Raw genomic sequence first — 57,671 nt, forward strand, 5'->3', positions numbered from 1 at the left:
CAATCATCGTCGGACCACACGCCATGAAGAGAAGACCAACACCCCACATCGTTCCATTGCACATCCATGGGTATGGTAAGCACTTTGGGGGCTTTTTCCATTATCCCGTAATCGATGGAGATGCTTTGCATGTCTGGGTACACGTTGTGGAGAGCCTCGGCTTCTCCGGGGGTGTTCAGCGCATGAAAGATTGACTCCATTGCTTCTGCGATTGCAGGCAAATGTTCTCGAAATGCATCAATGATGGTGGAGACTTTCCAAATGAACATTCCGCTGTTCCAGAGAAAACCTCCTTCTTTGAGGTACTGTTCTGCAGTGGAAAGGTCCGGTTTTTCCACAAAACACTGCACCTGAAAAGCATTCACTCCTTTCAGACCCTGGATCTGAGCCCCTAACTTCAAATAACCGTATCCCGTTTCCGGCCGATTGGGGACAACGCCCAATGTTATGAGACGATCGTCTGCAAATGCTACGTCACATGCTGTCTTGATTATGGTGCGGAAAGTCTCTTCGTCCCCTATGAGATGATCGGCAGGAAGCACTGCCATCACAGCTTCCGGATCCTGTTTTAATACTTTGTATGCGGCCAAGGCGATGCATGGTGCAGTATTTCTTGCGAGGGGTTCTTCAATTATCTTTTCCGGCGTGAGTTCGGGTATTTCGCATCTGATTTGCTCAGCACACACCTGTGCGGCGACAATCATCGTATTTTGCGGCGACACAAGCGGAGCAATCCTGTCCACCGTAGCCCGTATCATGGACTTTTGACCGCAAATCGAGAGCAACTGTTTCGGCTTGGTTTGCCTGCTTTCCGGCCAAAAGCGGGTGCCGCTGCCGCCGGCCATAATAACGCAATGGAGCATATACCGTCCTTCACGAATTCATTTTCAAAGCGTCGCCACTTGTGCCTACATTTCAAAACGAACTATAGGAGTATGCCTTCATAGTAAGGTTCAGGTCATCTTTCTGTAAAGGTTTAAGACCGCGATTGCACTACTATGGGTATTTTCCTTCAGCCAACGAGGTCCCCTTGGGAATATGAAAAACGGTTCCGTCAGGGACTTTAATTTCCACCCTGCCGTTGATGGTAATGTCCCTTCCGAAAAAAGCGGAACCGAACACCTCAAGAGAATGCGCATTCACCAGTGAGATAGAGGAGGAATCTTCGAACCGACTGAGCAAGTGGTCCGGAGAGTCCACGAAATTCGACGAGAAAAAGACGTTTGGCCTAAGCGGCAAACATTCGGCCCTGGAAGGATTTTTCCGAATGCGAGCCATGGTGTCCAGGATGCATGCATCCGATTGGAGAACGAACAGATCGCTGGTTTTCTTTGTCGGAAAAAAACGATCTCGGCCGACCCTTAAGCCACGAGCACCCGGGAATGACCCGATTGCCGATCCCATTGCCGTTTCGAGTTGAATCACCGGCCTCCCTGCAATGTTTTTCCTATTGCGGATGAGCGGTAATTTCAGGTCGCCTTCGTTCAGTATTCGATCCAGCGCGGGAAGATCTACCCATACATTGTTCGTGTTGAATACTTGGAATCGTCGTATGTCCATGAACAGATCGCGCTCCGCGGGGTTCACCTGAGCGATTTCCAGGAGATCGAGTCGATTATTCTGCAATACGAGTGTTCCACCCTTGCGATCCGATTCGGTCCGATCGGTCACTTCCAGGAGGAACTCAATTCCTTGATTCTCCATGAGCGCGGGTATCCACGGATCCACGCATGCAGCCAAATTGTCCAGGTTGGATATGAACGCCCATCGAAATCCGCTTCTGATCAGATCCTGGAGGATACCAGACCGTTTGAGGCTCAGATAAATGTCTCCATGTCCCGGAGGAGCCCAGTCTTCGTCCGTGCCGGTATCCAGTGGAGCAAGGGAATCCTCCACCAACCGAGGTACCTGATTTTGGATAAACGTTCTCGGAGGGTTCCTTTTCCCCGCGATAATTCTGGCAGTGGCGGCATCGGTGAAGAAACTATTCATGAAGATGAGTGGAAGATCTACCCCCCATTTCCAGAAACACGCATCCATCTGAGCGAGGATGATTTCAAGATACGTCAATCCGTCTTTGGCTTTGAGGATCCCTTTCGGAACCCTGCCACCCATCGTGGTGGCGCGGCCTCCGTTCAATTTTATGACCGCGACGTGCCTTAGAAGCTCTTTTCCCGCTTTTGTCAATTCTTGAATGTCGTCTCCGGTCGGATCCAGAACAAACTCGGAGGTCGGTGCACAGAGTCCATCGAGAGGTACGTAGTCCGATTTTTCCTCCACAACCTGACGAACCATGCGCAAGAAGTGTTCCTCGATGTCGAGTTCAATTGCGCGACCCCTCATTTTCTTTCTGATAAGCTCTACTGGAATGTCGCGCTTCATTCATTCCCCCGCAGAATAATATTCTTGTTGGACCAAGAACCGGCAGCAATCATTCTCTTTTAGTAAACCTTTCCTTGATTGCATGACAACGCGTGCATTCGAAATGGATCACCGTTCCCAAGAAGACATATGTATGTGGAGTACAGTTTATTCTTGATTCTTTTTTTTCGCTAGTTCTCTTGCCTGTTCAATAAGCTCAATCAGCGTAACAATTTTGGGTGCAGGATGCTCCAAGAAAGCTTTTTCAAATTGTTCCGGTGAGAGAATATTTCGGAAGAACTTTTCTGCGTCGAATTGCTCGAACCAGCAGTGGATCGCCTTGTGGCACGGTAAAGCCCCCCGTTCGACTTTGCAGTACGCGAACGTCACCGGTCCGCCCAGTCTGGGGCATCGGATCTGCTTGTCTTCGTACGGTGTCTCCACAAATTCAGTCATGTTTGTGTAAAAGGGGAGAGATCCGGACAGCATCTCTCCCCGGGGAAATGCTACCCGAGAGCAGGTTTGGGGAATCCGTCAAGTGCCTTGAGTGCTTCCTGGATCGCTTCCTGAGGCAACTCGTAATCGAACAGTTTGCCCTGGAAGTAAGCATCGTAAGCCGCAAGGTCTACGAGGCCGTGGCCACTCCAGTTCACCAGAATGGTCTTTTCTCTACCTTCTTCTTTGGCTTTTTGTGCTTCCTGGAAAACCGCTGCCAGTGCGTGACATGTTTCAGGAGCGCTGATGAATCCCTCAGTCCTGGCCCACGTTACTCCTGCCGCAAAGGTTTCCAGTTGTCTCACTGCACGCGGCTCGATAAGGCCGTCCAGTACCAGTTGGCTGACGAGCGGGGCCATGCCGTGATAGCGCAATCCACCGGCATGAATGGGTTCGGGAACGAATGAGTGCCCCAGTGTGTGCATGGGAAGGAGAGGAGTCATCTGAACAGTATCCCCGAAATCGTAGGTGAAGACTCCCTTTGTCATGGTCGGGCACGAAGCGGGTTCCACGGCTATAATGTCGATTTTCTTTCCCGCAATCTTGTCACGGATAAACGGGAACGCGCATCCGGCAAAATTGCTGCCTCCACCCGCACAACCAATTACGATATCAGGGTAGTCTCCAGCCATCGCAAGCTGCTTTTGAGCTTCCAGCCCTATGATGGTCTGGTGCAGCATGACATGATTCAACACGCTTCCGAGAGAGTAGCGCGTTGGAGGCCGCCCCATTGCTTCGCTCGTGACAGCATCTTCCACTGCTTCGCTAATGGCTATGCCGAGACTGCCCGGAGAGTTGGGGTCCATTGCCAGAATTTTCCGGCCCGCTTCGGTTTCCGTGCTGGGAGAAGGTATGCAGGTTCCGCCCCATGTGTTCATCATGAGCCTACGATAGGGCTTTTGCTCGTAGCTCACCCGCACCATATATACTTTCGCTTCCAACCCGAACTGATTGCATGCGAAACTGAGAGCGCTTCCCCACTGACCTGCTCCGGTTTCAGTCGCAATTCTCTTGATACCGAAGACTTTGTTGTAATAAACCTGAGGAATTGCCGTATTCGGTTTGTGACTTCCTGCGGGACTAACGCCTTCATTTTTATAGTAAATCTTGACCGGACAGTTTAGAAATTTCTCGAGTTTTTCTGCACGATACAACGGAGTGGGACGCCAGAGCAGCAGCTTATCCAGAACTTCATCGGGAATATCTATCCATCTTTCCTGACTGACTTCCTGTTCGATGAGATTCATCGGAAAAACCGGCGCCAGATCCTGCGGACCTACAGGCTGACCTGTTCCCGGATGAAGAGGGGGCTGCATAGGAGTCGGCATGTCTGCAGCAATATTGTACCACTGCCTGGGAATCTCGTCTTCGTGGAGAAAAAATTTAATCGGCATCCGTGTTCCTCCTGAGGTGTGATTGAAAACCTTGTACCTGCAATCGTGCAGGGCTACCGGTCAAAACTGAAATTCTGACCGGATTTCATTCCAGGGAGTTTGCACCCGTGAAACCGGAACAGTTATGCGAGATAGAATTCAATTCGTTTGCCGAAATATGGATGATTCCACAGGATTCGTTGTGGCGACAATATTCATTCATATTACTTTCAAACGAAGTCTCTCGCAAGCATTTTCATAACATGTCGATATAAAGGCATTTCTAAAAGCTTCGCGGGGGCATTAATTGGAAAGCTTCAGTGCAATCATCTAATGAGCGACCCCGGGGCAACCGATTCATCGAGTGCACACAAGACAATTCCGTTCGCACCTGAAGCGGCAAGTACCATACCTTCACTTACGCCGAACCGCATTTTCCGAGGTTTCAGATTTGCCACGACGACAACCGAACGACCTACCACCTCTTCGGGGTTGTACGACGATCGTATCCCCGCAAAAACGGTGCGTGTCTCTACGCCGAGATCGACGGTCAGCTTCAGAAGCTTGTCCGAGCCTTCCACGGCTTCTGCTGCTACAACTTTGCCCGCACGAAGGTCAACTTTGGAAAAATCTTCTATCGTGACTTCCTCTTTGAACTCCGGGACAGGCGAAGGAGCAGCTTTTGATGTGATAACACCGAGATCTGCACGGCTTGCTTCAATGAGTTTGTCCATAGCACCCGGTTCCAGACGATCGACTAATTTTTCAAATTGTCGGATCTCACGGTTCTCCAGGTCAAACGTGGCATCTTGCCAGGTGAGCTTGTCTACGCCGAGGATTTGTTCCAGTTGCTCGCAATATGCGGGCAGTATGGGCTTGAGAAGCACTGTTATTACTTTTATGCAGTTCGCTGCGAAAGTCAGGTCATTGCGTGCGCGCTCCGGATTTTCCTTGATTGTAGTCCATGGAGCATTCTGCTGAACGTAATTGTTAGCTATGTCCGAAATGGAAAGAATGCTGCGGGTGGCCATCCCGAAACGCAAGTTCCCGTAATCTTCGAAAGCCTTATCAACGAGAGAATGTACTTCCGGTATGAGTTCCTTCGCTGCCTCCGGTACAATTCCAAGTCTCGACGCAAGCCTTTTGTTCAGGAATCCCACCGTACGACTTACCAGGTTGGTGATGTTGTTGACCAACTCCGCATTGGTGCGATTGACGAATTCTTCGATGTGAAGATCGAGATCGTCAATGGTGTTGCTCAATTTCGTTGCGTAGTAATACCGCAAATACCATGGATTCAAGTGATCAGCAAAGCTTCTCGCTGTAATGAACGTCCCGCGGCTCTTGGACATTTTGCGTGAATCCACGGTGAGGAAGCCATGCACGTGAACTGCCGTGGGCAGCCTGTAATTTGCCGCTCTGAGCATGGCAGGCCAGAAAAGTGTATGGAAATAGGCAATGTCTTTACCTATGAAATGATGAATTTCCACTTCGGAATCGGGGTCCAGCCAGTACTCTTCGACCGTGCAAGTCTTCTTTGCACTGCAATAATGTTCCGTAGCTGCTATGTAGCCGATGGGAGCGTCAAGCCATACGTAGAAGTATTTGTCTTCCTCGCCGGGTATGCGAAAACCGAAATAAGGGCCATCCCGCGAGATATCCCAGTCCTGAAGCCCCTGGTCTATCCAATTGCGGACAAAAGCGACTACTTCACTCTGGAGTCGTTCGTTTTCTGAAGTCCAATCTACGAGAAATTCAGAAAAATCCTTGAGTTGAAAGAAAAAGTGCTTTGAAGTGCGTAGAGACGGCACGGCTCCGCAAATGGCGCAACGAGCGTTCGCAAGCTCGGTAGGGCGGTACGTGGCTCCGCATGACTCGCACACATCCCCGTACTGATCTTCGGTACCACACTTGGGACAGGTTCCCTTGATATATCTGTCAGGGAGAAATCTACCGCAGGATTCGCAGTAATACTGCTCTATGTCCCTTGTTACGATGTGACCTTTATCCCTGGCTCTGAAAAAGATCGTCTCCGAGTGCTTCTGATTTTCAGGGGAATCGGTGGTATAGAACTCGTCAAAACCGATTTCAAACCGGGCGAAATCTTCGCGATGCCTGGAATGAAATTCGCTGACGAGCTGTTCGGGGCTGATTCCTCGCTTCGAGGCATTGATTTCTATAGGTGTTCCGTGGGCGTCGGATGCACACATATAAATGACATTATTCCCTACAAGCTTTTGAAATCTTACATAAATATCCGTCTGGATGTATTCGACGAGATGTCCGATATGTATATCGCCGTTCGCATAAGGAAGAGCGCTGGTTACCAGGATTTTTCGCAAGAGTCCTCTCCTGTGCTGTTGAGTAAAAAGTTCGGCCTTTCAAGAAGGAAGGCGGGAATAGAAGATCGCTTGAAATCCGGAAATCCGAATTCGGCGTTATCAGCTATTCCTTTTCGATCTGGAGCGCCTCCAGGTTAGGATCCTTCTCTTCATCGATTTTGAACACCTTGGCTTTCATTACAATGGTGTCCATTTCCTTAAGGCTGTTCAGAATACCTGCTTTTTCTTTTTTCATCCAGACTTTGTCCAGGGTGATGTAGCTGACCCGGTCTGCAATGATGAAATTTACGTAATCATCGCCCAGAGGGCAGGGGAGATCCCCCTTCTTGTAGAATCGTACGGCAAAAACAATTTCTTTGTCTAAATACTTTGCGGGAGCATCTGCCAGCTTAACAATAGTGAGCTCCTCATCAAGACTCCGGTGCATCCCGCCCTTGACGAGCTTGGACAGGCCGCACCCACAAAGGAGTAGTGCAGGAACACACAACAGTGCAAGGTATTTGTGAAGAATCATGCCCCTCAAATTCTTTCGAAATACTAAATGGGCAGGGCCACAAAATAAACTGCAGGTTTAGAAAAGTCAAACAAAAATCAAATTAATCGGGTCATTTCAGGTCTACGCGTTGGATGCGCGCACGGTTTTTTTCCATCGAAAAAAGTTCTGGAATGCCTTTGGTTGTAAAATTCAGTCGTTATCTAGCATAGTTATGTGAGACCCTCCTCTAAAAGGCGCTTATCAGGGAGTTTGAAAAAGAAATCAGTGGAACTCACAACAATTGACAATAACACGTGCAGGTGATAAGAAGCGAGATATGGATGCTGATACGCATTCATAGGCCTCTCAATGAGAATTGCCCAAGGTTCTCGGGACCCGAAAGTTTGATCCGAATTCCCCGGCAACATAGTTCAAATACTAAAACGTTTCGGACAGGGGCTTGAATCCCCAACAAATTTCTTGTCGTCCGCCTTTGAAGATTGAACTTTTGCAGATCTCGGATGTCCTGACTAAGACAGGAGACGGAACCCGGCCTTATAAAATTTCAGTCTTTCCGAACGAATGATTGAGGGCGGTTGTCAATAATAACAGACGACTCCGGCTCCATGTCAAAACCAACGCTGTTCAGGCTTTTGGCTGAACCTATCGGCTCATAAAATTAGTAGATACAGATGCCGATCTTGATAGCGTGAGTTCGTTTCCCAAGATAATGGACTAAGCCGGCTACTCCGTGTGGAATGCGGAGAGCGAATCCGACGTAACCGATTACATGGGTGCTGTGATCAGGGCTACCGCACTGATACGGCTGTTTGGCTGTCCGGTTTACTGTGTAGAGATACACGGAAAACTGAAAATATATTGACAATATTGCGCTGGCCGAATATAGACCCAATCTCACAAATGAATGGAGAAAACTTTGATCAGGGAGAACGCAAAACAGAAGAGGGCTGTAAGAAGCCAAGGAGGGAATGCTTTGGAAAGATGCAAAACGTGCGGCAAAGAGTACACCGCAAATCAGACCATGACGTACTCCGTGTACGGTTATTGTTCCTGGGAGTGCCTCATGAACAAAAACACCAAGCGCGGTAACTCAAATCGACCCAATCGCAAGAATTCGGGTGTTCGCGAAGTAGGATCGCGATCGAAATGGGCTCAGAATTACTAATTGCTTTTTTTTGAGTTGAGATCACATTATTATGTGAAGAATCCGGCCCCGGATTCAATCAGAGCGGAAGGCTTGATTTTTATTTGCGTGTCTTAGCAGAGGCTGCGTCCGAAAGCGGAGATTACAAATAAAGACAATCCCGGGGAAGCGCAAGTTGCCTGAACGAAAAGGCTTGATTCTGTAGGTTTGTCTGTCGTCTGCCCCTCTTTGCGGGGCGCGATTCAACCCTACTGCGAGTCTTTGTGCCTCCTGTAAAGGAGCGTTCACCTCTGCGCTCGAATAGAAGCAATAAAAGGAAAAAGACCGTGAGCCAGTTGACTCTTCAGACAGTCATTGAAGATGTAGATGCAGTGCACCGTGAATTAGCCAAGTTAACGGTGGATCAGCTCCTGGGGGCTCCTTCAGCCCTGACGACGACAGATATTCTCGAGTCTCATCCTGTACCGCTCAGGCCAAAGACTCTCACGTATCTTCGCAAATTAACCAATTCTCCTCAGACACTCGAACAAGCGGAAAGCGCCGGACGCGCTCTGTTCGCTTGCATGGATCTCATGATAGAGGAGAGTACCGCCTCCATCGGAGATATGCTGAGGTTCTATATCCAGCACGGAAGAATGCACGTGCAGGGAGAAAAGATTCCCGCGGCAGAAGTTGTTCCGTGGCTTCAGGCGCAAACGGATTTCCAGAAACGCGAGGAAATGCAGAATGAGAATCGCATATTCTTCAAAGGAATAATAAATCCCATGCTGCTTGCTATGCTGGAGCTGACGGTCAAGGCTGCCAAAGAGCGGTTCGGCTTCGAGAACTATGCGCGATACGCGGAAGCAAAAAAAGAGCTCTCTTTTGACGAGCACGTGAAGCAGTTCGAAAAATTTCTTGCGGACACGCGCTCTCTCTATTTTCAGAAAATGACTCCTTGGGTGGAGCGAAAAATAGGTCGTCCCTTCCGGAATTTAAGTCGCTACCATGCGCTTTATCTGATGAGAATCAGGCGTTTCGACGGCTACTTCCCGGTGGAGAGACTCTCGGAATTAATGAAACAGACGTTTCGGGGCGTCGGTCTGGATCTCGATTCAAGACCCGACGTGACCATGGACATAGCCGATTATCCGTCAAAAAGTCCTGAAGCAATGTGTGTTGGCGTCGAAGTGCCGGGAGAAGTGTATGTAATCATGAAACCTGTCGGCGGCCTTATAGACGTGGAGACTCTGCTGCACGAGATGGGACATGCGTTCTTCCTGAGCCATATGAATGCCGAACTTCCTGCGGAATATCGCCGCATGAGACGATCTTCCGCGCTCGATGAGTGCTTTGCATTTCTTTTCATGAATCTGCTGGAGAACCATTCCTGGCTTGTGGATGTTGCAGGCCTCGATTCAGAAAAGGCAGACGAGCTGTCGGACGTGTTCGGGACCAAAAAACTCTGCCTTATACGGCGTTACATGGGAAAATTCCTGGCAGAAAAAGAACTCCATGAGACCGGGGAAATAAAGAATTCGGAATACTATTGCCGCCACATGGCTGAAGCCACGGGGTTTATTTATGAACCCGAGGGATACCTTGTGGATATGGAATCCGACTTTTACGCCTTGGATTATCTTGCCGCATGGGCCGGAGCGGATATTTTGCGGAAATTCCTGGAACTGAGATTTGGTGACACCTGGTACGCTCGGAAAGAAGCAGGTGAATTTCTGAAATCCATCGCGGCTCAAGGGAGAAAATATCCTCTGCGGCAGGTCATCTCCAAATTTTGTGGCGAAGAGCTCAAAATGCCGGAATTCAGGGCAGCGTGAAGAAACCATACGTTTATTGCCGTAGCATATCCTTGATTGTAGACTTAATTTATATAGAATAATACCCAGGATTTCATCACGGTGACACTCAGTGTCAGGCGCGGTTCTTGGCCGGTCTGCATTGGCGGGAACGCGTGTACGGTGTGCGAAAGAAATGTCATTTGAACCGATAAAAGAATACGCCGATTCGGATGGCGGATATGGCAGCGTCGTTACGGAGTACGCAGATTTTGACGGAATCACTCTCGAATCCGGTGTGTTTATGGGCCCGCTCAGAGTTGCGTACGAAACCTATGGAACGCTCTCTCCGGAGAAGGATAACGCGGTACTCATACTCCACGCGCTGTCCGGCGACGCGCATGCAGCAGGAATCGATGCGAACGGCAGAGTCGGTTGGTGGGACGCGTTGATAGGCCCGGGCAAAGGAATCGACACCAACAAGTATTTTGTCATCAGCTCGAACTGTCTCGGCGGATGCAAAGGTACAACGGGCCCCCCCAGCACCAATCCTGCCACAGGCAAACCGTACGGCCGCTCGTTTCCGCTTATCACCATAGGTGACATGGTAAACGTCCAGGCCAAGCTCGTACAACATCTGGGAATTGAGAAGCTGCACAATGTGATAGGCGGCTCAATGGGCGGAATGCAGGCTCTCGAATGGGCGGTGCGGCACCCCAAAGCCGTGAAATCTGCTGTTGTGATTGCAGCCACTGCGAGGCTTTCTCCCCAGGGCATAGCGTTCAACTGGGTAGGACGCAATGCCATATATAGCGATCCCGCAACAGCCTGCCTTGAACCTGCTCCAGGTCATGTATACCAACGAATGGGACAGGGACTCGCTGTAGCTCGGATGATAGGACACATCACGTATCTTTCGGAAGAAACCATGGAGGCCAAATTCGGCCGTAAGCTCCGGTTGAAAGATATGAACGGGTATCGATACAGTTTTGGCGAAAACGGCAAGGAAGACGGCGAATTTGAGGTTGAATCATACCTGCAGCATCAGGGAAGCAGTTTTATGCGCAGGTTCGATGAGGATTCATACGTAATTATTACAAAGGCCATAGATTATTTCGATCTTGCCGGAGCCGACGGCGATCTTGTCACCTCCTTCAAAGATATTGAAGCGAAAATGATGATTCTCTCTTTCAGTTCGGATTGGCTGTATCCCACATCCATGTCGCTGGCGATGGTTCGCGCTCTGCAGGCAGGGAAGAAACACGTGTCCTTCCTGGAACTCGATTTGCCGTACGGACATGATTCGTTTCTGGTAAATGCCGGTATTCCGAAACTCACTCGCATCGTAAGGGGATTTCTGGACAATGTCTAATCCTTCACAGGTGCGTAACGCGTTTCATCAGTTCGAAGTAGGCTTCGAGATCATTGCCGACCTGATTACTCCCGGCACACGAGTTCTTGACCTTGGATGCGGTTCCGGAAGTCTCCTGGAGATTTTGCGGGACAAGAAAGATGTAGAAGGGTGCGGAGTCGAACTGGATCAGGAAAAAGTCATCCGATGCGTCGAGAGAGGTATACGGGTGATGTCGCTTGACTTGGATCAGGGATTGGTAGGATTTCCGGACCTCAGTTATGAATACGTGGTGTTGAGCCGAACTCTGCAACAGTTGACGAATCCCGAGCGAGTCGTGCGAGAAATGCTCAGGGTTGGATCCAAGTCAATTATAGCGTTTCCGAATTACGGCCACTGGCGAGTAGGACTGGTACACCTTATATCCGGCCGCACACCGACTTCCCATACGTACCCGGATCCGTGGTACAATTCTCCCGATATACACCGTATTACGATAAACGATTTCAAAGACTTTGTACGAACTATCGGCGGTCGAATAGAAAAAGAGATATACATCAAAAACAACGTTCGGTGTTCCAACCTCTTTTTACCGAATATGCGAGCTGACTGGGGCTGCTTTCAGATCTCGACCAAATAAAACATAGGTGTGATCGCCCAAAGCGCCTTCAGAGCGGATGAACCGGAAAATTCCACTTGCACGTACGTCTGGTTATGCCGTAATGTAGTTGCATATTCGTTGTCTTCTCCATAATGGGTGTTAAAGGGTGGCTCCATACGACCGAGGGGTGTCTCTTCTCTCGTCCTGTTGTGGATTCCTGTTTTTCGTATGATCTGAAGGAGCTTCATGATTAACAAGTTTTACGTATACGATGAGGAAGTCGTGTTTTCTCTGATCGAAGAACCAGACTTTTTCAGGCTTAAGATTGAGCGGCCTACCATCGAAGAAGATCATGTCGAAGAGTTTATGGACAAGACCGTTGAGTGGTTGAGTACCAATCCGGAAAAGGGAATCCTCATCGATTTCCAGGGGGTCCACAGTATCTGCACCGAATTCACTGTTTACCTGTCTCGATACTATCAAGATATCAAGACTCGCGGTCTCAATGTTCGCTTTGTGAATGTCGACCCCAAAATAGAGCCGTTTATCGACGTCTCTAATATTACGATTGTCATGAGCATCCCGGATAAGCCGGTGGTCAGCGCGAGGCAGTTGCTCCAAGATTTGCGAAACAATCTCTCGGACCGGCAGCTCATGAAAAAACACGGATTGTCGCGCAAGGGACTCGCGAGTCTTTACCGGAAATTATTGGGCAAGGGATTGATCAGCCGGAAGGAATTGGCAAAAAGGTTGGGCGTGGAAACATGCGAAATCTCAGTACGGCTCGAGGGTCTTGTTCATAAGCAAACCGTGGATGCAAGCGAGGTCTTAAAAGATATTTCCGAACGCATACCCGATTCGGTGCTGATGGAAAAATACAAGTTGTCTCCCAAGGGAATCCAGAGCCTCATGAAGAAACTCTACATGAAGGGTCTCATTACAGGGGACGAGCTCGATCGCCGCAGCACAACGCGCAAGTAACACCTGCTTCTTTCTTTTACTATATATGAAGTGAACGCATGCTGCTCATGCTTGAGCAGTCTCGTACGGAGCGTCCCGTGAAACTCTCTTCCGATTTCGCCGGGCTGGAACTCAAGGAGTATCACACTGACGTCACGTGGCGCCGCACCATGAATTATGCAGCGGCAGTGAATGATAATAACCCGCTCTATTTTGATGATGAACGAGAAGATGGCATCGTTGCCCCTCCCATGTTCACTGTGGCCGTCACCTGGCCGATATGCGAACGAATTTGGGAGTACATCCAGGCAGACACGTTTCCGCGGGCACTTCTCGTAAATCTTGTCCACTACACCGAGCATCTCACATTCCACCGCATAATGCGGCCCGGCGATCGGCTGACTGTCAGGGGACGCATATCCGCGATTCTGCCTCATCGTGCAGGAACCCTCATGATTGTGCGGCTGGCCGGAGTTGACGAAACAGGCGCGCCGGTTTTCACCGAACATTTGGGTGGTCTCTTGCGAGGGGTCCAATGTGATGGCGAAGCAAATGTCGCAGAACCTCTTCCGGTGATTCCGGCTTCACCCGCAAACGCGGCTCCTTTTTGGGAAAAGAGTGTATTTGTCGATCCGCTCGCGCCATTCATCTACGATGGTTGTACGAATATTTTCTTCCCGATTCATACGTCTGTGGCTTTTGCCCGCGGAGTGGGGCTTCCCGACATCATTCTTCAGGGAACTGCAACGCTGGCCTACGCTGTTCGCGACCTCACAAACTACGAGGCAGACGGTAATCCCTTGCTGCTCCGTTCAGTGGCCGGTTGCTTTACCGGTATGGTTCTTCCCGGAACTCAATTGCAGGTCGCACTCGTAGGCCGAACATCCGATGATTGCGGGACTGATCTCTTCTTTGTGGTACGGAATGCTCAGGGAGACAAAGTCGTTTCTGACGGATATGCACGCATCCAACAAAACTAATTCCTAGCCGGTTCATAGGCTTCTTCTTATCGCTCGTGTTTCGTCAAAGAAAGGATCGACAGGTGGTTTGGAAAAGTCTGACTCAAACGTGGCACTATCTGGAGAAGTGGGCGGAGACAAAGCCTCAGGCGGATGCATTGGCTTTCGAAAACGAACGACTGAGCTGGGGTGATTTCAAGCGTCGGTCGGATTTGATTGCGAAAGCGTTACTCGCGATTGGGGTCTCCCATGGCGACCGCGTGGCCATGCTTTCTGCTGCTCGTACCGAATTCTTGACCACATTTCTGGCAAGCGGGAAAATCGGGGCCATGTGGCTCGGATTGTCTCCCAAGTTCACACTGAATGAACTCAGGTATGTGATTGGAGACAGTCAGCCGACTGTTCTCATCGCGTTGCGCGAATTCATGGGCAACGACCTCAGTCCGCTGGTAAAACCTCTCATGAAGGAATTCTCCTGTCTCAAGAAAGTCCTCGTTATCGGGGAACCTTTTGAAGGCGCGGAAGATTTTCACCGCTTTGTGTACCAAGAACGACCGGAGCGCAACGAGGAACTCTCTCAGAGATCGACCGCGGTAGTAGACGACGATCCGACGTTGTTACTCTATACTTCCGGTTCCACGGGGAAGCCGAAAGGAGTGGTCCACACCCACAAGAGCATCGTCGAGAACATCAAAATCGAGGTGAAGAAATTCTACTTCGATGAGCAGAGTCGAGCCCTCATTCATTTCCCCATCAACCATGTGGCTGCAGTTGTCGAGCTGGGATTTGCGGCAGTGCTTGCTGGGGGGTTCATTTTCTGCATGGACCGCTTCGATCCAGGGGAATCGCTCCAGGCAATTCAAAGAGAGAGGCTGACGGCTCTAGGTCAGGTTCCCGCCATGTTCCTTCTCCAGTTCAGAGATCCACAATTTGCCAAAACCGACTTCAGCAGCGTTAAGCAGTTTCTTTGGGCAGGCGCCGCCGCTCCGAGGCTCATGGTGCAGGTGCTCTCTCAGATTGCCTCGAAAACCGGCGCGACGTTGATAACGGGTTACGGAAGCACGGAAGTATCCGGATTTGTCACGTACACGGAGAAAGGTGACAATTCTGACAAGCTCATCCACACAGTGGGAAAAATTGCGGAACCCTTTGAACTCAAGATCGTGGGACCGGATCGTCTGGAAGTGAAGGACGGGGATGTGGGAGAAGTTGCAGTTCGAGGACCTTTTCTCATGAGGGAATACTACAATAACCCTCAGGCCACCGCGCAGGTGATGGATTCTGAAGGATGGTATTACACTTCGGATTTGGGGTTCAAGGATTCCTCCGGATACGTTCATCTCACGGGCCGAGCATCCGAGATGTTCAAGAGCGGCGGAGAGAACATATATCCTCGGGAAGTGGAAGAAGTGATCGAATCACACGACGCGGTCCTCTTTGCCGCAGTCATTGCCGTGCCGGACGAAGTCTTTCAAGAGGTGGGATGGGCGTTTGCCATGCTGCAACCCGGCAAAGAGGTTACTGACGAAGAACTCCGTGAGACGTGCAAGACAAGATTGGCCAAATTCAAGATCCCGAAAAGGTTTTTCGTACGACCGCTCTTACCGCTTCTTGCCAATGGAAAGATCGATAAAGTTGCTCTCAGGGCCGAAGTCAAGGAGATACTCGCACGAGAGCAAACATAATACTGTTTCGCAACTATGCATATCATACCGATGCGCTAACAAAGAAGTGACAGTGCTGAAGCCGGCTCCGGTGGGTCTCCGAAGCGAAGTCAGGCTGTGCCGTCCGTAGCGGAGGAGATCCGCCGGAGCCGGCAACTGATCGGCTTTCCGATATTACTCGTATGAAAGCGCATTGGTATAAGCTGGCGCAGGGGGAGGTGTTCTGGGCGGAGTGATTAGACGGCTTTGCGTCGTCCGGAGCGAAGGACACCTCCAGCAACTTTATCCCTTCACGGCACCTGAGGTGAGGCCTGCAATAATTCGCTTCTGAAAAAATAAAGTGAATACAACAAGAGGCAAAGTGGTCACGAGCGAGGCGGCTGCTATTTCGCCCCACGGCATTGTATGTTCACCCGGAAACAACGCAATTCCTACCGGAAGCGTCTGAAAGTCACTCCGGGTCATGATGAGGAGAGCAAAGAAGAATTCATTCCAGCAGGCTATGAAACTGAGTATGGCGGCAGTAAAGATACCGGGAGCTGCCAGAGGCACGATTATTTTCCTTAAAATCTGAAATAAATCGGCTCCGTCAATTTTCGCAGCTTCTTCCAATTCTCGAGGAAGTTCGCTGAAAAAAATGGCGAGTATCCATACGGTAATGGGAAGGGAAAATGCCAGATACGGTAGAATAAGTCCGTGGTAAGTATTCAACCAGCCAAGATCCCGGAGTAGGCGCCAGATTGGCCCTGCGATTGCAATCTGGGGAAACATGCCGGCAGCAAGAATTACTAAGAGTATGGTCCTTTTGTATTTAATGGAAATTCGAGCAAGCGGATAAGCTGCAAGAGTCCCGATGACGACAGATAAAACTGTCGTTGTGCCCGCGACAATTACACTGTTCTTCAAATAATGAAACAAGTCATGTTTATAGATTGCGGATGACATTGCTTCCAAAGAAAAATGTGAAGGAAATATTCGCGGAGGTACTGCGGTTATATCAATGTAAGGTTTGAAAGCAAGAAGGCCGAACCACAAAAAAGGCGCCACAGAAACAAATATTATAGCGAAAACACTTATTGCCAACATTAATGTTCCTTTGGACGGTTTACTCAACGAATTGCCTCCTTTTTCTGTAGCAAAGCGGTTCCGACCAGCTTCAGGTAAGTAACTGAGACGATGAATACCAGCAGAAAAACAATAAAAGAAACAGCAGACCCCAAACCTATCATGCCTTGATCGAATAATACTCTGTATCCATAAAATTGAAGAACATTTGTGGAATTAGCCGGCCCGCCTTGCGTCATCACATACACGAGGTCGAAAACCCTGAAAGCGTCCATGGTCCTAAAAACAAACGCCAAGAGAATCGAGGATTTGAGTAGCGGTAATGTGATAGAGACAAACCTTTGAAAACGATTGGCCCCGTCGATCGATGCGGCCTCGTAAAGCTCGTCAGGGATGGTCTGTAATCCTGCAAGAATTACAAGAGCGGCAAATGATGAGGTCTTCCAGACATCTGCAATGATTATTGCCGTTGAGGCCCAAAAAGGGCTAGCGAGCCAGGCCTGATAATGAATAACATCCGGGCCGAACAGAATATAATTGACCATTCCATATTGGTCATTAAACGCAAATCTCCATAATTGCGATGCAACAACCGTTGGAATCGCCCAAGGGACCAAGATTGCAGCTCTTACCAGACCTCTTCCTCTAAAATTCTCATGAATGACAATAGCTATAAATAAACCCAGGGAAATTTCCAGAATGGTTGAAACTGCTACAAACAGGAGAGTCACTTTCAATGACTTTACGGCAACCGGATCTCTTAGCAGTTCCCGATAATTATCCAGGCCTACAAATGTTTCTCCTAACCCGGGCAAGCTGAGCACAATTCGATAAAAGCTCAAAACAAACGAATACAGTATGGGGCAAAAGCAGAAAATCAGTAGCACGGTTAATAATGGCATAAGAAATAAGTAACCGAGAATTCTTTCGCGGACCGACCACAAGTTTTCACGGTTAGTATCCATTGTTATCATCTCTTAAAGATTCCAGCTTCATACAGCATCTCGACCAGTTGCTGAACTTTGGAATCAGCTTCCTTAGCAAGCTCCTCAATTTTGGAGTCTGGATATGTGATAGCCGAATGATAGAAAACTTGGAGTATATCCGAATACGCCGGATAGACAGGAATGGCCGGACGAGGCCGAGCCTTGTCAAAGCTTTCCCTCAGCTTGGAAAAATGAGGATTTTTCCGAAGGACTTCCGGGTCATTGTAAACCGAGCGTCTGGCACATGTTTGAGAAGCTTCCAGTGCAAAGATCTTTTGGACTGTGGGAGAAGTCATGTATTTGATGAATTTTATTGCGATATCTTTTTCTCGGGAAAAACTGGACAATGCAAACTGCCATCCTCCCAAGGTAGACACGCTCTCACCACCTGGAAAATGGGGAAGTACGGTTATGTCAATTTTTCCCGCGATACGAGAATTCTCCGAATTGTTGGCAATTTCCCATGTGTATGGCCAATCTCTCAGGAACACGGCATTGCCCTGTATAAACGAATGCATAGCTTCGGGTTCCTCATATGTCAGAACGCCTCTTGAGGCAATTTTTCCAATAATTTCATCTCTGACGTATTTGACCGCAGCAATATTCTGGGAAGTGTTTATCGTGGACTCTCCGGTGATGTTGTCGAACAACTTACCACGATTGCTCAGCACGAATTCCTGCATGTCGCACACGAGCCCTTCATATTGTTTGAATTGGCCGCAATAGCCTCTCAGAGCAGGATTGTGAGTTCTTTCCTTATCGACTATGTACTTGGCGATATGTACGAGGCGATCCCATGTATCCGGTGGCGGAAAGCCATATTTCTCCAGCAGATCTTTGCGGTAGTAGAGTAGTCCTCCGGAAGTCTCGAAGGGAACTCCATAGATCTTACCATTGATGGTACATGCGGAAATTGGTGCTGGAAAAAAATCGGCCTGTTCCTCGGGAGGGAAAAAATCATCCAACGCTTGCACCCAACCTGCTGAAACCAGTTCCGAGGGCCAAATTACATCCATCAAGAATATATCGAGATCCGGATCCGAATTCTTCAGCTTTTGAGTGATCAGTGCATGGGCGGCGGTGGATGAGTTGGGGCTTATCTCCACTCGGACTATTACACTATTTTCTTTTTCAAAATGGTCTATTAAGCGTTTCCAGAGATTCAGGTTATCGGGTTTTTGCATAACCAGATGGATTTCATCAGCAGCGAAGATCTGTAAGCAGAGCAGAAGGTGTACCGTGATGCAGACTACAATGCAGAAAAGCCGTGTATCCTGAATGCTTCTCAGATAATTCTTTTGTCCTGCCAAAATATGCTTATCCTTGTTTCGTCAATTAACAGCGGAACCGTTTCACCAATTTTTGGATCAAGCTCGGGTGTAGTCCTGATTATGAATTTTGGGCCTTCCAACAATTCGGCGTGTACAAATTTGTCCGATCCGACATTTTCGACAAAGGTGACAATCCCCTGCCATTTTCCCGTGGAATCTATCGAAATATGTTCCGGCCTGATTCCAGCGACAACTTCTCCTTCCAATTCTAGTTCCACTTTTCTTTTAAAGTTGAAACTATTCGAGGTAAAGACGACTGTGCCCTCCGAATCATGATTCAAGATTCCTTTTATGAAATTCATTGGGGGATTTCCTATGAATTCCGCAACCGTGAGATTGGCAGGTCTGTTATAGATGTTTTCCGGGCTGTCTATCTGCTGGATTACGCCGCCCTCCAAAACTGCGATGGTATCTGCCATGGTCATAGCTTCTACCTGATCGTGTGTCACGTACACCGTGGTTGCCTGTAGTTTGCGATGCAGGAGCATCATTTCTATTCTCATGCTTCCTCTGAGTTTGGCATCCAGATTCGACAGCGGCTCGTCGAACAGAAAAATCTTTGGTTTCCTTACAATCGCTCGCCCCATTGCTACCCGCTGCCTCTGGCCTCCTGAAAGCTCGGCCGGTTTCCTTTCAAGGAATCGATTCAACTGCAGCAAAGAAGCGACTTCGTGAACACGGTTCCGTATTTCATCAGCGGGCATTTTCCTGACCCACAGAGGGAAAGCGATGTTATCAAATACTGTCATGTGCGGATATATCGCATAATTTTGAAAAACCATCGCTATATCACGCTTTCCGGGTGGAACATCGGTTACGTCGAGTCCGTCCATGAAGATTTTGCCTGAGGAAGGTTTTTCAAGACCTGCAATCATTCGTAGTAATACGGATTTTCCGCTCCCGGATGGACCAAGGAGCACGCAAAATTCACCTTCAGCAACTTCGAAAGAGATATCGGACAAAATTCTGTTTTGACCGAAAAATTTTGTAAGCCCTTCTATAACAAGGCGATTTTTATCTTCCATTGGTTCATCTGTGATGCGATCCGGTCAAGAACTGCAAACAATTTCGCTATAGTCAGTGCCAGAGATTCTGTCGTTTATCCCGCGTGTGAATGCAGGATATTGGTAGGGACCGGCGTCCCTGGGGAGAGACTGTCTCAAAAGTCAAAATCAACTCCAGATCGTGGCACGAATTTCTCATCATCTTCACCTCCTGATTGTAGGGGCGCCCCTCGTGGGTGCCCGGTAGTGACCGGCCTCCGTGCCGGTCATTGCGGGAGGGCAGGCACGAGACCTGCCCCTACAAGGATGATGAATCGTGGCACGATTCTGAGCGTCAATACGGTTTTTGCCGGTTCATTTTATCGATATCGTTGGTCATATTGAAGACGTGCCGGCACGGAGGCACGGCACCTACCAGTACCCCCGTCCTCAATCGGACATTAGTTTTGGCAAATCCTATAATTCCTCGTTGCCTGATAATTAAGAGGTTCACCGTCTTTCACCAATTCTCATTATAAAGGCTGTTTCTTCTTCTTGGGAGTTCTCGGGGGAACAGTGAGCGGAATGCGATAGGAACAGCAGTACCTCGCAATGAGGACGTCTGTCTGAGAGAAGAAATCAACGCTCAGATCTATTTGTCGCAGATTTGACTCCCCGCGTGCAAAGACTCCCGGATATCGAGTACGCGGATTGTTCCGGTGATCTCCGAATCGGGGTCCGGAACTTTGTAATGGGAAAACTTCTCCGCAACCAGGACCGGAGCGAGCGGGTCAACGCTCAGCTCCTCCCAGATGGTAATGAGTCCGGCGGTTCCATGCAGGAGCAGCACTGCCGGCCAGTTGCTGGGAGGCGGCCAGTGAGGGGGTAGCGACTCCTCATCCTGGTACATTAACCTGAACAGTGCTTTAGAAAGCTCGACGGAAAGTGTCGCTTTGAATGCCGGGAACTCCTTATCTATGAATTCCCGGTCCAGCATCAGCCTGTACGCGCAAGGATTTCAGTTGCTCCGGGTCGGATCTCGAATTCGGCGCGCATCGCGTCTGCACGGGCGGCAGGGAACTCGGGAATCTCTGCAAAAGAAGGATCGAGTGTGCGTTTATTGCGGAAGAACTGAAGGATAAACGGCCTGCCTACACCGAGGTAATTCTTGATTTCTCGTAGCTGCGGTTCTTCAACCAGACCGGGTATGGCAGTAGTGCGGAACACCACTTCGATATCAGAATTCCTGAGAATCTCTATGCTCCGTTTTATGAGTCTCACATCCACAGGAACTCCCGCCACCGTGGAGTAGTCTTTTCTGTTCAAAGGTGCTTTTACGTCCATGTACACGGCATCTACGAGCCGTTTCCGGATCAGTTCCGTGAGCATTGCAGGGTTGGAACCGTTCGTATCCAGCTTCACCGCAGTCTGTGTTGCTCGTAATGCTTGCAGGAATTCGGGAAGACGCTTGTTGATGGTCGGTTCCCCGCCCGTTACGGTGATTCCGTCGAGCCACTGATTCCGTTTTCCGATCTTCGCGAGAATTCGATCCAGGGAATGATCGGGAAGATCGTCGGGTTTCAGCACCAGATCGGCATTGTGACAGGCTGGGCAACGAAAACCGCATCCACTCAGAAAGAGAATCGAGCATAGCTTTCCCGGCCAATCCAGGAATGAAGTCTGAATGAAACCCTTCACAGGGAGCATGAAAATCCTCGGCTATTCTGGGTGATACTGATTTGCATTCAAAGAGATAAGATCTAGAAAACCCTTCTTGTAAGAAGTGTTTCCCAGACCCTTCTCAAGAACTTTTAATATTTGCCCAAGTCCATGGTTTTTCTATCGAAAAACTATGGGCTTGGGCGAGTGCTAAAAGTTTTTTGGAGGGGCCGGGAACCTTTTTTACAAAAAAGGTTCCCGGATCTTATTGCTTTAAAAGCAAAGAGCATCAGTTTTCTTTGCAGTTGCTTTCCAGATATTTCCTGATATGCCCGGCGCCCGTTATTACCTCATCAGATTCTGACACCAGAATTGGAAGCTGCTTTTCAGATAAAGACACACATTCATAATATGCGAGCAGAGCGAGAGCCTCAGTGTTCTCCTGATCCAACTGCAGGACCGTCAAGTCTTTAACGCTGTTGAGGTCCACATGGCTTTTGACCCATTCGCATTTACCGCAGCCTGCTTTGGTGAACAGATACGTCATAATCTAGCCTCCTGTTTGATTTCAAACCTATATTGCAACCAATCTCAATTTGGTAGTCCGCAACCTAAGACGGGTCCGCGGAAAGGTGCATATTTCTGAATCTATCCGTCAGTTCGCCGCGTTTACCCTTGTTCCAGCTTGAAACTTTCGTGAAATATCCGGTAATGCGTGTGATCTGTTCCACGTTTCGAGAATCGCAGTACGCGCAGGTGTCGTGCAGCCCTCGTGTGGTCCTCCCGCACGAAACACAGGTGGTCAGTTCCGGCGAAAAGGCTACCTGATCGTTCTGCGTCATCCTGAACGTCTTGACTACGAAGTTGGCAAGAGACTCGGGACTCGGATGGCTTTCACCAAGCCATACATGGGTGAGGGAACCGGCTTCGATCAATGGATGGAACAGGCCCTCACGTTTTACTCGGTCGATGGGGTCAACCGGAGCGCCCACATTGAATAATGTTGAGTTGGTATAGTAGATCTCTTCCCGGTTTACATTGCCTTTGACCACTTTCAGAGTTTCCGGAAAGAGCCGCATGTCGAGTTTTGCGAACCGATACGCAGTGCTTTCTGCAGGAGTTTGCTCCAGGACGAAACGCATATTGTGCTGCTTACCGAGTCTGGCTGCTACCAGATTCATGTGAGCTATTATTTTCAACCCGAATTTGATGGCTTCCTGACTTTCGTGCAGCTCTTCACCCGTATGGTACTGCACCATTTCATTGAGCCCGACCATTCCGATGAGATAGGTGACTCTGTGCATTCTCAGATAGGGTTCGCCATCCCTGTCCATGGTGAGCAGCGCAAGCGGCCCGGTTTCTCCCAGTGCCAGCAATCTCTGAATAAAGGCTTTCTTCTGAAGATGTCCCTGTGCGGCGATCCCGATACGCTCAGTCAATAGGGAAAACAGTCTTGTGTCGTCGCCCATGGCTTCATAGGCTATTCTCGGAAGGTTAATGGTCACATTCTGAAGAGCTGAATAGCGCATTTTCCAGGGATGAACCGCATCGTCGAGATCGCTTTTCTCCAGCTTGAACGACAATCTGCAGCATTCCGATATCTTGGCCGTTTCTCCCCGGTCGAACACGAAGTACGTGTTACCCTTTTCGCCTGCTATGTCGCAGATGTGGTGGAGAAATTTTTCATGCCCGGGGGTTTTGAAGAATTTTTCGGTAATGTGCACGAGCGGTTTGGGGAAGAAGAACGGCCGTCCGGTGCCATCACCTTCACGATACACGTCAAACAGGGTCCAGACGAAATTCTGCGCTTCGGGGAGATACTCCGCATAGGTGTGACCCGTGAATTCTCCGCCGGGACCGATAGCAGGGGTATTCTCGAAGTGCTTCGGAATTTCCCAGTAGAGATTGATATCCGTGAAGATCGCCTGGCCGCCTCGAGCAACCGCTTGCTGGGAAAACTCAAAAATGAGCATCTGAGCAAGCTGTCTCACTTCCCTGGCAGGAAGTCCGCGAAGATAGGGCGCAAAGAAGAGGTTCACCGCATCCCAGCCGATTGCTCCAGCAAAATGGCTCTGTAACGCTGCAGCGAACTTCACCATGTGCGCAAGAAGGACTTCCGGATGCTTCGCAGGTTTTGCCATGGCCAGAGAATTGGGAAGATTCAGCCCGAATTTCTTGATGTATTCCAGAGATTGCCCTGAGCAGTACGGTCGGTCGATAAAACCCAGGTCGTGAAGATGAATGTCACCGCGCATGTGCGCGTCACCCACTTCCTGAGAGAATACGTTCAACAGCGCGTATTCCTTTTTGATGTTTTCCGCCAGAGTCAAATTGGTCGCTTCCGGACCGTGCGGGACGTTTGCATTTTCTTTGTTGGGCCTGGTGATGAGTTGGTCCACATCAAACAGAGGAACTCCCAACCTGGTGTGAAGGCGTCGAGCGCTTTCAAGACCCCTCTCAAGGAGCTTTGCGTTGACCATCTCCCTGATGAGAGGAGCAGTGATCATCTTTATTCCGCTGCGTTTAATATCATTTTCCACCTCAAGGCTGATGTCTTCCGCAGTACCCTCGTCGATAAAGGTCTCCCTGAGGAGTGCATCGACGATCCTGCTGCGATCCCACCCATCCATAGCCTCACTGGAAGTTCGAACAAACAGAGCCATGTCCGTGGTCTCAAAATGTTGCATTGATTCTCTTCTTTCAAAACTTGAGACGGTGCTTCGTGCTGCGCTCTGCTCTTCCATGTGTCCTGCCGGTGTCCGTGTGGTACCATTTACTACTTGTAGATGATCAGTTTTCATAACAAATGCGCCTCCTTTGCAGTTTCTGAAGCAAACCTATCCCGCCTTTCCCAAGGAAAGCAGCCCCGATTACTCGTATACGCGCTTGAGTACTGGAGGCATTTCGAATTTCCGCGCGAGACAGTTTTGCCTCTGAAAACCAAACCCAAATGCAGTAATGAAAATGAAAGGTCATAGATCCGTGTTATTGTTCATGGACAACGCAGGATCTAGTGGAACGTGTCTTAGTAGCTACCATATATGGTAGTCAAGACTTTTTTTCCAATTGTCAGTATCCGCAGACAATCCAACAACATACGTAAGGTGTCAAAATCAGTATGTGATGAATGATTTCAGGTAATTACCCGGTTTGCGGACCCCACTGAGTGGGGGGCGTAGTGCTCTGACGACTCCGAATTGTGGAACACGCGAGCACAACAAGAACACAAAGCATGGTTTCAAGCCGGTATTTGGAAATGTGTGAGAAAGCGAAGTTAGATCCACAAGCCCTAGCGGCTTTAAACGCCGTCATACAACTTCTTCAAACGTGTTGATTAGCTGACTCGAAGGTTATCCGAATTCCTCACGATTATGTATATGAATTCCTCAGGAGAATAGGGGCTCGTGGGAAACAGACGGTTCCAATGCTTCTTCACTTCCGGCACCAGTGATTCAATTTGCATGGTACCACCGCTTTTCGCCAGGAGAGCTTGAATGACAGAGAGAACCGGTGTTCTCGCCTCGCCCGGAGACTGGTTGATTCTATCCACTTCTTCCAGGGAAAGAACCGAAGACGCGTCTGCCAGAAGCGATACTGTCATTTTGCCGACCTTGCCCTTTACGTGTGTAGTCAGAGTAGTTGTCGGTCTGGGAATATCTTTTGCGGAAGCAATTACAACGGGACCTTCTTCAGTCTCGAATGTATCCGTATCTTCTATGTGGCCAGCCATTTCCTCGGGCAAGTCCTGCCCGCCTTTGTTTTTCGCTGCCATGAGTACTCCTCGAGAAGAAAAATCATTAGGAATTTTAGAATCAAGTATACTAAACGCGGTTGTCCCGATTTGTCAATCTTTGAGTTACCGCGTATATCGGAACCCGAACAGGTCAAGAATTTGACTGGACGCTACAGGGATACTAAAAAACAGAGGACTACCGGGATAGGAATCGCAAGAGCCTTTATGCAAGCCATAGCATAGCAGCCCAGACCCTAAACACAGTGACCTGCGTTGAGAAAAACTCTGTATGAGGCGAAAGCAATGGACCAGCAGTTGAAAGAATTCTTTCATGCATTGATATTCACGTTCGTGGGGATGGTGGTGTATGAGGTGTCAAAAGATACCGCTATTGGAGGGGTAATCACAGTTGCGTTCGGTCTTTTCCTGGTACCATTCTTGACAATTGTATCTGTTAAATTCTTTATCGAGAAATCCATGGGAAGCGCATTGGTATGTGCTTTCTTTGCACTCATATCCGCGTGTGGATTATGGATATCACTTTCACATTCTCCCTGGCACCAACTACCACAGGAAATAGACAAGGTTCTCAATATCGTTCTAGAACAGTTTAGATAGGGTTCGAGTCAGCTAGGATTCCTACGCTGGCTTACGCGTTCCGTCAATGATCTGCGTCCCAAACCCAGACATGAAGGGAATACGCACATGAACACCTCAGCAACCCGATGAACGCGTCCAACTACAGAGAAGCGGTCAGCTTCGGAATCAACTACGATTTGGATTATGGCCTTAGCTCAGCTCCGAATTGAAGCACTGGCTTTATCAACCGAGATATGTGATCCTGGCACCGCGAGCGCAGCCAATGTAGGGGCAGGTCTCGTGCCTGCCCTTCCTGGAATGACCGGCACGGAGGCCGGTCACCACCGGGCACCCACAAGGGGCGCCCCTACCGATCCCCGTTGAAACCGTGATCCGCGAGACAGAAACGTCTGATTGATCGCTGAGCAAGGAAATAATCAACTACGACTTTGTGTCGTAATGAGAATACTGCATCGTAAAGATGCCTCTTCCCTGGGTCACCGATCTCAGTGAGGTCGAATATCCGAACATGGTCGCAAGAGGGACTACGGCAAGAACAACCGATGTTTTGCCCCGTGGGGTCACTTCTTCCAACCGTCCTCGACGACTGTTGAGATCAGCTATAACCTCACCCACGAATTCGTCGGGGACTACGACTTCCACGTTCATCAAAGGTTCCAGGAGAGCAGGGGATGCTTTTTCGCATGCTTCTTTGCAGGCCAGGGCTGCCGCCACTTTTGCCCCGAGACCGGTCATGGAAAACGGATCCTGAGCCACTGCTTCCAGGGTCACTTTTATATCCACGACCTCATTTCCCGCCAGCACACCTGCCAGAGTAGCTTCTCTCGCTCCCTGTTCAATGAAATTGAGCAATTCCTGGGGTATCGTATCCAGTTTGGGAGAAACGGCAAAACTCGTGCCTTCCCCCCTGGGTGCCGGTTCCACGCTGACGGTGACTTCACCCCTGTGATGAACGTCGTGGATATCGCGGTCGAATACCGCGTGCGCCTTACCGGTGGCCGTAATGGTCTCCTTGTAAACCACCTGGGGTTTGCCGGTCTGAACTTCGACTCCGTATTCACGTGAGAGTCTGTCCAGGATGATTTCCAGATGCAGCTCCCCCATTCCGGAAATAAGCAATTGCCCGGTATCCGTATTCTCGGAGTACGTGAAGGTCGGATCTTCCAGCGCGAGCTTTTCCAGGCTGGCAAGAAGCTTTTCCTGATCGGACCTGGTCTTGGGCTCGATTGCTATAGAGATTACCGGAATATGCATGTCCAGAGATTCCAGGACCAGAGGAGCAGACGGTGACGTGAGAGTGTCGCCTGTTCTGGCGTCCTTCAGGCCCACTGCAAGAACGATTGTGCCGGGAAATGCAGCAGTGATTTTTTCCCGTTTATTCGCATGGGTGAGGAAAAGGCGTGCAACACGTTCCTTGGAACCGCGGGTAGCGTTATATACTTCTTTTTCGGCTTCCAACTCGCCGGAATACACGCGGACGTACGTGGCTTTCCTGCCCTGGTCCATCATCACCTTGAAAACAAAGGCACACAGCGGTTCTTTGGCTTTTGGCGCTCGGAATTCAACTTCTCCCGTGGTCGGATTGACGCCGGACACCGGAGGAACATCCGCGGGCGACGGTAAAAAATCGATCACCGCGTCTATTACCGGTTGAACGCCCTGATTCTTCAGAGCAGAACCACACAAGGTAGGCACAAGCCGATTGGATAAGGTGCCGATGCGAAGACCGCGGATGATCTGCTTTTCGTCCAAATCTTCATTTTCAAGATAATGTTCCAGCAGCTCTTCATCCATTTCCGCTGCCGATTCAAGCATGGTTTTTCGAGCTGCCAGCGCTTCCTCGAGAAATTCGTCCGGAATGTCATCAAAGCTGAACTCATCGCCAAGAGTTGACTGGTCCCAGACGATACTCTTCATCCGGATAAGATCGATCACCCCGAGAAATTCATCGCCCCGGAACATCGGTATTTGAACCGGCACCGGATTAGCGCCCAATCGCTCGCGCATCATGCTTATTGCTCGGTTGAAATCTGCACCTATTCTATCCAGCTTGTTAACAAAGACGATCCGTGGAACTTTGTACCGCTCCGCTTGGTGCCACACGGTTTCTGTCTGAGGCTGTACTCCGCCGACTGCACAAAGCACAGCGACCACACCATCCAGGACTCGCAACGATCTTTCCACCTCAATGGTGAAGTCCACGTGTCCGGGCGTATCTATAAGGTGGATTTCATACCCTTTCCACAAGAACATGGTGGCAGCGGAGGTTATGGTAATCCCGCGCTCCTGCTCTTGCGGCATGTAATCCATGGTAGCGGATCCTTCGTCCACTTCGCCTATTTTATGAATCTTCTTGGTGTAATAGAGTATTCTCTCGCTGAGGGTGGTCTTCCCTGCATCTATATGTGCGGTGATTCCGATGTTCCTGATTTTTGCGACGTTCTGAGCCACGATTTCACCATTTAGCCGCCTCGGAACGGCCTCTCATTTGCAAATTGGACATTGACCAGGTTTTTGGAAAGTGTGTCTCGTACCTGGAGACGGGTGAGATTTCGCCGCCCTTAGTGCGAACCCGGCCGGGATACCTTCAAGGATGTTCTTTTTTTCGCGCGATCATCAAGTCTTGTCAAGTGCTACAGCCATTTTGATTTGCTCTCGGAGAAGGATTCATGCTAGACTTCGGGCAGTATTGAGGGATTCAAGAATGAGTGGCGGTGAATCATGGAAACCATGTCAAACTTCTTTGAAGCGATAAACCGATTTCTTGGAGTCAGCACTCCCGGGGAACTTGTCTTCCATCCTGTTTTCATGGGAGTGTGTATTGTCATCTTCCTTTATACCCTGTTCACCGGCATGAAGTATTTTGCCGTCGGTTTGGCTGCCATCATGGGTGGAGCGGCCATCATTCATTATTTCTATCCCGAAAACAGCTCGAATTTATCGGAATTGATTAAATTTGTAGGAATCATGGGAGCTTTTGCTTTAGTGCTCATCTACTTCGGATTTGTGCGAGATTGACCTGGTTACACTGCGGCCTGAAGAAGTCTATTGATCGACTCGGATATTTTTCCTTCCCGTGAACGATGTCTTACCTCATTGATGGCAATAATGTAATGGATCAGGCGGGAACGCTGGATCAAGATTTGTCGTTTGCTCGAAAACGGTTGATCAATGAGCTGGTCCGATTCGTAGCCGCAAAACGAGTGAAGATAAGAGTAGTATTCGATGGCATTCCGGAAGAAGATTTTCCTGAAGGAAGATCGTACAAAAGTGTGAAAATCCTCTACGCCCGGCCCGGTTCCGATGCAGACAGCCGTATCAAAGATATTATCAGAAAATCCTCCTACAAGAGAGACATGACCCTGGTCTCTTCCGACAAGGAACTTGGAGTGTTTGCACGCCGCCAGGGAACAAGAGTAATATCCGCGGGGCAGTTCAGGTCAATGCTCAGAGAAACAAGCGAACAGCCGGATACCGTGGGAGACACCTGCTGCCCGGAACCGGTCAACGTGGATGAGTGGTTGGACTTTTTCGAAAAAACCAAGAAACCATAGTTGTGTGCGATATGGCTATTCTCCCGGCATCATCGATCGCTAAACATCGAAGCGTCACATTGAGAGCGAGCGAGCGTGCATTTACCCTCCCCGACCTTTCCGGGCCTGAAGCTTTCATGGCTTTTTCGGTTCGTCGCGGCGGCGTCTCATCTTCGCCATATGATTCTCTCAACTTCTCGGTAGGGCAGGGAGATACATCTGATTCGGTGCGAACGAATTTTGATCGTCTCACGGAAGATTTGGAAATCGAACCAAAGCACATGGCAACCTGCAAACAGGTTCACGGCGATCATATCGAGATCATTCGAACCATCCCGAAAACACCTCCTGTTGCAGATGCTCTCATAACTCCTATCAAAGGGGTTTTCGTAGCTGTAAAGACAGCCGATTGCCTGCCTGTTTTGCTCCTGGACAAATCCCGGGGGATAGCTTCAGCGGTTCATGCGGGCTGGCGAGGCACGGTAATGCGAATACTCCCCAAAGTAGTAGACCGTATGGCAAAAGAGTTCGGCACAAAACCCGAAGACATGGTTGCCGCGCTGGGACCTGCAATCGGTCCGTGCTGTTACGAGGTGGACGACAAGGTGCTGAATCCCTTCAGGGAGAGTATTCCTGACCCCGAACGATTTATAACGGTGGTGAATAACGGAAACACTGCTTCACGCAGAATCGATCTCGCTCTCGTGAATCGATTCGAGCTTATAGGCAAAGGTGTGAGGGAAGAGAATATACACCACGCGAATCTCTGCACCTGCTGCAATCCGGATCTGTTCTTTTCGTACCGGAGAGATGGCGCGCTTTCAGGCAGACAAATCTCGCTGACCGGATTCAGAATTTGATGAAAGAAGCATGATCCAGGAAGAACTCCTTCAGGGGGAGCCACGGACCTACAGGGCAGGTCCGTGGCTCCCAAGATTGACACTTATAGTCAGTGCCAAAAATTCTGTCGTTTATCCCTCGTGTGAATTACAGGATTGGTAGGGGCCGGCGTCCCTTGTATGTTTCTGTCCATGAAGTACTGAATCTCTGGAACCGGTACCGAGCTGAGGGGAGGGGCTGATACTGGATCAATGATACGAGGTACTTCAAAAAATAGGACTCTTGGTTGCCAAGATATAAGAGTCCTGATAGAGGGGGGATGCACGTCTGTCAGACTCTCTGCAGGAGTCGGGCAGAGGCACCGGTAGATCGTTCGTCCCTTGGTCCTCTGAGACTGCCCGGCAGCTGGATCACCGGAGGCCTTCGTGTAAAAAGCCCGAACAGTCGCCTGGACTCGTTGAGAAGTCCGTATCCACAAGGGTGGGATGTTACACATGCATGAAGAAGTTTTTGTTGGCATAGATATCTCTAAAGATCAGTTGGATGCGCATGTGCTGCCAAAAGGCATGCACACCACCGTCAAGAATGACACTCAAGGCATCGACTCGCTGATTGAGATCCTCCACGCAGAGACCCCCATGGTAATCGTGATGGAAGCCACCGGAGGCTACGAGATAACCGTTGCGGCCCAGTTAGGTCTCGCCGGCCTGCCGATCGCTGTCGTCAACCCTGGTCAGGTGCGGGACTTTGCTAAAGGCATCGGAAAACTCGCCAAGACAGACGCCATCGATGCTTATGTGCTGGCACGCTTTGCCCAAACGGTTAGGCCCATACCGAAGCCGCTGCCAACGGAGGACGAAAAGCAAATCAAGGAACTCGTAACACGTCGAAAGCAGCTTGTTGATTTGCGTGCATCAGAAAAGAATCGCCTCCATCGAGCCCGTTCCAATCGCGTGCAGCGCAGCATTCAAACGGTCATAGCAGCCCTAGATAAGGAAATCGAAGACATCGATAAAGATGTCGATGACCTTATCAGGAAATCGCCTCTGTGGCGTGAAACAGAGGAACTCCTCCGAACCTTCAAAGGCGTGGGCCCCATAACTGCCAGAGTGCTCATGGCAAAACTGCCCGAACTGGGACATGTCAGCCGTCATGAAATCAGTCGCCTCGTCGGCCTGGCGCCTCTCAACAAAGACAGCGGAAAGAAGAAAGGCAAGCGCGAGATTTCGGGTGGACGGGCGGATGTACGCTCAACCCTGTATATGGCTGCAGTCGCGGCCATAACGTCCAATGTAGTCATCAAGCCTTTCTATCAACGCCTCATTGAGGCTGGAAAACCTTTCAAGGTTGCCATCACGGCTTGTATGCGTAAGATGATCGTCATCCTAAACGCAATGCTCAAGAAAAAACAGCCTTTCCAGGTAGTTTTTCCTTGACAAGAAACACAGTCGCTGCCGGTCCATTCTATCGATATATTGATCATATTGAAGATGTGCCGGCACGGAGGCCGGCACCCACCAATATTCCTAAATCTTCAATCGGACACTAATTTTGGCAACTGGTATAGACCCGGACACAGGGGTGCCACTGACCTGCGGAGCCAGGTCAGTGCAGCTAGCATCTTGAATGCAAAACGATACTAAGTATGCTTCTCGAGCGCATCTCAAGCGCTTTCACTCTTGGCAAGAAGTTCCAGGAGCAACGGGTGAATTCGGCTGTTAGACGCGACGATGTTGTTGGTGTATACGCTTGTGGGCTTGCCGTACCGGTCCGTAATGATTCCTCCTGCCTCTTCGACCAGCAAGATTCCTGCAGCCATATCCCATGGCTTGAGTTTCAGTTCCCAGAAACCATCCAGTCTTCCGCATGCAACGTATGAAAGGTCCAAAGCCGCGGAACCGCCTCGCCGCATTCCTTGCACTTTGGTAACGATCTGATTGAACTCGGCCACATTGTTTATCGGTGAATATGCCCGATCGTACGGAAATCCGGTCGCAACAAGACTTCTGGAGAGCGTCTCGGCAGTCGATACCTGAATACGATTGCCGTTCATGAAAGCTCCTTGTCCCCGAATTGCTGAAAACGTCTCCTGACGTAGAGGATCGTAGACCGCGCCCAGAACAATCGTTTCATTCTGCATGAGTGCAATTGACACGCAGAATGCAGGATATCCATGAGAGAAATTTACCGTACCATCCAGAGGATCTACTACCCACAGCCAGTCCGATCCCTTCTTTTCGGTGATGGTTTCTTCCGTAAGGATATCGTGTTCCGGAAACCGCTTTCTAATTTCCCCGAGGATAAAATCTTCAGATGCATGATCTGCATCCGTGACTATATCAATCGTGTCCTTCTGAGTTCCTTTGCCTGTTACCTGAAAACTTCCTCGTGCATAAGAAGCTACGATGCGTCCAGCCTGTTCTGCCAGATTCACGACGAAACGGAGATGTTCCTTAGCGTCATGTATGGTTTTCATTCAGTGTTCCTATTCTCTTCTTCATCACTATCAACGGATGATCTGCCAGCGATTCGGTTATTCGTTTCTTCCATCTTGTTCAGAACACGACAGATCAGCCCGCCCTTGTGCAACCTGACGTGAATCATATCTCCAACTTCCACTGTATTCGAATCCTGTATGACCTCATAGGTCTCCTGCCTCAGTGTTATGGAGTAACCGCGGGACAGAACCGACAAGGGACTGAGAGCGTCCAGACGAGCGGTGAGACTCAAGAGTGCCGCCCGTCTATCAGCCGTGTATCCGGACATTTCCCGATGCAATCGATTCACCAGGGACTTGCATTGCTCTCGGCCGATTTCAATCTGTTTGAACAGCCGTCCGGGCTTCAGTCTTTGCGTGAAGAGTTCGGTCTCACGTGCGGAATCACCGATTCTCCGTTTGACGGCGCGAGTCATCCTGACGATCATGTCATCCAGAGCGAGGCGTTTTTCCTGAATCTGACGTTTCGGATTAAAGAGTCTCTTGAGTTGCTCTTCCACTGCTCCGGTGTTTCTCCGGATAACGTTTCTTATGGAATGAGTGAGCCTTGCGACGATATGCGTAAGATTTTCCCGGAGATCGCGCCGGTCAGGGAGGACTATTTCCGCTGCAGCAGACGGAGTCGAAGCTCGCACATCTGCAGCGAAATCGGAAAGGGTTACATCCGTTTCATGACCGACAGCGCTCACGATAGGAATAGGGCAGGCGGCGACCGCTCGAACAACGCGCTCGTCGTTGAAGGCCCAGAGGTCTTCCATGGCACCTCCGCCTCTCCCGACAATGATCACGTCGACTCCGGATGCCTGGCATAATCGATTTATGGCAGCGCTGATTTCGACCGGCGCTCGGTCTCCCTGGACGGCAGAAGGACTGACAAGTATGTGAACGGCGGGAAAGCGTCTCCTCAGAATGCGAATCACATCACTGACCGCTGCCCCTTTGGATGAAGTGACCAGTCCTATGGTTTTCGGAAATGCCGGGAGCTTTCTCTTCCTGGATGGATCGAACAGACCTTCTGCAGTTAATCTTTCCCGGAGCTGCTCGAACGCGAGCATGAGGCCGCCGAGACCTGCGGGTTCCATGGTATCGAGAATGAGCTGATATTCACCTCTGGCCCCGTATACCGATAATTTGCCCCACACGATAACCTGGAGTCCGTCATGAAGCCGGAACTTCAAAAAACGACTCTGAATCTTGAACATCACACAACGTATCTGAGCTGTTTCATCCTTGAGCGTGAAATACAGGTGGCCTGAAGGTGCGGGTCTGTAATTGGAGATTTCCCCGCGAACCCAGACAGACTGAAACTTCGACTCGAGCGTGCTGCGAATTTGTTCGGTAAATGCAGAAACGGTGAGTACTTTTCGTCCGGGGAGATCCATAGTGGCGCTACTCGCTTCCAATTCATACTGGAGTGAAAGGGGATTGTAGCCGGAGGACGGAGCAATTTCAATCATGTCCGGAAGTTCTCGTCCTTCGCGGAAATTTCAGTTCCCTTTTGTTTGACACTGAGATTATAATGCGTGGACAAGTGTGAATTTTATATTTGTTGGGGATAGTATTGTGAGGAGATTTGCTGTCGTATCGTTGTTGGTATTTTCTGTCCTGACACTGTGTATGGGAAACAGCCAGGCTGAGGTGTTGTCGCAACCCGGTGTTCTGGATTCTTCATTCCGGATCGAATTCCTTTTCGGAACGCAATCGTTCTCTTACTCGGGGGCTACTTCGATCCGAGGGGATTTCAACATACGTGTTCCTTTGCTGGCAGGAACGGTAGAATTATCGCCGTCGCCTTTGATATCGGGCCGTTTTGCAGGCGCAATCAGCATTTTCGAACGTAGCGGCAGTATGATGCGGGACCCGAATTATACGGGTTTGACGGATTTTGTCCGATGGCAGGTCGAACCGGATCTTGGTTCCTGGGAATTTGCAGGTCTCTATCATCTCTGGACCGGCGGTGGTTATCGGTACAGCATTGTGGCCGGATACAGACAAGAGACATGGCGACATCGCGGTGAAGCGGTGAATTCGGAAGGCAGATCACGAGACGAATTTGCTTCGCAAATACCTTTCCTGGGACTACAGACCTCCATGTTTTTTCCCTGGTGGAAAGCCAGATTCGAAGTGCTCGGCTCCCCCTTCATGACCAGGAGAGTTTCCAATAGCCTTCAGGAACGTGGTCAAATTATTGACTATTCAGGGGAGCTCAGTCAGGGTGGACTGCTGGAATTTCAGATGGAAGGTAATGTAGCCGTCACACAGAACATCTGGTGCGGACTGCATGCTCGATACTTGCATCAAGAATTGCGCGGGGACGTTTCAGGGACTATAAATGATGTTCCCACAGGGGTTCGGGTGCTGTCCGTTGCAGATAGTATTGTTACTGTCGGTGTGGATTTTACGTTACTCTTTTAACTGAGATCGTTTCAGGTTTTCGATTCACTCTGTGGTCGAATCTTCAGATCTTCTCCTGAGAGATGTGTTTCGCAATCACATCCCATGCTGCGCCTGCAGCAACTGCAGAAGAAACCACCATCGAAAACACCATGTAACGCGCATGCATCCACGGATGGACGCAGGCATGGTTCACCAGAACCAGCAGAAGCAGGTGAAACAGGAGCGCCGAAACTGCGACTATGGCAACGGGTCTCAATGCCTTCAACTGATCGCTGCGGTTTCGCATGATCAGGATTCCGGACAGAATTACGATAGGAAGCATCTGAAATGCAGCATATCCGGTAAGGGATTGCGGCAGCGGCATGAACCGGCCTCCAAGATTGAAAAGGTATGCATCCACTGCAGGTAGGGCGCTCAGGATCGCGGAACTCCGGGTTAATTCCATGCCCGATGCAAGTTCCTGGGGCAGGATGTCTCCCTGCAGTCTATATGCGAGCCGATCCGTAAGCTGTCCCACAAACAAAGAAGGATCGACCTGTTCGAAAAGGTACGCGATCGGAACGCGAAGCACCATCATGAGCGCGGTAATCGCCAGGAACAGGACCGCAAATTTGAATGGCGCAGCCATATCGTGAATCCGCAATTCCCGCTCTTCACGCTGTAGAAAAAAGAGCAAGCTGAATGCAAGAGTGGGAAACACGTAATCGTACCCCACCCAGTTCGCAAATATGCCTCCCAGGACAGCGGGCGCAACGAACGATTTGCCCCTTTCGAGGCGCAAACCCGTGTACGCTGCAGTCAAACCCGCCACAGCCAGTCCCCATGTGTGGGTGTGAAAACTTTCCATGTAGATGACGCCGGACCCCAAGAGCAGCAAACCGAAAACCAGGCCTCCCATGGTGCTCAGCCTTTTAGTCCACACGAAGGCAAAGAAGAAGAACGACAGAAGCACAGCCCCCATCGCAGCTTTGGACGCAATAGCCGGGTCGATGTACACGTACAGTGCAATAGCCGTGAGCACTATATGTCCGGTCCAATATCTGTGAAGCAATTCTCCTTGACGAGTTTCCAATGCTTTCACAAGAGCCTGGTTGTTCTGTGGTGTGAGCACATGCTTGAGGAGGTCGAAACCGGCAGGAGGTGCATTGGCAGGGAGAAAATAGGTCCAGAGTGAATGCCTCGGACACATTGCTGAATACAAAATGTTCGCGACGACGATCCCGTCCATCCAGTCGTCAAATCGTTGCGCAGGATTTTGTTCTGACCAGGATTTCAGCAGGGATACTGTTTCAGGAGAAACATGTGATGCGGCAAACCCTGCCAGCATCGTAAGCCCGATAATTATCGCAAAACCGGCGAGAAACGCTGCGGTAAACTCTCTCATAAAATGTCGCATTTGAATCATGCAGTATCCAGACACGCGGGAATTCGATAAGTATGCCGTATTGCGGTGTGTTGTCAATTTTTGAATTGACCGTGCATAATATTTGAGGAGTGAAGATCCTATTGCGCAGACCGTTTTTTTATGTCACGATTTTTTAGTATTTCCGTTCGTAATTTCCTGGAGCACCACCAAAAATGGAAACTGGTTTGATTCTGGTAACCGTGGGTGACGCTGCCAATAGCGTTCTTCCTGCCATGGGGCAGGTCTTAAGAGCCATGGGGCGTCATCTTAAAATAGGAATAATAACTACTTTGCCGGCTGACTGGCGTAGATGCATGGAAAAATTTACCGTCCCATTAAAAGATTCTGTCCATATCTATGAACTCAGTAAAGACGAGACCCCGGACACTTTACGAGAAGAATGGGAAACTGCGACAAAATCAATTACTTCAGATCATTATGGGATGGTCATTTTACAGAACATCAGCATTCTGGTGAAGAAGAATGCCATTACCACAGACCAGCTTGTGGAAATGCTCAGAAAGCGACCCGCGTCACTTCATGTGATCATTGCCGATTCGGACCCAGGGCAGGCGGTTCTGGAAGAATCGGACATGATCACAGAAATGCGCACGCTAAAGGGATGACTTTTCTACTAACCCGCGGTCAGATCTGGAACCCGGTTTGTGCTTCGGGGAGGTACAGCCATCCGGCAATGTATCGCAAACGGGCCTGAAAACACGCTCCTGAAAATCGTCCAGGAATGCCTCAATTTCCGGCCTGTTTTCTTCCTCTTGCGGAAGATCGTACAAATCGATCAGTTCGTCGGTATCATGCCTATACAGGAAGATTACGAGTTTCTTATTTTTCAAATTACTCGCCCAGGCCTCGGCAGTTAGAACCGATCCCGTAAAGGGCCGGGAAAAAAACCTGTACCCGGACTCGACGAGTTTTGTAACAATATGTTCCCTTCTCATTGAAAAAACCTTTTTTTATACGATCTGCTTCGGGCAGACCTGAATCGTCATCAAAGAAATACGCAATAACCATACCATGCGATGCAAGAAAAGCCAAATCAGCGCCATGCCTTGACGAACAATAGGTTGAGGATCGTCTTTTTTGCTACATTTTGGTAGGAACTCGCTGAAAACCGACGACTAGGAATGAAGATAGCGTTGCACGATTTTGTTCCGTATCAAGGAAAGTAGAGGAAACCGGAACCCCGCATCGGAGTCCGAATCAATAGGCAGAGAACGATATCTTGCATTGCGATCGATGCATATTTTCCTGTTGGACGCAATGATTCCGGAAGTGTTTGGTTATATTGTCGGCTGCCTCTTGAACCTATGAAAGGACAATCCTCATGAAACCGAAAGTTGTGTTCCACATCGATTCAAATAAACCGGGACGGTTGGATATGATACTGACATCCATTCGTAACATTTTGGACGAGGTGTCTGACAACAATGCGTCAATATTTGTTATTGCCGAAGCCGAATCTATTGTCCTGTTCCGAAAGGACATGCCCCCAAGTCTCGCGGACGAGTTGCAGAAGCTCCGTGGACGAGGTGTCCATTTCCTCCTCTGTGAACAGAGCGCGATGAGACAGGGACTTGCCAAGAGCGACCTTATCCCCGATTTCCCTTTGATCAAATCGGGAATATGGGAGTTGATCAGATTGCAGCTCGAAGGCTTCGCGTATGTGAAACCATGAAAAGGGAATCATACCCATTCGCTTTCAAAGAAGTAATACTGGGGAAACACTTCTTACAAGAAGGGTTTCCCCAGTATTTACTGCTTAGAAGCGAATGGGTATGATTGATCGCCTACGCTTAAATTCCGCCATATTGAGATTTCATCTGATCCAGGATTCTCAAAAAACTGAGTCTCAGCTTGCGGTACGCTGCAGCCTTTTCTTTTGAGCCACACGATTTTTCATTGCCTTCCAGAATATTCGTGAGTGCTACAGCGCTCGCAACATGCGACAGAGCACTATTCGGTTCAAGCGCGTCATTTTGTGCAAGTCTTACCAATTCGGACTCGCAGTATCGTTTCGGATCTCCTGTCAAACATCTCGAGCCTGCCTGCGTCGCGTCCGCAAAGAGGGTATATGCTTCGGGATCGGGCAGTTGTGTCAGAGATTCCTGCAACCTGCCGATGAGACCCGGACTTAACTTTCCTGTTGTGTAGTACGAGAAGAAGGCCTGAGCAAGTATTCTCGACCGGGAATCCACATATTTGAACCTGTCCAGTTCATCCGCGTCCCTTGTAAAGGGAAATCGGCTCGGATCGTTTTTGGCTAAAATCACGAGAAATCGATCCTTGTATATGCAGATCCAGGATTTTGACCGCATAAGCGCCGTTGCAATAGTGAAATAATGGGGCCTGTCCGCTGTATCGATGATTACCAGCTCAGTTCCGTATGTTGCCATTACGTCTGTAAGAGATTGCACGTCATCAGGTTCAGGATCGAATACCGAAAGATACGCTTTCATCACTTTTTGCGGAAAAAAGGATTGTGCCCTTAAATCGAAAAAGACCTGGATTTCCGGTATTTGGAAGATCAGATAATCCGACAAAAAAACATTGGTGAACACGCGTCCATTGATTCCGTTGTCCTTGAGAAAGGCCACCGCGTCTTTTCGCGACAAGGTGTTCGTCATCAGACGCGATGCGACAGTCCGATCTTGCAATGATGGATTGAGCGGATTCGCAGCAGAGTACCGGATGGCAGTCTTATACGAGATTGCTCCGAGAACAACGAGTCCCGCGACAGCTAAAGCCGCTGGAATAGCCTTTCCTGCCCGATTTCTTATGAATGCCCCGGCACGTGGAAATTCGTCCGCCGCAAACCGTACGGCACCGTACATGCCCAAGCCAAGAACCGGTACCAGTGCAACAGCACCGAAGAGAAGCATTCTCTGGAATTTGAACACGAGGGGGGCCATGAAAAGGGGAATGAGTATTTCCAGAAACACATCGGATTTTGTAGATTCCAGCAATCTCCGGAATGCGGATTTTTGGTTCCGTGATACCACCAACAGGAAAATCCAAACCAGAATCGTAAAACCGAGGACCAGGAGGTAAGGCCTTGTTGAAAATGCCTTGAAATAACCCCTCCCGAATACCGATTTTACGTCCAATAATGGCTGCCAATCTACCCAGGATTCCGTTATGGATTCGGTGAAGAGTTGCTTGAAGAAGAGAGTAAGGTTTTCCGGTCCGTACGGATTTGCCCATGCAGCTCCAATGAGAGCAATAGCCAAGGTGATTCCCCAGAGTGCCGCATCCCGCCCGTGCTCGCGAAAGAACTGCGTGTCGGGGCTTCGCTTTGTCTCCAACGCATAGACGAGAGAGACAAGAAAACGCAAGCCTATGAGAACCAGTCCCAATATGAAGGACCCGTGAGAATTCGCCCAGAGAACGAGCACAGCGACAGTGCCCAAATGCCTCCAGCGTCCCCAGCGAGGGGGCCCTACCAGAAACGCTGACAACAGTGCAAAGTAGAACAAACCGAAATTTTCGGCCCGGATTTTGAGAAACGGAGCAAGCGCGAGAATCCCGAGCGCTACGGCAAGCATGGAAGCGCCTGGAGAAACCGACAGGAAACGGCACCGCATATAGAGAATCGCCGCTACTGCACAAAGCAGAATCGCTTTTATGAGAATCGGTCCAATTTCGTCCAGAAACAGGTACGACACATAATACGTGAGATGAGACAACCAGGACTGGTCAACCCACAGGGAGCCCGGAACGGAATATGACCAGGTGTCGGGGGTCGCGAGATTTCCATTCCAGATAGCGCGGCCGGCAACAAGCCCCAGGAACAAATCTTCATTGGTAAACGGCATGATCCACGCGATGAAACCGCTCAGAATCAGAACAATGAACAACACTCTACGCGTCAAGGCTTGCATTCGATGCACCGGACCGGCAGCACTTAAGAAAATTCAATGATGACATTAGGAAAATGAGCCCGCCTTTACAAGCGGAAAGCATGGCCGGGGGTTTTCAAGCAGACCACACGCGAATTTACCAAAATTTCTCGAGCAATTTAAGAGTGTTCATTGTGAGCACATATCTCCGACCGTCTGCCGATCGATTCTCATCCTCGGGTTAATCGATCGGTATCTTTCGGGATTCCCTCTCTTTTTTCATCTCCTCAGGAGAAAGACCGGAACCGAATACCACAGTGGATATGCCTCGCTGAAATTCCTGTAAGCCGTTGCGAAAGTGTATTGCTGCAGTCATCAGATCATCCGGTCTCGGCATTATGTACTTGAGCAACATGTAACCTGCTGCCATGGGCATCAACGCGATTCCCATGACCCTAACAAAAGCCTGTTCTGGATTCATTCATAATCTCCTTGCTCTTGGCTGAACGATATGGTGAGCACGTTGTCCTCCAAGGATGCCCGTCCCGGTTTCCGGCCCGACAATACCCGCGGCAAAAACACATGTCTTTTAAACGATCCGATCCGTACCACGAGATTTCCGTCTTCAGTCATCAAATCTACATAGTCCTTGGTAATGAATGGCAGTTTAATCTTGAGCGCGTAGTTGCCGTTGTTCTGTTCGACACTATAGGGCGACTCTCGATAGAGCAAAGCCGCGGGGTCCAGATTTTCGTACATGATTTGGCCCATTTTCAAGAGCATGTCCGTGCCGACCACCTCATCCTGCAACATGGGCACTTTTCTCAAAGGAATGGGATCGAATATGCGGTTAATTTCTTCAAGGCTTCTCTGTTGGGTAGAGATCCAGTCCTTGAAATAATCATCCTGCAAATCCCGGGGGAAAAGCCTATTCACGATTATTGCGTCAACAACCAATCCGTACAGGCAGAAATACATGAAGGCTCTCTGAGTCTCGCGTACTACCATCTTCTCTGCATTGGTAACGAGACGCACTGACGTGATGTCCCGGTCGAGGAGTACGTCATCCACACCATCCAATTTTAGGAACAGATCCTGCAAAGCTGCAAAATAGGAATCCTCGGGCAAAGGAATATCGGTCAACTTCTTCGCTATGGGGCGGGTAACCCGCATGAGGTTGCGTTCCAGCTTAAAAACTTTCTTTATATACCACTCAAGAGTGGAAGGCATGCTCACGAAACGCAACGATTCGCCGGTGGGAGCGCAGTCGACAACGATGACATCAAAAGTCTTTTCGCGATAATACTGATTGATATAGAGAAGGCTTACTACATCTTCCATGCCTGGAATAATGGCCAATTCTTCGGCAAGGGTATCTGCCATTCCGCTTGCTCCCAAAAGAGCAGCCAGATATTTGGAGACTTCTCCCCAGTGTTTTTCAAGTTCTTCCTGAATATCTACTTCCTGCATCCAGAGATTATCAGCTATTCGGACAGATTTTCCGCGATTACGGTCGTGAAGATCGATTTCTCTTTGGAACGCGTCTGCAAGGCTATGGGCGATGTCGACTGAAATCACGATAGTCTTCAGGCCTTGTCGAGCGCAGCAGAGCGCCGTTGCTGCTGCAGCGGTAGTCTTTCCAACACCGCCTTTTCCCGAGAAAATGATTATTCTTGGTTTGTTGGTTTCCACGCCGTCCTCCCGGTACATATTGTAACCATAATAGTATAGTACTTGGGTATAATAAAAGTGTTGCCATTCCTCCGGTTCCTCAATGTTCCTGATCTGTGGCAAAAGAACCCGGCGAAAAATGAGGTTTCGATCCATCCAGTCTCTGGTAGATTCTTTCATGAAAACGGTTATTAATCAGCGTGCCAGACGTAGTGAGCTTTAAAAACCCATGCTGCCGGGTGTTTTATCCCCTCACGGATCGTAAGTAACAAGCTTATTTCAAAGGGCGCCAGAGAGATGGTGGGTTGTTTTTACCCACTCTGCTCTGTCGTTGAAGCTCCAAATTTCTGAAAATAAATCACGACTTCCACGGATTCTGAGCGGATTCGTGTATTCGATGAGATTGGCACAGATGTTGCTAAAAGTTCTCAGCACGCACCGAGTTCGGATGCGGAATGAGGTTGGAATTGCTATCAGCGGGTTGCTGACAGGCCGTGACTTTATGTAAATGGAACGCGTGCAGAACGTGGCTAGCGGTCGAATGACTTGGCGGTCTAGCGCAGACCGGGGCCGGTAGTGATGATAAGTACAGAAAAGGTCACGGCGCTTAATTGGTACATTTTTCAGGAGCAAAAGGACGTTTGCCTCGGGTTTAGCTGCCACAATTCAGTTCATATGCGCCTCCAAGGCCAGTAAATTTGGGGAGCCTTCCAAGGTCTTCCCCAATTTTTTCCAGTGCTTTTCCTGCCTTTGCGATACCCATCATTGCGCTGAGAGTTTCCATATTCCGCTCTTTGTTGTGTGTTGAATCCAAAATTCATTTCTCGCATCTGTATTCTTGAATTGGCCCAGAGTAATACCCGGAGGAGGTCAACCGATGGGAATTAAGGAGACATTTGAAAAGGCCGCGGATTCAATCATCAAAAGTGCTAAAGAAACTATGGGCATTGAAGAAGAGCGCGAACGTACACGTGGCACAGGAGTAGATATGCCGGAAAGCGGATTCTCGGGAGAGGTTGAACCCGAACTTGCTGGAGAACACCCTGAACCATTATATATGTCGGAAATGGAAAGCGAAGAGGAAGCTTACGAAGAAGCAGCTTACTTTGATACCGGTTTGATTGGTGCCGGTTTCAAGCGAGATTTTGTGGACAATATCCGAGATACGGCCGACGCTCGTGCAAACGAACAGAATGTTCGTCCTCAAATGGAAGTTTGGCCGTTCGAAGACGATTGGGGACATTGGGTTTTATCCCATGAAGACCCAGCCCGTTCCGTAGTCTGCAATACTCCGGAATTCAAGGATTCTCCGTATTGCGGTCACGGCGTCCACTAGCCAGCGGTTTTGTCAGATGTGTAGGTAGGAAACCCTGGGGAAGAGACGAGGTTCTCTTCCCGTTTTTTATATGCCAGTTGACATAATTACTGATCTTTTGACCACATTGTCGAGCGGTGCTTTTCGCAATCGGACGCTATTTTATACACTTGCCATATTATAAATATCCTACAGGGATGGAGCGAATCCTTTCCTCAAGGTGTTTTCGCTCACGCTTCTGTCGTGCATGAACTGTATGAGGTAATTCGGACCACCAGCTTTATACCCTATCCCGGACATTCGGAATCCCCCGAATGGCTGTCTTCCTACGAGCGCACCCGTAATCTTTCGGTTAACATATAAATTTCCCACATCAAAATCGGCTATCACCTTTTGGATATTTTGGGGGCTCCTGGAGAACACTCCCCCGGTAAGGGCATACCGGGAGTCATTAGCCATACATAAAGCGGATTCCAAGGTGGGTGCTCGTAACAATACCAGCACCGGTCCGAAGATTTCTTCTCTCACGAGTGAAGAGTGAAGGGGAAGATCGGCAAACAGGTGAGGTCCGATGAAGAACCCGTTTTCCGGGCCTGGTTTGGCAAGGAGAGCATTTCCTTCCTTGATTCCGGTTTCAATGTATTTCTGAATTTTCTGTGCAGATATTTGATCCACGACAGGACCGAAGAAATTCCAGGGCTTATCCGTAGGACCGATTCGCAGACTGTTCATCGATCGCTGTAATCGCAAGGCGAAATCTTCGTACACGGAATCCACCACTATGACTCTGGAGCATGCAGAACATTTCTGTCCCTGATATTCCAAAGCTGAATCGAGTACTCCTCTTACGGCTTCATCCAAATCCGCGGTTTCATCGACAATGATTGCATTCTTGCCTCCCGTCTCGGCTATTACTCGCTTCACTCCTTTTTGATGTGGTTCCGTTTTGCCCGCAACGCTCACAATGTGAAGCCCCACTTCTCTGGAGCCGGTGAAGGAAACAAAATCTACTTCCGGGTGAGAAACGAGGTACTCTCCGGTTTCACTCCCCGGGCCCGGAACGAATTGCAGAACCCCTGGAGGCAACCCCACTGTTTTAAAAATCTCGGCAAGATGCCATCCGCATACTGAGCTGAGTCCCGATGGCTTGAAGATCACAGTATTTCCGGTAACAAGTGCAGCGGAAACCATGCCGGTCGGAATGGCGATGGGAAAATTCCAGGGTGAAATTACGAGCCCCACGCCAAGGGGTTCGTAAAAATACAGGTTTTCTTCGCCCGGATAGGCGCCCGGCATGGTCGCTTGGCCGAGTCTTATCATTTCGCGGCCGTAGTATTCCAAATAGTCGATTGCTTCGGCAATGTCGCCATCTGCATCCTTCCAGGTCTTACCCACTTCAAGAATTTCAAGTGCCGCTAATTTGAACCGCCGTTTTCTCATTTCCGCGGCTGCTCGGAAGAGATAATCTGCTCGTTCCTGAGGGGAAGTCTTCTTCCACGCGACGAATGCCTCCCGCGCTGAATCGACTGCCTCCCGGGCCTGGTCTCGGTTGGCACGGGAGACTCTTCCGACGAGCTGTTCGGGCCGCGCCGGGTTGATGGAGAGCGTGGTTTCATCGGTAAAAATTTCCCGATCCTGGATAATAAGAGGGTAATTGTTGCCGAGATTCTCTTCAACAGTAGCGAGAGCATCGTACATTGCAGATCGATTCTGAGCTCTTGAAAAGTCCGTCACGGGCTCATTCATGAATCCGACTGAAGCGGGGGGCTGAACGAAACTCTCATCGAGCTGCGGGGAATGAACCAGTTCAATGCCGGTGTTATCGAAAAACGAACGCTTGAGAAACGACTCGGAAAACGTATTCTCCAGGAGTCGTCTTATCAGGAATGCCATGCCTGGAATCAACTCCCCCGTAGGGATGTAAGCCCTGACGCGATACCCCATTTTCTGGACGGCTTTTCGGACAGGTTCCGCCATTCCGTAAATCATCTGAAATTCCAAAGCGTTTTTCGGAAGACCTGCATCCTCCGCGACTGCCATGGCATAGCTCAGACTTCTCACATTGTGGCTTGCAAAGGCAGGTCGGATGATATCGATGTTATCCAGGACTACTTTGGTCAGTTGTTCGTAATGAAGATCTGTCTTTTCTTTTTCCAGAAATACGGGAATCGGCCAGCCTTTCCTCGGATTGACCACGGTTTCGTAATCCCAGTAAGCCCCTTTTACCAGCCGTACCCCAAACCGACGATCATGCTTGCGAGCCCACTCCGCAAGGTGTGTGAAATCCGCCGCTGTCTCGGGAAGATATGTTTGGAGCACAATTCCGGGATATTCAAAATCCGGATGGTCCAGGAGGAGGGCTTTGAAGATTTCGATTGTGACATCTTTGAGATAATACTGCTCCATGTCGATGGTGACCGAGACCCCTTGTTCCTGAGCAGCTCTGAATATCGGCGCAAGATTCTTGCTGGTGCTGAGGATCGAACCGTCCCAATCCACAGGGTCAAGTTGCGAGTAAAAGGAGGTTACCTTGAGCGAGACATCAAGGCGGGGAATGGGGCCGCGATCGTCAGCATCCAACAACGGCATGTCCTGCCACGATCTTGCAGCAGGACCCAGCACGTTCATCACTTCCAGGTACCTGTTGACGTAGTGGCCGGCTTCGTCATCACTAAGCACCTCTTCGCCTACGATATCCAGGCTTGCAGCAAGACCTTGCGTACGAAATGCATGAAGGGTGCTCAATGCGTCCGCTACGGTTCTCCCAGCTATGAACTGAGCAGCCAGTGAATCCAGCGCTCGCTTGAGTATTGTGGGAACGACTCGATCCAGGTCTGTTCGCCTGGATAGGCGATCCACCGCAATCCTCAATTCGGGAGGTATGGCATCCACATCGGAAAAATACTCTTGAAAAAGTTTGTAAACTGCCGAATCGGTCTTCAGGGTCGGCAGAACGTCCACAAACCTGAGCAACCTGGCTCTGAAGTCTTGATCCTGAATGGCCCAGCCGATAATTTTACCTTTCCATTTTTTCCGGTTGAAAAGAGTCGGGACTTCATCCCCCATGAACGAGTACATGATCTTCGCTTTTTCAAGGGCAAGTTGCTCCACATGCTCGGAAAAGCTCATAGGCTCGGGACCTTTCATGGTGTCGTTGGCATCATTATAGCTGGTTTACGATGTGAACGTTGATAGGGAAATCGAAGGCCGTGCGGTTTCATTAACACGTTGAGAGTGCCCGCTACGCAACTCTCTATCGGTAGGAGGAGGGGCGAAGCGACCATGCATCTGCAAGAGTTCTTCGCTTCGCTCCCGATGGCACTCGAAAATAGACAACGTTGTATCAGTTCAATTATTCGTGGGAAGAACCCCCGCCCCCTATAGGCGCTAACTTTGTCGCAATTCTTTGTCCCATAGGGACTAAAGAAAATAGCCCGGTAATTCATTGCCGGGAATTTGTGTATCAGTCGTCCCTCCAGGACTCGAAAATCATTAGGTTTTTCCTTAACCGGCGATAAATCGCCGGCCTATTGTCAGCTGTTCCTCCGGAACAAACGACCAAAAACACGATAAGTTAGCGCCTATCCCCCACTCCTTTAGTAAAGGAGGGTAGGGGGATTTAGAAAGTCAGAGGTATCATGATCGCAGGAGAAGCTTCTCGCTACCCCACGCAACGTTAACTAATGCTGAGACCGGGGCAAGGTATGCATCCGGTTTTCTCGGGTTCTCAACTTATTTTATGCCTTCCGCAACGCGCTTCTTGATTACTTTCTTATCCAATTTTCCGACGCTGGTTTTAGGGATTTGATCCACGATAACAAAGTTATCAGGTATCCCCCACTTGGAAACAGAGCCATCGTCCACGAACTTCTGGAGAAAGCTTTTGAGACTGTCCCCGGAAAGCGTGTCCTTAAAATCAGGTTTGGGAACCACCATGGCAAGGGGACGCTCGCCCCATTTTTCATCAGGTATTCCTACCACCGCGACTTCGGAAACCGCTTCGTGCTGGCTTATAAGACTCTCAAGGTACAGAGATGAAATCCATTCACCACCGGTTTTGATTACATCCTTCAGTCGATCCGTGATCTGAAGATAACCGGATGGGTCCACATTCGCGATGTCGCCGGTATGAAGCCAGCCGCCGCCCCAGAGTTCTTCCGATTTCTCGGGTTCCTTGAAGTAACCCTGAGTGAGCCACGGCGCTCGAACCACTATTTCGCCGGGTGTGCGCCCGTCTTTGGGGACTTCTTTTTCGCTCACCACGTCTTGCACCCTGATATTCACGAGAGGAACCGGCAAGCCGGTTTTCGTTCTGATGTCCAACTGCCTTTCCATGTCCCAGTCAACCATGTGGGACTGCACTGTTGCAAGTGTGAGAAGCGGGCATGTTTCCGACATTCCGTACCCGGTGTAGATCTGGATGCCTCGTTCAAGGGCCAATTTTGCCAATCCCCTCGGAAGGGCGGAGCCGCCGATGATCACTTTCCATCCGTTGAGGTCGACATCTTTGGCCGCAGGTGATGTCAGAATCATGTGCAGGATGGTCGGTACGCAGTGAGAGAATGTAACTTTCTCGGTTTGAAGAAGTTTGAGGAGCATGGCAGGCTCATAGCGTCCCGGATACACGTGCTTGGCTCCGAGCACTGTTGCCACGAATGGAACACCCCACGCGTGCACGTGAAACATGGGTGTTATCGGCATGTAGATGTCCGCGGACTGAAATCGTCCCGGTCCGCTGAACCCTGATAACGAAATTGCCATACCCAGCGTATGGAGAACCAGTTGTCGGTGGCTGTAATACACGCCCTTGGGATCGCCGGTGGTTCCTGTCGTATAAAACGTGGTTGCCTTGGCATTCTCGTCAAATTCCGGGAAATCGAACGAATCCACTGCTTGCGTCAGCATTTCTTCGTACTCGGCCGCGAGGGGCACGGATGTGGCGGGTTTTTCCGGGCCCTCTTTCAGGAGAATATATGTCTCTACCGTTTTGAGATGTGGACGAATGGCATCGATTATGGGCAAGAAGTCTTCATGTACCAACACTACTTTGTCTTCGGCATGATTCATGGTGAACAGGATCTGCTCGGGGGAAAGCCTGATGTTCACGGTGTGGAGAACGGCGCCGATCATGGGAATCGCGAAGAACGATTCCAGGTAGCGATGAGAATCCCAATCCAGTACGGCAACTGTGTCTCCCGGTTTGACACCCATGGATGTCAATGCCGAAGCGAGACGGTTAATCCGAGCGTACAGGTCCTTGTACGTATAACGCAGGGAATCGCGATACACAATTTCCTGATCGGGATTGTATATTATGGGTGTGTGAAGTAGCTGCTTGAGCAACAACGGATACGAGTACGCCGAAGGCGACTGGGTAACCAAACGCACTTGCTTGTCCATAATACCTCCTGAAAACGCGTGATTTTTATTTCTCTTGGGCTTCTGAAAATCGGCAGAGTCATGGATCCGAGAAAACAGAGCGTAAACGGAATTCCTGCATTGGTCAAGCGGCTTTTTTATTTGAAGATTGTGCATACTAAGAATGTTACGAACATAACGAGCAAAATAATTCCTGTCGGTAATCTAAAGCCGATCGACAACCCTTCACTACCCGAAAACGGGGAATTGGGGATGCCTGTCTCCCGCGCAAGCAGAATGGGCTGCAAATATGAAAGTTTGCAATCGTGTTGCACAGAACGGGCTGATTTCAAAACCTATGTCCCAGAGCACATAAATTGTATGGCGCGTTTTCAAGCTCTTACCCGCGACAATGAATACCTGTTTTATGTCGGCAATTGCTCTTGACTTTCGCTGAATCCCAATTTAGTCTGATACTGTTAAGCTAAATACAATTTCGTTTCTTGTTCACAAAAAAAGAATGTTTCGCGTAAACAATTCGAATAAGCCGGACCAATGCGGATTTCTGTGAGAGGTACGAACGATGTCTGAGTCGAAACGCAGTACACACGCCTCGATATATGCACGAGAGATGATTCTGGAAGCGCTTGAGGACAGAATCGTTTTGGATGGCGCAGTGGATCGAAACGCAGATGATTACGCAGACGCGGTTCTGGTTTCGGATCAGGCATTGGATCAAGGGCAGGGAGAAGTTGTTGCCGTTCTCGAGGACTACTGTGACGGCAATTGGCACTTCGTGAACGGATGGTGGTTTGCTTACCAGAACGGCTTTAATCTTTGGTACTATGACAGCCTCCACTATTACGCACAGGATGCAGCCACCTCGAGGTGGTTATGGTTCGATGCGGTCATTGATAATCAGTGGGAATATTATCAAACCTGGGAGTATGATTCTGCGATTGCATATTGGTACTACAACGATTGGAATGGTACCTATTATCATCAGAATGATGCACATCGTTATTATCACGATCATATCACCGGAATATGGTGGCAATACAACGCATATACGGGTGCATGGAATCCGGATGCCACGACACAGTTCGCGTACGGTCAGGAAACGCAGTACTGGAGCAACGGTGACACCGATCTGCATTGCTGGTTAACGAATGACGGCACTACACTCCTTGACTGGTGGATTTTTAACGCCGGTTCTGATGGCCAGTGGAGTGGAGGTGCACTCAATGTAGTTTTGGTTGATTACACGGATTTCTTCGAGTGTGTCGAGCAATATACCAAGACCGATGTAATCGTTATTGAGTACGACTTGACTAACGACGGTTTTGCTACGGTTGTTGACGGACTGAGAATTCTGTCGGATTATTATGATACTCAGATATCCAATCTTGCTGTCATGAGTCACGGCAACAGCACGGGGATGTATTTCGGTGAATGGATAAGTTCATCAAACTATAACAACTACTACAACGATTTCCTGGAACTAAATGCATATATGGTAGATAATGGGCAGATCATGCTCTATCATTGTCAAGTAGGCGCCGCATCGACCATGCTCGGCAAAATTGCGGTCTGGACGAGCACGGATGTGTTCGCAAATCTTGGGGATCAATGGTATTACTGGACTTGGTATTCCTCACCATATGAAGAAACGGATGGGATTTGGAATCACAATTATTATCAGGTGCATCTCGGTGAGTATCTTTTCGAATATAGGTCCGATCGATACGCCACGTATAATATGTTGTTCAATTTTGCGTGAAGTTAGCTTTTTCTCAATTCTAAATGCGTGTGTCCGGTAGTCGACATTTTCGCAAGATCAAAATGAGACCTACCTGTCTCAAGAGGGATACTTTGCTCGATGAGAGTCTCCCTGAAAGTTCGGTATAAGGATCATACTGGCCAGCTTTGGCATAGAATGAGGATGAGAACAGCAAACAACAAGACTGTTCACACCCTTGACAATATATACCCTATGAGGTATTTTATCCGTGACATGGGAAGTTGAATTCACAGACGAATTCGGCGAATGGTGGGAAAGGCTCACTGACGGAGAGCAAGAATCAGTGGACGCTGGCGTGCAGCTTTTGGAGGAGTATGGTCCAAGGCTTCGGTTTCCTTACTCCAGCGGCATCAATGGGTCAAGATATGGCCGCATGCGAGAATTACGTATCCAATATGCTGGCGATCCCTACCGTGTGCTTTACATCTTTGACCCGCGTCGAGTCGCTCTTTTGCTGATCGGCGGAGACAAGACGGGTGACGATCGCTGGTACGAAAAGTTTGTGCTTATCGCTGACCGGCTTTATGCCGAACATCTGGAGACATTAGAGAAAGAGGAAAGGGAAGATGGCTCGTAAGTTTGCCGAACTAAGAGCAAAGATGTCTGACGAATCAAGGGCTCGGGCTCATGCGCTCTATCAAAAGATGGCTGCCGAAATGGCACTCCATGAGTTGAGACGCGCTCGGGGGATTTCCCAGGAGGAGCTTGCGAAGGCCTTGCGCATCAAACAACCCAATGTAGCCAAGATGGAAAAACGTGCCGATATCTATATCTCAACGCTCCGAGCGACGATTGAAGCGATGGGAGGAACTCTCGACATTGTGGCTAATTTCCCTGAAGGCAAAGTGAAGATTAAGAATTTCTCGTCTATCGGCGAGGAGGAGAATCGAGAGGCAAAGGATAAGAGGGGGAAGAGACGATCTTCAGCAGAAATTTGTGCTGCAATGGCTCCGACAACCAATTCTACTCTCCCAGACAGATGATGAAAATTGAACGATGCAAAACAGGAAGGAGCGACTCAAACTACTGTCACTGTATGGACCGGACTTGAAAGAAGCCCTAAATTCTTCTCAGAAGAGGGCTGACTTTCCGGAAGTAGTTGATTGATATTGTCTACGTGATTCTCAGAATTGTTGACAATACTTCTTAGCCCGCAAATTTTCGCTCGAGCCGTATCACTTCGCTTTCTTGCCTGATTCTCCGTAATTCAGGAGTGAGTCTGAAAAACCAGTCCAGAATTTCCGGATCGAACTGCCTGCCTCTTTCCTCGCGCATTATTTCGAGCGCTTCTTCTTCCGAGTAGGCCTCTCTGTAAGGCCGCTTTGACATAAGTGCGTCATATACTTCGACGATGGCTGTTATGCGGGCTGATTCAGGGATTTCTTCTCCGGCCAGTCCCTTTGGATATCCGGAGCCGTCCCAACGCTCGTGATGATGGAGAGCGATTTCTTTTGCCATATCCAGCATTTCTATTTGCGTTCCATGAAGGAACTCGGCGCCGGATTCTGTATGCTTCTTGATCTCTTCAAATTCCTGCGTTGTCAATTTTCCCGGTTTCAGGAGTATTTCTCTCGAGACCGCAAGCTTACCCACATCGTGCATCATGGCCGCAATTTGAATATCATACACTTTCTGGGCGGTCCAGCCGATGGAATCCGCAAGAGCGCCGGCATAGAGACCCACTCTACGGACATGCATCTCAGATTCTCCCGTGAAGGAAGAGAGAGCGGCCATCAACCGGGAGACCGTCTTCTCTTCGCGCAACCGGATTGCCGTAATCCGTTGCTTTGCATGTTCCGCAAGATTTCGTTCATACTCTTGACTCATTAATTGCATATCGCGGCGTTCAAGAGCGCTTGCTACATTTATGAGAATCTCGTTTCTTTCAAAGGGCTTGATCACGTACCCATAAGCACCCAATTCCAGCGCAGTAATTCCCGTCTTCCGATCGTCAACGGCTGTCACCATGACCACAGCGACATCGCGAAATTTGGTCCTGACGATATTGAGCAGATCCAAACCTGACATTCCGGGCATCTTTATGTCACAAAGGACGAGATGAAATTTCTCCCGTTCCAGGTGCTCGAGAGCCCATTTTGCATCGGAAGCTATCGTGCATCTGTATCCGGCTGCTGTGAGCCAACGAAACAGAATTTCGCACACGTACGGTTCATCATCGACTATCAGAATGTTACGTATTCTCTCCTGGGTCATGAAATCACCTTGCCTTTATTCCGAGATGATAGACAAACGATACCTTACGATTTCTTCCAGGTCTATGAAAATGCCTCCGTATCCAAAACTCTGCGGATGGCTTGAAGCAATTCGATCTTTTGAAACGGCTTTCTGACAAAGTCAACAGGTCTAATGGCGGCCTCCGGAGCGGATGCAGTATCGATCGGATCGCTTCCTGCCAGTAACACCTTCACTCGCGGATTTATCTCTGCAAGCTGCTTGAGACACTGTCTTTCTCCCATATCGGGCATCATCGGATCAAGGATAATAAGAGCAACCTCTGAATGTTCCCGGCCATAGATCTGGATCAACTCTCGGCTATCCGCAGCCGTTAGTACCCGATATCCCGCAGCAATGAGACACCTGCTTCCCAGATCCCGAATGTAATCCTCCGCATCCGCCAGGAGAATGGTTTCTTTTCCCCTTATGGGTGAAACGAATCGTTTCGGTTCAAGGATATCTCCTTTGCTGGCCAACGCGGGAAAGAATGCATTGAAAACAGAACCTTTTCCGGGCTCACTCTCAAAAGTTGTGAAGCCCCCGTGCTGTTTCACTATGCCGTACACCATAGGCAGCCCGAGACCAGTTCCTTTCCCCGGATCTTTTGTGGTGAAGAAGGGCTCGAAAATGCGCTCTTGAATTTCCGGGGGAATGCCTTCTCCATCATCGGCGACCGTGAGTCGGACGTAATTTCCCTCTTTGGCCATGACGTGAGTCTGCGGTTCGTTTTCTTCGATCCGTACATTTTGCGTTCGAATTAAGAGCCGTCCACCTTCAGGCATTGCATCCTTTGCATTCACCGCAAAGTTGATCACTACCTGGTCCAAATGGGAAGCATCACCGATGATGTTCATGAGATCCGGAGCTAGATCCGTCTCGATTTTGATCATCTTCGGCAAAGTCCTGGTCAACATCTCACCAACGTGACGGATGGTGTCGTTCAGGTTCACCGGCCCGGGAGTCGTCTCTGTAGCCCGGCTGAACGTGAGAATTCGCTGAACCAGTCCTGCCCCATGTCGTGCAGATCGTATGATTTTCAGGATGTCTGCATAATCCTGATCGCTTTCCTCCTTGCCCTCCAAGAGCAGGTCCGCATAGCCGAGAATACCCGTGAGAAGATTGTTGAAATCGTGAGCAATTCCTCCCGCAAGAGTTCCTACTGCCTCCATTTTTTGTGCGTGCAACAACTGGGCTCTCAGTCGCTTGGCTTCGCTTGCGTCCGCGAGAAACATAAGAGCCGATGGTTGTTGGGCGTAATCGATACGAGTGACCCAGACTTGTGCATCAAAACTCTCTCCTGAGTTCTTCAGTCCTTTGAGTTCCCCATGTATTGCCTTCTTCTTGCCGGAGAAAATCATTTGATTCCAGGAGGCTGCAAAATCCCGGTCGTCTGTATGGACGAATTGTTCCGGCATCCTTCCCACGATTTCATCCAGCGATTCGCATCCGAGTATTTGGACGAACGAAGGATTCACATAAGCAAATCGACTGCTTGTGATAATTCCTATCCCTACCGGGGATAATTCTATGAGGAGGCGCGTGCGCTCTTCCGAGGCTTTGAGAGCATCTTCCATGGATTTTCTGTCGGTTATGTCTCTCCCCACGGACTGAATTTCAACAATCTGTTCTCGAGAATTGAAGATACCCTTGTGATTCCAATGAACCCAGCGAAGCTTGCCCCCCGGCAATAGAACTCTGTATTCGCCGGTCCTGGAGGGTGACTGAATGCGAAGAGCAGCCATTCCATCCGTGATGGTCTTGCGATCCTCATTCAGAACCAGATCCAGAAGATTGGAGCCTATAAGGGATTTTTCATCAACGCTGAAAAAGCTGAGAAAGCTGCTGTTCGCGAAGGTTATGGTGCCGTCGCTCAGAGTCCGACAAATGAGGTCTGTTTGCTGCTCGACTACTGCCCTGAATCGTTCTTCGCTCGCAATCAGTGCTTCTTCGGCCAATTTTTTGTCCGTGATGTCACGGATTACCGAGAGGCTTACCGTCCCCAATGCAGGATCGTCGATGTTAACCGAATCCAAAAGGACATCAATGATACTGCCGTCTTTTTTCACGAACCGGCAGAAAAAATCTTTGACCTGCGCACCGTTCCAGGATTTAGGAAGCAACTCTTCACATTGCGCTTTGCATTGAGGTGCAAAAATGAAGTCAAATTTTCTCCCTATGACCTCATCTTGCGAATAACCCAGTTCGTCCAACCACTTTGCATTCACATGGCGTATATAGCCATCGTAGTCTATGGAATGCATCATCACCGGCGCCTGATCGTACAGGTGACGGAATCTCGACTCAGACCTCCTTAGAGCTGCTTCGATTTCTCTTCGTTGAGCAATCTCAAATAAGAGCTGCTCATTTGTCTTAGCCAGATCTGCGGTACGCTCCTCTACTCGTTTCTCAAGTTCGTCTCGAGCCCGTATGAGCATGGCCTCGGTGGCTTTCAGCTTGGTGATGTCCGTCACTACGGCGGCATTTCCCTGATAACCGTCCGGATCCAGGAATGGACGGCTGGAAATGATGGCCGGAATTCTCCTGCCATTTTTCCCCAGATATACCACCTCACAGGAGTTGCCTTTTCCTTCTCTACCTTTTCCTATCTGTTGCTGGAGTATTTTGAAGCTTGTAGGATCCAGAAATTCGCTGATATGTCTCCCGATAATCTCTTCTCGAGAAAATCCAAGCATCTCACAATGCTTGTCATTCGCAAAGGTTATGATGCCGTACTCGTTCTGGATTGCAAAACCTTCGTTCATCAACTCTATGAGATTGCGATATTTTTCCTCACTCTGCCGTAATTGTTCCTGCGCCTGTTTTCTTTCCTCAATTTCAGCCCTGAGCTGCTCATTCATCTTCTCCAGTTCTGAGGTCCTCTCGCGAACTCGTTTTTCCAACTCGTCACGTGCTCGCTTCAGTTCAGCCTGATGACGGTGATTCTGGAGAAGTTGCTTTTTCTCGAGTGTTAGATCCTCAATAAGCACGAGTACCGATTGAAGCATTCCCAGTCGCAGACAGCGAAAATGAATCCTGCCCCAGATCTTGGATTTTTCGAACTTGAGCAGACCTTCGCAGCTTCTCGGTTTCTTGCTTACAAAGACGCTGCCAAGCAATGAACGGGCTGCAGTTGCTTCGTATTCCCGTTGAAAAAGTAGGATAAGATCGGTGCCGAACAGAATTTGTGGATCGCCGGTCAGTTTTCTGCACGCTTCGTTTGCAAACGTTATCTTTCGATACCGATCCACCAGCAGTGCGGGAAGGGGGATTCCGTGAAGCAGACCCTCCAGGCCGGTCCACTGCTCCTCTCCGACCTGGAAAGTGCCGGATGTGGTCAAGTACGATGCAATGAGAGGAGAAGGGTTTGTCTCGGCGATCTCGCTCAGCTCGGATTGAGAGCTGTCGACTGACTCGTCGTGAAAGGAGCGCGACCGCTGTTCCTCATCACCCATACGGACCTCGTGGAGCCCGATAAGACTGCCGGTCAGATAGGATCTGCCAACTCCGATATTGCCGGGCTTGGAAGATTTACTTAAAAACCGGAGAGTTATGTATCTTGCCAGAGAATGCACTCGAGCAATGAGTGCAGATGCACAGAGAAAAAGAATAACTGAACCGGTTATACATTGTAAATCCTTTTCTGTGTTCGGATGTAAGCCTTTCATCATTCGAGGGCATGTTCCCCAGCCTTCGTTATCTTATGTGCACAACTGGGAAATGATATAAACTGCCTTTATCCAATTGCTGCCCCTGTAGGACGTGTCATGATCCCCACTACGAACAAAGAGAGAATCCGGTTGGCACTAGCAGTATCTCTGATACTCGCTTTAGCAACTGCCGGAGTCTGGCTCGCAGTCTCAGGGCATCTGCAGTTATGGCTGGACTGGTTAAAGCAGCTCTTTGAAAGCAAAGAACGATTGCGCGATTACGTCCAAAGTTGGGGTGCGTGGGCTCCTGTCGCTTTTCTTTCGATGCAAGTTCTTCAAGTCCTTATTGCTCCCATACCCGGAGAAATCTCAGGAATAGCGGGCGGATTCATATTTGGCGCTTGGAAAGCCACACTCTTCTCAATTGTAGGCCTGACTTTGGGGTCCGCAATTGCTTTCCTGGCTGCGCGCGTTATAGGGCAACCTTTGGTAAAGTTGGTCGTCAGTCAGGAAACCATGGCCAAGTTTTATTCCTGGACGCACGGTAGCCGAACACTGGTATTGCTTGTACTCTTCTTGTTCCCCGGATTTCCGAAGGATCTGCTTTCATATTTCCTGGGTTTGACTCCTATGCGTTTTATCACCTTTGTGGGGATCTGCTTTTTAGGCCGTCTGCCGGGGACTTTGTTGCTGGGAGTAGGGGGCGCAGCCATTTACAAAGAAAACTGGCCTGTTTTGGGCATTGTCTCGGCGATCGCTATTGTCTTAGGATTGCTCGTATACTGGCAAAGGAATGCAATTGGGAAGTGGCTTGAAAGATAAGTGGCGAATGGAAATGGAATCTTCGGAACGCACCCGGAATGAGACAGAATCGGAACGAAGCTCTTCCGAACTAAGTCCCGATTCTCTCGGCAGGGTCATCGTCATGCAATCGATCATGTTGTCGTTGCGGATTGTGCCTTGAACTTGCCAGCGGTTTCAAAAAACCGATTGAATTCATCTTCGGATTCAAATGCACGCCTGGGCACCACGTAAGCTGTTACTGAGCTGTTGTAGATGAAGATGCAATCTTCATTCTTGACAATTTTCTCGACAGCATTCCATTTGGTTTTGGATTGACCCGATTCTGTAGTTTCCACGACTGAGTCAGCTTCGAGGCTAAAAACGCGCTTCCCAATCATCATCCTGTTCTGACCTTCCCGAAGAAAAGACCTCAGTTGTCTTTCCAGCACCCACCAATACA

Annotated in this window: 49 protein-coding genes (2 of these 49 only partly in view); 20 read left to right on the forward strand and 29 right to left on the reverse strand. The window is 49.4% G+C overall.

The genetic code is table 11. The features are described 5' to 3' along the window. The 6 genes from DESTI_RS06315 to DESTI_RS06340 all read right to left on the reverse strand — a co-directional run. On the reverse strand, positions 1-863 hold the 5' portion of the coding sequence (locus tag DESTI_RS06315) for a mannose-1-phosphate guanylyltransferase (protein ID WP_014809127.1). Its footprint begins 211 nt before the window's first position; the window shows 863 of its 1,074 coding nt (coding positions 1-863); its start codon is at positions 861-863; its stop codon lies off the left edge, out of view. A 133-nt stretch (positions 864-996) separates the two neighbouring features. Then, entirely contained in the window at positions 997-2,382 is a 1,386-nt protein-coding gene (locus tag DESTI_RS06320; protein WP_014809128.1) for a UTP--glucose-1-phosphate uridylyltransferase, read from the reverse strand. 147 nt (positions 2,383-2,529) lie between these two features. Further along, positions 2,530-2,850 (reverse strand): hypothetical protein, encoded by a 321-nt coding sequence (locus DESTI_RS06325; RefSeq protein WP_014809129.1) that lies wholly within the window; start codon positions 2,848-2,850, stop codon positions 2,530-2,532. Between the two features lie 17 nt (positions 2,851-2,867). Next, entirely contained in the window at positions 2,868-4,250 is a 1,383-nt protein-coding gene (locus DESTI_RS06330; protein WP_014809130.1) for a TrpB-like pyridoxal phosphate-dependent enzyme, read from the reverse strand. 305 nt (positions 4,251-4,555) lie between these two features. After that, positions 4,556-6,571 carry a methionine--tRNA ligase gene (gene metG, locus DESTI_RS06335; protein WP_014809131.1) on the reverse strand — a complete coding sequence of 672 codons (2,016 nt, stop codon included), beginning with the start codon at positions 6,569-6,571 and terminating at the stop codon, positions 4,556-4,558. Positions 6,572-6,674: 103 nt separating this feature from the next. Further along, complete coding sequence (locus tag DESTI_RS06340; RefSeq protein ID WP_014809132.1) at positions 6,675-7,085, reverse strand: hypothetical protein; 411 nt, start codon at positions 7,083-7,085, stop codon at positions 6,675-6,677. A 955-nt stretch (positions 7,086-8,040) separates the two neighbouring features. Here DESTI_RS06340 and DESTI_RS06345 point away from each other — a divergent pair. The 7 genes from DESTI_RS06345 (at position 8,041) to DESTI_RS06375 (ending at position 15,539) form a co-directional block, all read left to right on the forward strand. After that, positions 8,041-8,232 (forward strand): hypothetical protein, encoded by a 192-nt coding sequence (locus DESTI_RS06345; protein WP_157212105.1) that lies wholly within the window; start codon positions 8,041-8,043, stop codon positions 8,230-8,232. 305 nt (positions 8,233-8,537) lie between these two features. Beyond that, positions 8,538-10,025 (forward strand): hypothetical protein, encoded by a 1,488-nt coding sequence (locus DESTI_RS06350; protein WP_014809134.1) that lies wholly within the window; start codon positions 8,538-8,540, stop codon positions 10,023-10,025. 154 nt (positions 10,026-10,179) lie between these two features. Next, positions 10,180-11,355: a homoserine O-acetyltransferase MetX gene (metX, locus tag DESTI_RS06355; RefSeq protein WP_014809135.1), complete on the forward strand. Its 1,176-nt coding sequence runs from the start codon at positions 10,180-10,182 to the stop codon at positions 11,353-11,355. Continuing rightward, complete coding sequence (gene metW / locus DESTI_RS06360) at positions 11,348-11,974, forward strand: methionine biosynthesis protein MetW (protein WP_014809136.1); 627 nt, start codon at positions 11,348-11,350, stop codon at positions 11,972-11,974. The genes metX and metW overlap by 8 nt, the downstream gene beginning before the upstream one ends. A 207-nt stretch (positions 11,975-12,181) precedes the next feature. Then, positions 12,182-12,916, forward strand: coding sequence for a hypothetical protein (locus tag DESTI_RS06365; protein WP_014809137.1), 735 nt, complete (start codon positions 12,182-12,184; stop codon positions 12,914-12,916). Positions 12,917-12,954: 38 nt separating this feature from the next. Then, on the forward strand, positions 12,955-13,875 hold the full coding sequence (locus DESTI_RS06370) for an FAS1-like dehydratase domain-containing protein (protein ID WP_041286015.1): 921 nt from the start codon (positions 12,955-12,957) through the stop codon (positions 13,873-13,875). A gap of 62 nt (positions 13,876-13,937) precedes the next feature. Then, positions 13,938-15,539 (forward strand): class I adenylate-forming enzyme family protein, encoded by a 1,602-nt coding sequence (locus DESTI_RS06375; RefSeq protein ID WP_014809139.1) that lies wholly within the window; start codon positions 13,938-13,940, stop codon positions 15,537-15,539. 261 nt (positions 15,540-15,800) lie between these two features. On the opposite strand, the gene DESTI_RS06380 is transcribed toward DESTI_RS06375, so the two are convergent. The 9 genes from DESTI_RS06380 to DESTI_RS06420 form a co-directional block, all read right to left on the reverse strand. After that, positions 15,801-16,631, reverse strand: a complete 831-nt coding sequence (locus DESTI_RS06380) for a carbohydrate ABC transporter permease (RefSeq protein ID WP_211213746.1) — start codon at positions 16,629-16,631, stop codon at positions 15,801-15,803. Next, the gene (locus tag DESTI_RS06385; RefSeq protein ID WP_157212106.1) at positions 16,628-17,548 is read right to left on the reverse strand and encodes a carbohydrate ABC transporter permease; all 921 of its coding nucleotides are present in this window, start codon (positions 17,546-17,548) and stop codon (positions 16,628-16,630) included. Before DESTI_RS06385 ends, DESTI_RS06380 begins: the two co-directional genes overlap by 4 nt. A 5-nt stretch (positions 17,549-17,553) precedes the next feature. Further along, the gene (locus tag DESTI_RS06390; RefSeq protein WP_014809142.1) at positions 17,554-18,879 is read right to left on the reverse strand and encodes an ABC transporter substrate-binding protein; all 1,326 of its coding nucleotides are present in this window, start codon (positions 18,877-18,879) and stop codon (positions 17,554-17,556) included. Then, positions 18,855-19,925, reverse strand: coding sequence for an ABC transporter ATP-binding protein (locus tag DESTI_RS06395; RefSeq protein ID WP_014809143.1), 1,071 nt, complete (start codon positions 19,923-19,925; stop codon positions 18,855-18,857). Before DESTI_RS06395 ends, DESTI_RS06390 begins: the two co-directional genes overlap by 25 nt. A 610-nt stretch (positions 19,926-20,535) precedes the next feature. Next, positions 20,536-20,880 (reverse strand): hypothetical protein, encoded by a 345-nt coding sequence (locus DESTI_RS06400; protein ID WP_014809144.1) that lies wholly within the window; start codon positions 20,878-20,880, stop codon positions 20,536-20,538. Continuing rightward, positions 20,880-21,590: an anaerobic ribonucleoside-triphosphate reductase activating protein gene (locus DESTI_RS06405; protein ID WP_014809145.1), complete on the reverse strand. Its 711-nt coding sequence runs from the start codon at positions 21,588-21,590 to the stop codon at positions 20,880-20,882. The genes DESTI_RS06400 and DESTI_RS06405 overlap by 1 nt, the downstream gene beginning before the upstream one ends. Positions 21,591-21,831: 241 nt before the next feature. Beyond that, positions 21,832-22,089, reverse strand: a complete 258-nt coding sequence (locus DESTI_RS06410; protein ID WP_014809146.1) for a hypothetical protein — start codon at positions 22,087-22,089, stop codon at positions 21,832-21,834. Between the two features lie 64 nt (positions 22,090-22,153). Next, on the reverse strand, positions 22,154-24,343 hold the full coding sequence (gene nrdD / locus DESTI_RS06415) for an anaerobic ribonucleoside-triphosphate reductase (protein WP_014809147.1): 2,190 nt from the start codon (positions 24,341-24,343) through the stop codon (positions 22,154-22,156). Between the two features lie 533 nt (positions 24,344-24,876). Beyond that, positions 24,877-25,314 (reverse strand): hypothetical protein, encoded by a 438-nt coding sequence (locus DESTI_RS06420; RefSeq protein ID WP_014809148.1) that lies wholly within the window; start codon positions 25,312-25,314, stop codon positions 24,877-24,879. A gap of 264 nt (positions 25,315-25,578) precedes the next feature. Here DESTI_RS06420 and DESTI_RS06425 point away from each other — a divergent pair, with 264 nt between their 5' ends. Continuing rightward, positions 25,579-25,893: a hypothetical protein gene (locus DESTI_RS06425; protein ID WP_014809149.1), complete on the forward strand. Its 315-nt coding sequence runs from the start codon at positions 25,579-25,581 to the stop codon at positions 25,891-25,893. Between the two features lie 402 nt (positions 25,894-26,295). Here the strand turns inward: DESTI_RS06425 and fusA are convergent, their stop codons facing one another. After that, positions 26,296-28,326 (reverse strand): elongation factor G, encoded by a 2,031-nt coding sequence (fusA, locus tag DESTI_RS06430; protein WP_014809150.1) that lies wholly within the window; start codon positions 28,324-28,326, stop codon positions 26,296-26,298. Between the two features lie 270 nt (positions 28,327-28,596). On the opposite strand from fusA, the gene DESTI_RS06435 reads away from it, so the two are divergent. The 4 genes from DESTI_RS06435 to DESTI_RS06450 all read left to right on the forward strand — a co-directional run bounded on the left by DESTI_RS06435 (position 28,597) and on the right by DESTI_RS06450 (position 31,684). Then, the gene (locus DESTI_RS06435) at positions 28,597-28,893 is read left to right on the forward strand and encodes a hypothetical protein (protein WP_014809151.1); all 297 of its coding nucleotides are present in this window, start codon (positions 28,597-28,599) and stop codon (positions 28,891-28,893) included. A 65-nt stretch (positions 28,894-28,958) separates the two neighbouring features. Next, positions 28,959-29,429, forward strand: coding sequence for an NYN domain-containing protein (locus DESTI_RS06440; protein ID WP_014809152.1), 471 nt, complete (start codon positions 28,959-28,961; stop codon positions 29,427-29,429). 116 nt (positions 29,430-29,545) lie between these two features. Continuing rightward, complete coding sequence (pgeF, locus tag DESTI_RS06445) at positions 29,546-30,268, forward strand: peptidoglycan editing factor PgeF (RefSeq protein WP_157212107.1); 723 nt, start codon at positions 29,546-29,548, stop codon at positions 30,266-30,268. Positions 30,269-30,742: 474 nt separating this feature from the next. Continuing rightward, positions 30,743-31,684 (forward strand): IS110 family RNA-guided transposase, encoded by a 942-nt coding sequence (locus DESTI_RS06450; protein ID WP_014809154.1) that lies wholly within the window; start codon positions 30,743-30,745, stop codon positions 31,682-31,684. Positions 31,685-31,911: 227 nt separating this feature from the next. Here DESTI_RS06450 and DESTI_RS06455 read toward each other — a convergent pair whose 3' ends face one another. Further along, positions 31,912-32,724 carry an inositol monophosphatase family protein gene (locus tag DESTI_RS06455; RefSeq protein WP_014809155.1) on the reverse strand — a complete coding sequence of 271 codons (813 nt, stop codon included), beginning with the start codon at positions 32,722-32,724 and terminating at the stop codon, positions 31,912-31,914. Continuing rightward, positions 32,721-34,202: an exodeoxyribonuclease VII large subunit gene (gene xseA, locus DESTI_RS06460; RefSeq protein WP_014809156.1), complete on the reverse strand. Its 1,482-nt coding sequence runs from the start codon at positions 34,200-34,202 to the stop codon at positions 32,721-32,723. The genes DESTI_RS06455 and xseA overlap by 4 nt, the downstream gene beginning before the upstream one ends. 106 nt (positions 34,203-34,308) lie before the next feature. Here xseA and DESTI_RS06465 point away from each other — a divergent pair, with 106 nt between their 5' ends. Continuing rightward, on the forward strand, positions 34,309-35,160 hold the full coding sequence (locus tag DESTI_RS06465; protein WP_157212108.1) for a hypothetical protein: 852 nt from the start codon (positions 34,309-34,311) through the stop codon (positions 35,158-35,160). Between the two features lie 43 nt (positions 35,161-35,203). On the opposite strand, the gene DESTI_RS06470 is transcribed toward DESTI_RS06465, so the two are convergent. Further along, positions 35,204-36,547, reverse strand: a complete 1,344-nt coding sequence (locus DESTI_RS06470) for a hypothetical protein (protein ID WP_014809158.1) — start codon at positions 36,545-36,547, stop codon at positions 35,204-35,206. Between the two features lie 173 nt (positions 36,548-36,720). Here DESTI_RS06470 and DESTI_RS06475 point away from each other — a divergent pair, with 173 nt between their 5' ends. Continuing rightward, positions 36,721-37,173: an ATP--corrinoid adenosyltransferase gene (locus DESTI_RS06475; RefSeq protein ID WP_014809159.1), complete on the forward strand. Its 453-nt coding sequence runs from the start codon at positions 36,721-36,723 to the stop codon at positions 37,171-37,173. Here DESTI_RS06475 and DESTI_RS06480 read toward each other — a convergent pair. Continuing rightward, positions 37,162-37,503 (reverse strand): hypothetical protein, encoded by a 342-nt coding sequence (locus DESTI_RS06480; RefSeq protein ID WP_014809160.1) that lies wholly within the window; start codon positions 37,501-37,503, stop codon positions 37,162-37,164. The genes DESTI_RS06475 and DESTI_RS06480 overlap by 12 nt on opposite strands. Positions 37,504-37,889: 386 nt before the next feature. On the opposite strand from DESTI_RS06480, the gene DESTI_RS06485 reads away from it, so the two are divergent. Beyond that, complete coding sequence (locus DESTI_RS06485) at positions 37,890-38,240, forward strand: DsrE family protein (protein ID WP_014809161.1); 351 nt, start codon at positions 37,890-37,892, stop codon at positions 38,238-38,240. 118 nt (positions 38,241-38,358) lie between these two features. Here the strand turns inward: DESTI_RS06485 and DESTI_RS06490 are convergent, their stop codons facing one another. The 4 genes from DESTI_RS06490 to DESTI_RS31580 form a co-directional block, all read right to left on the reverse strand. Beyond that, positions 38,359-40,443 carry a hypothetical protein gene (locus DESTI_RS06490; RefSeq protein WP_014809162.1) on the reverse strand — a complete coding sequence of 695 codons (2,085 nt, stop codon included), beginning with the start codon at positions 40,441-40,443 and terminating at the stop codon, positions 38,359-38,361. A 199-nt stretch (positions 40,444-40,642) separates the two neighbouring features. Further along, positions 40,643-40,882: a hypothetical protein gene (locus tag DESTI_RS06495; RefSeq protein ID WP_014809163.1), complete on the reverse strand. Its 240-nt coding sequence runs from the start codon at positions 40,880-40,882 to the stop codon at positions 40,643-40,645. Beyond that, positions 40,879-42,093, reverse strand: a complete 1,215-nt coding sequence (locus DESTI_RS06500) for an ArsA family ATPase (RefSeq protein WP_041286848.1) — start codon at positions 42,091-42,093, stop codon at positions 40,879-40,881. The genes DESTI_RS06495 and DESTI_RS06500 overlap by 4 nt, the downstream gene beginning before the upstream one ends. Before the next feature lie 631 nt (positions 42,094-42,724). Beyond that, positions 42,725-42,856, reverse strand: a complete 132-nt coding sequence (locus tag DESTI_RS31580) for a hypothetical protein (RefSeq protein ID WP_014809165.1) — start codon at positions 42,854-42,856, stop codon at positions 42,725-42,727. Positions 42,857-42,949: 93 nt separating this feature from the next. On the opposite strand from DESTI_RS31580, the gene DESTI_RS06505 reads away from it, so the two are divergent. Next, on the forward strand, positions 42,950-43,408 hold the full coding sequence (locus DESTI_RS06505; RefSeq protein ID WP_014809166.1) for a hypothetical protein: 459 nt from the start codon (positions 42,950-42,952) through the stop codon (positions 43,406-43,408). 168 nt (positions 43,409-43,576) lie between these two features. On the opposite strand, the gene DESTI_RS06510 is transcribed toward DESTI_RS06505, so the two are convergent. Both DESTI_RS06510 and DESTI_RS06515 read right to left on the reverse strand, forming a co-directional pair. Beyond that, positions 43,577-46,534, reverse strand: coding sequence for a proline dehydrogenase family protein (locus DESTI_RS06510; RefSeq protein ID WP_083846645.1), 2,958 nt, complete (start codon positions 46,532-46,534; stop codon positions 43,577-43,579). A 585-nt stretch (positions 46,535-47,119) separates the two neighbouring features. Next, on the reverse strand, positions 47,120-48,787 hold the full coding sequence (locus DESTI_RS06515) for a fatty acid--CoA ligase (RefSeq protein WP_014809168.1): 1,668 nt from the start codon (positions 48,785-48,787) through the stop codon (positions 47,120-47,122). Positions 48,788-49,328: 541 nt separating this feature from the next. Here DESTI_RS06515 and DESTI_RS06525 point away from each other — a divergent pair. From DESTI_RS06525 to DESTI_RS06535, 3 genes are all read left to right on the forward strand, one after another. Next, entirely contained in the window at positions 49,329-50,525 is a 1,197-nt protein-coding gene (locus DESTI_RS06525) for a DUF4347 domain-containing protein (RefSeq protein WP_014809169.1), read from the forward strand. A gap of 229 nt (positions 50,526-50,754) precedes the next feature. After that, positions 50,755-51,123 (forward strand): type II toxin-antitoxin system RelE/ParE family toxin, encoded by a 369-nt coding sequence (locus tag DESTI_RS06530; RefSeq protein WP_014809170.1) that lies wholly within the window; start codon positions 50,755-50,757, stop codon positions 51,121-51,123. Next, entirely contained in the window at positions 51,113-51,529 is a 417-nt protein-coding gene (locus DESTI_RS06535) for an XRE family transcriptional regulator (protein WP_014809171.1), read from the forward strand. Before DESTI_RS06530 ends, DESTI_RS06535 begins: the two co-directional genes overlap by 11 nt. Before the next feature lie 163 nt (positions 51,530-51,692). Here DESTI_RS06535 and DESTI_RS06540 read toward each other — a convergent pair whose 3' ends face one another. Then, positions 51,693-52,760, reverse strand: coding sequence for an HD domain-containing phosphohydrolase (locus DESTI_RS06540; protein ID WP_014809172.1), 1,068 nt, complete (start codon positions 52,758-52,760; stop codon positions 51,693-51,695). 62 nt (positions 52,761-52,822) lie between these two features. Continuing rightward, on the reverse strand, positions 52,823-56,233 hold the full coding sequence (locus DESTI_RS06545) for a PAS domain S-box protein (RefSeq protein ID WP_169316373.1): 3,411 nt from the start codon (positions 56,231-56,233) through the stop codon (positions 52,823-52,825). A gap of 312 nt (positions 56,234-56,545) precedes the next feature. Between DESTI_RS06545 and DESTI_RS06550 the strand changes: the two genes are divergently transcribed. Beyond that, the gene (locus tag DESTI_RS06550; RefSeq protein ID WP_014809174.1) at positions 56,546-57,250 is read left to right on the forward strand and encodes a TVP38/TMEM64 family protein; all 705 of its coding nucleotides are present in this window, start codon (positions 56,546-56,548) and stop codon (positions 57,248-57,250) included. Between the two features lie 113 nt (positions 57,251-57,363). On the opposite strand, the gene DESTI_RS06555 is transcribed toward DESTI_RS06550, so the two are convergent. Then, positions 57,364-57,671, reverse strand: partial view of a YcxB family protein gene (locus DESTI_RS06555; protein ID WP_014809175.1) — the 3' portion only. 226 nt of this gene lie beyond the right edge of the window; only the last 308 of its 534 coding nucleotides appear in the window; the start codon falls outside the window, past its right edge — the gene reads right to left on this strand; the stop codon is at positions 57,364-57,366.

It is taken from the genome of Desulfomonile tiedjei DSM 6799, from assembly GCF_000266945.1.
Classification (GTDB): domain Bacteria; phylum Desulfobacterota; class Desulfomonilia; order Desulfomonilales; family Desulfomonilaceae; genus Desulfomonile; species Desulfomonile tiedjei.

What these genes read in the sequence shown, in the direction of transcription:
- DESTI_RS06320 (WP_014809128.1), bottom strand. Translation starts at nt 2,382, where the DNA reads ATGAAGCGCGACATTCCAGTAGAGCTTATCAGAAAGAAAATGAGGGGT.
- DESTI_RS06325 (WP_014809129.1), bottom strand. Translation starts at nt 2,850, where the DNA reads ATGCTGTCCGGATCTCTCCCCTTTTACACAAACATGACTGAATTTGTG.
- DESTI_RS06330 (WP_014809130.1), bottom strand. Translation starts at nt 4,250, where the DNA reads ATGCCGATTAAATTTTTTCTCCACGAAGACGAGATTCCCAGGCAGTGG.
- DESTI_RS06340 (WP_014809132.1), bottom strand. Translation starts at nt 7,085, where the DNA reads ATGATTCTTCACAAATACCTTGCACTGTTGTGTGTTCCTGCACTACTC.
- metX (WP_014809135.1), top strand. Translation starts at nt 10,180, where the DNA reads ATGTCATTTGAACCGATAAAAGAATACGCCGATTCGGATGGCGGATAT.
- metW (WP_014809136.1), top strand. Translation starts at nt 11,348, where the DNA reads ATGTCTAATCCTTCACAGGTGCGTAACGCGTTTCATCAGTTCGAAGTA.
- DESTI_RS06365 (WP_014809137.1), top strand. Translation starts at nt 12,182, where the DNA reads ATGATTAACAAGTTTTACGTATACGATGAGGAAGTCGTGTTTTCTCTG.
- DESTI_RS06370 (WP_041286015.1), top strand. Translation starts at nt 12,955, where the DNA reads ATGCTGCTCATGCTTGAGCAGTCTCGTACGGAGCGTCCCGTGAAACTC.
- DESTI_RS06385 (WP_157212106.1), bottom strand. Translation starts at nt 17,548, where the DNA reads ATGGATACTAACCGTGAAAACTTGTGGTCGGTCCGCGAAAGAATTCTC.
- DESTI_RS06395 (WP_014809143.1), bottom strand. Translation starts at nt 19,925, where the DNA reads ATGGAAGATAAAAATCGCCTTGTTATAGAAGGGCTTACAAAATTTTTC.
- DESTI_RS06400 (WP_014809144.1), bottom strand. Translation starts at nt 20,880, where the DNA reads ATGCTGGACCGGGAATTCATAGATAAGGAGTTCCCGGCATTCAAAGCG.
- DESTI_RS06405 (WP_014809145.1), bottom strand. Translation starts at nt 21,590, where the DNA reads ATGCTCCCTGTGAAGGGTTTCATTCAGACTTCATTCCTGGATTGGCCG.
- DESTI_RS06410 (WP_014809146.1), bottom strand. Translation starts at nt 22,089, where the DNA reads ATGACGTATCTGTTCACCAAAGCAGGCTGCGGTAAATGCGAATGGGTC.
- nrdD (WP_014809147.1), bottom strand. Translation starts at nt 24,343, where the DNA reads ATGAAAACTGATCATCTACAAGTAGTAAATGGTACCACACGGACACCG.
- DESTI_RS06420 (WP_014809148.1), bottom strand. Translation starts at nt 25,314, where the DNA reads ATGGCAGCGAAAAACAAAGGCGGGCAGGACTTGCCCGAGGAAATGGCT.
- DESTI_RS06425 (WP_014809149.1), top strand. Translation starts at nt 25,579, where the DNA reads ATGGACCAGCAGTTGAAAGAATTCTTTCATGCATTGATATTCACGTTC.
- DESTI_RS06435 (WP_014809151.1), top strand. Translation starts at nt 28,597, where the DNA reads ATGGAAACCATGTCAAACTTCTTTGAAGCGATAAACCGATTTCTTGGA.
- DESTI_RS06440 (WP_014809152.1), top strand. Translation starts at nt 28,959, where the DNA reads ATGTCTTACCTCATTGATGGCAATAATGTAATGGATCAGGCGGGAACG.
- pgeF (WP_157212107.1), top strand. Translation starts at nt 29,546, where the DNA reads ATGGCTTTTTCGGTTCGTCGCGGCGGCGTCTCATCTTCGCCATATGAT.
- DESTI_RS06450 (WP_014809154.1), top strand. Translation starts at nt 30,743, where the DNA reads ATGCATGAAGAAGTTTTTGTTGGCATAGATATCTCTAAAGATCAGTTG.
- DESTI_RS06455 (WP_014809155.1), bottom strand. Translation starts at nt 32,724, where the DNA reads ATGAAAACCATACATGACGCTAAGGAACATCTCCGTTTCGTCGTGAAT.
- xseA (WP_014809156.1), bottom strand. Translation starts at nt 34,202, where the DNA reads ATGATTGAAATTGCTCCGTCCTCCGGCTACAATCCCCTTTCACTCCAG.
- DESTI_RS06470 (WP_014809158.1), bottom strand. Translation starts at nt 36,547, where the DNA reads ATGATTCAAATGCGACATTTTATGAGAGAGTTTACCGCAGCGTTTCTC.
- DESTI_RS06475 (WP_014809159.1), top strand. Translation starts at nt 36,721, where the DNA reads ATGGAAACTGGTTTGATTCTGGTAACCGTGGGTGACGCTGCCAATAGC.
- DESTI_RS06480 (WP_014809160.1), bottom strand. Translation starts at nt 37,503, where the DNA reads ATGAGAAGGGAACATATTGTTACAAAACTCGTCGAGTCCGGGTACAGG.
- DESTI_RS06485 (WP_014809161.1), top strand. Translation starts at nt 37,890, where the DNA reads ATGAAACCGAAAGTTGTGTTCCACATCGATTCAAATAAACCGGGACGG.
- DESTI_RS06490 (WP_014809162.1), bottom strand. Translation starts at nt 40,443, where the DNA reads ATGCAAGCCTTGACGCGTAGAGTGTTGTTCATTGTTCTGATTCTGAGC.
- DESTI_RS06495 (WP_014809163.1), bottom strand. Translation starts at nt 40,882, where the DNA reads ATGAATCCAGAACAGGCTTTTGTTAGGGTCATGGGAATCGCGTTGATG.
- DESTI_RS31580 (WP_014809165.1), bottom strand. Translation starts at nt 42,856, where the DNA reads ATGGAAACTCTCAGCGCAATGATGGGTATCGCAAAGGCAGGAAAAGCA.
- DESTI_RS06505 (WP_014809166.1), top strand. Translation starts at nt 42,950, where the DNA reads ATGGGAATTAAGGAGACATTTGAAAAGGCCGCGGATTCAATCATCAAA.
- DESTI_RS06510 (WP_083846645.1), bottom strand. Translation starts at nt 46,534, where the DNA reads ATGAAAGGTCCCGAGCCTATGAGCTTTTCCGAGCATGTGGAGCAACTT.
- DESTI_RS06515 (WP_014809168.1), bottom strand. Translation starts at nt 48,787, where the DNA reads ATGGACAAGCAAGTGCGTTTGGTTACCCAGTCGCCTTCGGCGTACTCG.
- DESTI_RS06525 (WP_014809169.1), top strand. Translation starts at nt 49,329, where the DNA reads ATGTCTGAGTCGAAACGCAGTACACACGCCTCGATATATGCACGAGAG.
- DESTI_RS06535 (WP_014809171.1), top strand. Translation starts at nt 51,113, where the DNA reads ATGGCTCGTAAGTTTGCCGAACTAAGAGCAAAGATGTCTGACGAATCA.
- DESTI_RS06540 (WP_014809172.1), bottom strand. Translation starts at nt 52,760, where the DNA reads ATGACCCAGGAGAGAATACGTAACATTCTGATAGTCGATGATGAACCG.
- DESTI_RS06545 (WP_169316373.1), bottom strand. Translation starts at nt 56,233, where the DNA reads ATGGGTGATGAGGAACAGCGGTCGCGCTCCTTTCACGACGAGTCAGTC.
- DESTI_RS06550 (WP_014809174.1), top strand. Translation starts at nt 56,546, where the DNA reads ATGATCCCCACTACGAACAAAGAGAGAATCCGGTTGGCACTAGCAGTA.